This window comes from Chryseobacterium vietnamense, assembly GCF_031454475.1.
GTDB lineage: Bacteria > Bacteroidota > Bacteroidia > Flavobacteriales > Weeksellaceae > Chryseobacterium > Chryseobacterium vietnamense.
Map to the genome: position 1 here is coordinate 230,685 of NZ_JAVDQX010000004.1, position 57,671 is coordinate 288,355.

The window sequence follows — 57,671 nt, forward strand, 5'->3', positions numbered from 1 at the left end:
GCAGAAACAATCGCTCAATTTTTATCTAAAATTTTAACACAAAACCATGACTAAATTTGCATTTATAGTTCCACCATTGACAGGACATGTCAACCCTACCTTAAGCATCGGTGCTACTCTGTTGGAAAGAGGACATGAAGTAGCCTGGATCAGCCTTGACCCTACTTTAGAGGCTAAACTTCCCGAGGGAGGAAAATTATTACTGATCCAGTACGATCAGACCGACGAAGAAAAAAAAGAAAGTGAACAATATCTCGATATTATTTCAAAGAAAGTAGTGTACGGAATCGACAGCGTGAAGTTCCTTTACGAAGAGGTGCTTATCCCGCTGAACAGACATTGCTATAATGGAGTTGTTGCTTTACTGAAAACATATCAGCCTGATTTGATTATCGGTGACCACCAGTTATTTGCAGCTCCTGTTGCTGCGAAAGCGCTTGGAATTCCTTATGCCACTTCCGTTACCGCTCCGGCTGCCATTAAAATTATGAATGAGCTTCCTAAAGTACATGAATGGGAAGTGAATCAGATTGTAGCACTACAGAAAGAATTAGGTTTCCAGGAAGAACGTTCTCTGGCGACTTCAGATCTCTTGACCCTTGTTTTAACCTCGAATTATTTCTTTGGTGACATGGAAGATCTGGCACCTCAATATAAATTCACAGGACCAGTTCTCACAGAGCGTCGTATTTCTTGTGAGTTCGATTGGGACAGATTGAAAAATGCCACCAACAAAAAGATTCTGGTAAGCATTGGAACGACCTTCGATCATGATCACAAAAAAGTATTCTTCCAAAAGGTTATTGATGCCTTTAAAGATGAAGATTTAACCGTTGTAGTCGTTTCTGATCCACAGCTTTTCGATCAGTGGCCGGAAAACTTTATGGTGTATCAGCAGGTTCCTCAACTGGATCTTTTACCTCATCTTGACGGTGTGGTATGCCATGGCGGTCACAATACCGTATCTGAAACCTTATCCAACGGTATTCCTTTGGTTGTGATCCCGATTGCGTATGACCAGTCGCATGTTGCAGGACGTGTGGTGCGTACAGAAGCGGGTGAACGTCTTAATTTCAACCGATTTAAAGCCAATCACCTGAGAGAAGCAGTACACCAGATTTTAAATAATCCAGGCTATCGTGAAGCGGCTCAGAAGGTAGGACAATCTTTTGTGGAAGCAGGAGGTGCAGCTACAGCAGCAAATCTGCTGGAACAGGCTATATCAAAGGCTTCAAAACCTGAAAAACCCTCTAAGTTTTTATTCGTAGTTCCTCCGTTTTTCGGACATGTGAGTCCTACTTTAAGTGTGGGAGCGAGTTTAATTGCCCGCGGGCATGAAGTAAAATGGTTCGGGATTACGCCTTTAGACAGCAAACATATTCCTGAAGGAGGTTCTTATTTCTATCCTGAAGAAGATCTTGTTCCCTATCAGGAGGAAATTGCCCGTATTTTAAAAAGACAGGATGACGGACCCGCGTGCTCCGGCCCTGAAGTGATGAAACTGGCACTGGAAGAAACCTATGTTCCTTTCGCTAAAATGATGATGCCGGGATTAACGAGACTGACAGAAAGCTGGATGCCGGATGTGATCGTAAACGACTGCATCACTTTCGGAGGGGCTCTTTTCGCTCATAAAAATAATATTCCTTGTGTAACGACAACTCCGGTTCCGCCGGATGTGATGGGAGACACGGAAAAAAGTGCTCCCAAAATCTGGGAATGGCAGCAAAACCTGATTAAAGACCTGCAAAAAGAAGTAGGCATTCATGAAGAAGGAATTTATATCCATTCTCACAAACTGAATATGGTATTTACCTCACAGGCTTTCGCCGGTTTTGAAACTGTTCCACCTCATATGAAATTTGTGGGTCCGGTGAAAGGCCGTCCCAACGATGCTCCATTTGACTGGGATAAACTGAATGCTTCTACCACTCCAAAGATTTTCGTATCATTGGGAACGCTGCTCGTAGATATCAGAAAAGCTTTCTTCGAAAAAATCATCGCTGCATTTAAAGATCAGCCGGTAACAGTGATTGCTGCTACTCCACCCGAAATTTTTGAAGAATGGCCGGACAATTTTATTGTGAACAGCTTTGTTCCCCAGTCTGCAGTAATGCAGCAGATGGACATGGTGATCTGCCATGGTGGTTTCAATACCGTAAATGATACTTTCCGTAACGGTTTACCTATGTTGATCACACCTATCGCTTATGACCACTTCCATATTGCCAAACTGATTGAGCAGGCAGGGTGCGGAATCAGCATCCGGTACAAAAGACTGCGTGTAGATGCGCTTCGTGAAACCGTTTTTGAATTGTTGGAAAATCCAAAATACAGAATCGCCGCTCAGGAAGTCCGCAATACATTTACGCTTGCCGGAGGAAATGACAAAGCAGTAGAATTATTAGAAAATTTTGTACACGAACATTCAATATTAGCTTCAGTGTAGCCTATGAATCAACCTATAAAAAGAAGATTGCTATTTGGAGAGCGCATGTTATTAGGGGACGGAACAGAACCTTTTAACGCGGTCATTCCGTTCAGACTTAGAGGTACTTTTACATTAAAAGAGATCCAGCAGGCTCTGGCCCGAATCCAAAATAAACACCCGTGGCTGAGAGCATTAATCAGCCATGATGAAAAAAATATTCCGTGGTTTATTGTTCCTGAAAAACCTGTTTCTATTCCTGTAAGAATCATCACCAGACAAAATGAAGATCAGTGGCAGGAAGAATCCAGGAGAGAATGGAACACCACCTTTAATTACGAAAAATTGCCTCTGATCCGTTTTATCTGGATCAAGGGGGAAGACGTTTCTGACATGCTGTTTGCGTTCCACCATTGTCTTTGCGATGGTGGTTCTGCAATGGCTTTTTTAAAAGAGTTTCTGACAGTACTGGACAATCCGGCTGCTGATATCGGGACAGAAAAGCCAATATTAGGAATCCAGGATGTGGTTCCATCTGATATTCTGAACAGCCGCAGACAAAAGCTGAAAGCTAAATTTATCGGAAGATTGGCGGCTACAGCAATCAAATGGCTTCCGGTAAACAAAAAGCCTGTTGAAAGACAGAATGACTATCTGATCCATGGGAAACTGGATGAAGAGACAAGCCAGCAGGTCATCGCTTATTGCAAATCTCATGAAGTAACCGTCAATACATTTTTGAGTGTAGCGCTGTTACACGCATTCAGAAAAGTAAGAGGCAAAAAATCCTTCAACAAAGTTTCCTGTCCGGTGGACATCAGACGTTTTGCCAAACAGATTAAAGAAGATCACATTTTCGCTTTCGGGCTGATGATTGTGATTTCTCTGGATGAAAAACTAAACTTTACAGAGAATCTCCGTGCGATGCAGAAATCTGTTCAACAAAAGTCTTCAAAACTGGATCCGTACATCACCATGATGGTCATGGAGTCCGGACATGATGCACTGAAAAGTTTTACCAGACTGTTAAAGAACGGAAAGTCATCCAACGACTGTATGTTTTCCAATCTGGGGCCTCTTCAGATTCCACATGAGTACAAAGAGTTTTCGGTAGAGACCATCTTCAGCCCATCGGTCATTGGTCCGCTGGGAAATACCACTACCCTTGTGGTTTCTACTTATCGTGGAAGAATGGATTTTTCAATCATGGGAAGTGAAGGCTATTTACCCCATGCTGAAGTAACGGCTATCCGTGATGAGGTTCTGAGAACGATTTATTCACAAGTTAAACAGACAGCAGTATCATGATCAAAAGACCTTTAATGATGGTAGAAAGGATCATGTATGTAGATCCGGAAACCCCCTTAAACTGTATTTATACAGCAAGAATCAAAGGAGAGATTTCTGAAGAAAATTTTAAAAACGCTTTAATACGAATCCAGCAGAAACATCCGATTCTGAGAACTAATATTGATCATAACAAAGGGCGCTATCCTTTTTTTATGGGACAAAGAGATATTGAACCTATCCCCCTTCGTATTGTAGAACGTACCACAGACGAAGATTGGTTCAAAGAATCTGAAAAAGGATGGTTTAAACTTTTTGAAACTCCCAAAAAACCTTTGGCAGAAGTAGTCTGGGTAAAAGGACAGGATACTTCCGAAATCCTTTGGATCATGCCACACTGTATATCCGATGGGACTACCGGAGTGACTTTACTCCGTGAACTTTTAAGTTTGCTGGACAATCCTTATGCTCCGCTAATTCCTTATGTTGCTTTTGAATCTGTTGATGATTTCCTGCCTTCAGATTTTAACACCGGAATACAAAAATGTAAGGCCAGCCTTTACCTGCTGTTTGCCAGAATATTTTTTTTCATCCAAAGAAAAAGTAAAAAGAGAAATCAGGGGAAAAACTACGCCATTCACTGGAAAATGACTCCGGAGGATACCAAACTGATCACTGAAAAATGTAAAGCCAACGGAATTTCTGTGCATGCCTTGCTGTGCTCTTCGGTAATGCAGGCCTTCCGTGATATTCAGGGAGACCGTGCCAAAGGTAAGGTGATCAGTCCTGTAGATGTGCGTCATTTTATTCCGGAAATTAAAGAAGATCATTTATTTGCTTTTGCTCCAACGGTAGAACTGTCTGTGAAAAAAAACAGTAAGGATGTTATGAGCAATGCCAAAGAGATCAAAAAAGATCTTACGGAGAAAATCAACAAGATGGAAGCCCGTGAACTCCTGTGGATGGGTGAACATATGCATCCTGTTGTGGGACATATGATCAATATGCTGAAATCCAGTGAAGGCGGGCATGATGTAACCTTATCCAATATGGGAAAGGTAAACATCCCGAATGATTATAAAAATTTCAGTCTGGAAACAGTCATTAGTCCTACCGTGGCTTTCCCATGGCTGAACTCGAATACCTTAGTCACCAGTACGTACAACCAGCAGATGGACTTCACTTTCATGTCCAATGAAAATTTTCTTCCCAAAGAGGAAGCTCATCGGATAAAAGATAAAGCCATCGAGCTATTGACCACCTCTCTATGAAATTTAAATTAAAGCCTCCGAAGCCCAAACTAATAAAGAAAACCACCCTGAAACGCTTTCTCATAAAGCGTACAATTTATTACGTCCTTCCGAATGTGTTTTTTAATTTTATTATTGCCTATGCCAGTTTTAAGGAATTAGGCTACACCCATTTCTTTTCGGGTACACAAAACCTGGCCCGTCTTACTCTGCCTATGGCGATCTTCCTTCCGGTAGTTCTCACCATTGATATCATCAAAAGAGTAACCGATGCCGCCAGCCAGGAAGCCATCGAATTTACCGTAGACGAACAGTTGAATATTAAAAAACTCATGACCAGGTTAAGTATTTTACATGGTTTGATTACAGGACTATTGGTATTGTCTCTGCTCTTTATAGGACAATATAATTTTTCAAAAGATTATAAACTGGATGCAACGGCAATGGCTGTGGTAGTGGGAACCCTCGCAGGAATATTGTCTGTGGTTTTTGTGTATTTACCAGTATGGAGGTTGAGGAGATGGATGTGCAAAGTAACATCAGTTCCTGCAGACATCAACCCATGATTTTTGAACAAAAGCAGATACAACACTGTATATCATTCAATTAAGAGTCAAAAAAAGGATAATTATGCCCGGATGATCATGAAGTCACCGGGTATTTTTACGAAGATCTCAACTTAATTTTTTCCTTTAAAACTCAGTATTTGGTAAATTTTTTATATTTATATAATAATTTACAAGAATTTTCTTGAACAGAATGACTAACAATGTATGTACAAAATCACGGATCAGTTAAAAAATGTAGGATTCAGTATCAATCGTTTAGATTTCCTTATCAATAGAAATAACAACAAAAGAGAATTCAATACCTTAGAATATTTTTGTATTTATATTATTCTTGAAGATATCCAGTTAACGGTAGAAAATGTTCCCTATCCTTTAAAAGGAGGAAGTATTGCCTTCGTAGGACCTCAAAAGAAAATAATTTTTGGCAAAACCAAAAGATCAGATGTGTATTCAATTGCATTTTCCTCCAGCTTTTATGAGAGATCAACCAAAGACAGTCTTTTTATCAATTCGCAGCTTTTTTATAATTATAATTCCGACATATTTATAGCGCCCTTCCTCAATGTAGAACAGATGAGGGTGGTATTTCTCGAGCGGATGGAAAGTTTCCGGGCAAAGGACGAAAGCTTATATATAGCTGCTGCCCATAATGCCATAGAAAGGCTGATGCTGGACGCCCTTTTACATATTCCCACTGAAGAAATCAAAAAGGATATCAAATTTGACTATATGTACTATGTTAACCGATTCAAAGTTCTGCTGCAAAGAGATTACAAAAAGGCAAAAAAAGTGGCTTACTATGCAGAAGAACTTAATATCTCCTCGAGGAAACTCACGGAGATGACAGAGTATGTACTCGGCAAAACAGCCAAGCATATTATCATTGAAAAACTCATTACAGAATGCCGGAAAGCACTGAACTTCTCCAATTCCACGATCTCTGAAATATCTTATGATCTGGGTTTCAGCAATGAAGGAAATTTTACCAATTTTATAAAAAAACATACGGGAAAAAATCCCTCCGAAATGAAATAATTTGTATATTTACATAAGTAACCTTTTGGGGAAAAATATAGGTTATATGCTTGCAAAGTATATTTTATTCATTTTGCTTTATTTTGCTTTTACAAAATCATTTGCACAGGCAGCAGACGGTTTAAGGCTTAACGTCAGGCTTTATCCCGTACAGATGCTTGCTGTTGGCACAGGATTTTCGGACGATGGGGATGAGTCTTCCTTCCGGGAGGTTCAGTCTGTAATGATCTCAAGTCCGTCCGGGTTTCAACTGAATGCACAATATGATGAATACCGGGGTACAATCGGTAATTCTGAAAGCAACAGAGAAAGATCGGATGAATATCCTCTTATCAGCCAGTACAAAGGAGTGGTTCAGGAGAGATATATCATCAACGATGAGTTAGAAAATGCAATAAAAAATTTAAGCTCTGACACCAGTGATGAGCAAAATTTTTTAATATTAACTCTAATTTCTCAGTAAAAAATTAAGCAAGGCTTAAAAAAAATACTATGCACCAAATAACAATCTCACAATTTATTCATTCCCTATAAATTAAGTAAAATTAATGTTTAAGATTAATAAAACATTTTTTTTACTTTATGGTGATTTTATCAGCATTTAAATACTACTTTTTATGTAATTATTCATAAAGAGTATTGATTAGTGCGCTCTTATTTCTCCGTAAAAATTCACAAATAATAAGTATCTTTTCACAAAGGTCCTGCTGTTCTTTGTATTTACCTTTGCATCCGCAATTTTAAAAACAATTAATACAAAAAAACATCCTTAACCTTATGAAAAATTTGATCTTAGCTTCTTTTGCTATCCTGGGATTCTCAACATTAAAAGCACAACAGAATGTAACCCTTAACGTGAGACTTAAACCTATTCAGACTCTTGTTGTTAACAACGCTCAAAAAATCGTTAACCTAGACTATGTAACCAAAGATGACTATGCTGATGGTGTATCTTCTCTCAACGCAGATCACTTAAGCATTTACAGCACCGGAGGATTTCAGGTAAAAGTAAAAGGTGGTAACGATGTATTACAGCAGGGAGGTAAAAACATCCAGGCTAACACGATCCAGATTATTGCAAGCGCAGGCTCTGAAGCTGTAAACGGTGCTCAATATGCTCAGAATGTACATTTATCAGCTAACGAAACTACTTTGGTAACTTCTTCTACCGGAGGAGTAGACAAAAAAATCAATATTGAATATAAAGGTGCAGGAGCTAATACGTACCTGGATAATTATATCGCAGGACAAGATCCTACCATATATACTACTGAACTTACGTATACCATTATTTCTCAATAATAGATATCATTTTGTAATGATAAAGTGTTGTACCTACCACAGCACTTTATCAACACTTAAAAACTAATTTCCGTCATGAGCAGATTCTCTCTTCTCCTTTTCAGCCTTCTTTTCCTATCCTCTCTTCATGGATACGCACAAACAGGAGTTTCGGTTTCACCGCCAAGACTGTATTTTGATTCAGGAAACGGAAACAGCAACACCCAGACAATAACGGTAACAAATGTAAGTGCCAAGAATTCTCTGGACCTAGCTGTAAGCCTTGGAGACTGGGAGTATGACGGCAAAGGTGAGAATGTAACGTATCCTGCCAATACTCTTCCCACTTCCTGCGCAAGTTGGGTTTCGGTCAAAAAAGAAGATAATTACTTTACTTTAGCTCCGGGAGAAAAAAAAGATATTGAGGTAACCATTACAGTTCCTAACGCACTTTCAGACCAACTGGCTGCCCATACAGCCGTTTTGTATGTTAGTCAGATGAATCCGGTAGATGATGTGGACCATAAAGGTGCCAACATCAAAGTGAGCATACGCTCAGGCATCAAATTATTCCACAAGCTGCCTGCGGCAAAAACCAAAAAACTTGAAATCCAGAATCTGGTATACGGAAAAACAACCAGTACAATCAACCTCTTCTTTGAAAATCAGGGTGACGTATGGGGAGACGGAAAAATATACACCGACTTTGTGAATACCCAAACCGGGAAAAAAGTATCACTGGATCCCGTTATCTTTTATACGATGCCCGGAAACAAAAGGGAAATGGATATCCCATTACCGGCAAGCCTTGAAAAAGGAAAGTACACTGCTTCGGTAATGATTGATTATGGAGACAACAACAATCTGGAATTGGGAGAATTAAGTTTCAGCTATGAATAGTAAAACATTCTTCTGTTTCTTGCTGCTGGTTTCTCTGAACTGCTTCTCACAGGTCAATTACAATTCCTGGATAAACAGCTACTTACAGATTAATTCCTACAGCGGAAATACCAATCCAGATGCATACACCTTTACCCTGGCTGGTAACGGTGCATTTAATATTCCTTACTGGAAAATATCCATGAGGCTGAAACAGCCCATCACTTCCACGGACGGAAATTATACGATGCCTGCCAACAAGATTTCATTTCAGCCGGTTTCCACTTCAGGACAGGCTTATCCGGGACCCGTACCCACAATTCCTCAGATCGGAATGCCGCTGAATACTTTTCTTCAGGCCAACCAGGAAGTCTTTTTAATTCCGCAGTCCAATGCAGCGCTTTACAATCAGCCGCCACAGCCCAACGGCTACTATAACCTGCAGGTAAAATACAGCCTGACCGTTATGGGAGGATCCTATCTGGGTAGCTACCCTTCCTGGACCAGGTTTAATGTTCCGGTACAGTTTACCGCGTATGACCAGTACAACAATATTATCGGCAGAGGGGATCATAATTTTCAGATTCACATCGGACCGCTCAGCGGAACTCCGACTGATGTACCAGAAATGTCGCTTCAGTTTTCAGCAAAAGCGGTTAACGGATCACTGGAATTCAAAAGTATGTCGGATTATGTCAACGGAGTAAGTGTCATCTACTCCAATGGACTGATTGTAAAAAGCAATACCAATTACCAGATCAAATTACGTTCTCTTCAGGGGCAGTTCAGCTCTCCGGCCGGAAACTACATTCCTTTAGGAACCATAAAAATGAATCTCATCCCGGTTTCAGGAAACAATGGGAATGTATACCCTATCCTATTGAGTGCTTCTCCGCAGCTTATTGCAACAGGAGGCTCCACGGGAAACTCCAGCCTGTATTATGATATCCGATATTCCACCAAAGCCAATGATGAAAGACTGATTAATGCCAAATCGGAAGAATATTCCACCACCCTTCAATACGAGATTATCCCCCAATAACCATGCTTCAAGACCTGTTCAAAAAAATCTTTTTCATTTTTTTGATTTCGTTTCAGATATGGATTTCGGCACAAAGCAGTTCCGGAATAAGCCTTGATATCCGTAATGAATCCAGAACAGATAAAACAGGAATCCTGGATCTGATCATCGTCCTTGACAACCAAAGCACCAATGATTTCAAAGGAAAAATAAACATTACCATTCCTCAAGGTTTCAGAAATATTTCAGGAAACAGTCTTCAGGTCGAAATAAAATCCGGGGAACATCTTTTTCTTCCTGTAAAGATTGTGGTCAGCAATAATGCCGTTTCAGGAGAATCCCGTCTGGGTTTCCGTCTTTCGGACCAGCAGAATAAAACAATGGCGGAAAAAGAAATACCTTACACCGTTACTGAAAATAATGCCATGCGCATCACGGCAGAAACCTCTCTGATTTATGTGAATAAGGCTACCGATTCGGTAGAAGTAAGGGCAAGAGTTTCCAATCTTGGGAACAGAAAGCAGCATGTAACGGTTGTCTTTAAAATTCCTGAAGCTGAGCAGGGAAATGCTTTTATAGAGAAAACAGGAAGTATTGGGGTGCAGAAAGATTCAGTCTTTGTGTTCCGTTTTCTGCCTTCCAGAATCAGATCACGCAGTTCTCAGATTTCCGTTAATATTGCAGGCTTCAGAGAGCCGGACAGAGAAATATTCGGCAATACCAGTGTTTCCATACAGAACGTTTCTTCGGTGCAGCGCTATGAGGATATGGAATCCAGTGCATTTTCCAATTTTACAAAGAATACCATCACGGCAAGTTACAGACATGCCGGAGAAAACCTGGACATGTATCAATTGGTAGGTTCCGGAGGTTTCAACCTTCCTTCAGGATATATTTTTATCCGCGGGAATATCTATACCATGACGAATCAGAACGATCCTATTGTCAACAATACCTATCTGACCTATCACAGAGAAAACAGTGAATTCACGATCGGAAATATCAATAAACTACTGGAGCTTTCCCTATTCGGAAGAGGGCTGGAATATACCTACACTTCTCCGGACAAAGACAAGAAATTTGAAGCCGGATTCGTAGACCAGACCTACAGCCTGATCGAAAGAAATTCTTTTTTGAAATATGGCTATGGATTTTATACCCGAGGAACTCTTGGGGCTCAAAACGCATCCCGCAATATCTCAGGAACATATATTTTCAGGGACGATCCTTATGAAAAAGCAAAACATCATGTAGCGGGAACAGATCTTCAGTATGCTTTCGGCAAAGACTGGAAAACGAATACCAAGGTGTATGGCGGACTGAGTTTCTACGAAAATAACCAGCCTTCCAAACCTTCTTTAGCTTTGGAATCACAGTATTCGGGAATGATCAAAAAGATCAATCTGAATGGAAATTATTTCTACAGCACAGATTATTATCCCGGAAACCGAAGAGGAATTTTGCAGATCCAGCAGAATTTTTCCACCATGATTTTCAAAGACCATTATGTGTATGCCAACATTACGGCTTCCCATTTTTCACCTAAGTTCTACTTTTACAACAACACCCTGAATTCAAGCAATGTAAGACTGGATGCGGGAATCAACTTCCCTAAAAAAGGGAATTTTGGAATGGGGCTTGGCTACCAGTATCAGGAAGAAAACTCCAATTCTTATAATAATTTCTTCAATGCCCAGCCTTACGAAAACACAAAACAACTGAAAGCCCAGCGTTTTACGGAATACCTTACCTGGCTGAGCCCTGATAAGCAACACACCTCCATCTTAAGCATGGAGACAGGACTGGTACGTTATCCCGACAACTACAAACAGCAGTTTCAGATGAAAGCAAGCGGAACCTACAGCTACAAATGGCTTACCGTGAACGGAATCTATCAGCATGGAAGTTATTTTCTTTCCGAATATGCTTTTTCAAAAATGATGAACCAGCGCACTCCCTACGAAAAGCTTTCCCTTTCCGCTTTTGTGAATAAAAATTTCTTCAACCGTCAGCTGAATGTCACCTCAGGGGTTTCTTATACGGATGATGTTCTGTATGGAAAATCACCTTCCGGCTTTATGAACCTGAAGTATTCAAGGGAAAAGTATGCCCTGTACCTGAACTCTTCCTACTTCAGTTATACTGCAGGAAGTTTCACCAATAATCTGTTGACCGTAGAAGCTGGTGTGATCGTCAATCTTAGAAACAGCACCCTTGATCCGGGTAAAAAAGGTGATATCAAAGCATTTGTCTATTATGACCTGAACGAAAACAATATCTATGATGAGGGCGACAAAGAAGCGGCAGGTTATCTCATTATGCTCAACAATATTTCATTTAAAACCGATCCGTCAGGTTCTATCAGCTACCGTTCTATCCCTTACGGAAAGTATGCCCTGAAACAGGTGATCCAGCAAGGCTGGTATTATGATGAAACCGAATTTACCGTAGACAAACACCACTACTCTTTTGAGATCCCTCTTCATCAAAACGGAACGACCCAGGGAAAAATAACCTATGATTTTGATTCCAAAACCGCAGTAGATTTCACGCCCAAAGTCGGAGGGGTACTCTTCAATATTTACCGCAACGAACAGTTAGTACATCATATCATCACCGATGACAACGGTGAATTTGCCTCCTTCTTACCCTCAGGAAATTACAGGATTGAACTGAACAAAAACTCCCTGCCTTCCAATACCTATTGTGAACGCTCTACAGATACTTTCAAAGTAGAAGCCGGGAAAATAGTAAAACTTGAGCCTTTTGTGATTAAGGTAAGGGAGAAGGTGATTAGGGTGAAGAAGTTTGAGAATTAATGTAATGAAATATAACTCATTACGCCCCTGCGTTATTAAGAAATATGTCTGCAGTGTCTATGTGTTATCAGCGCGAAGAGTAAGAAAATAGTTTCAAAATACTAATCTGTTTTTCATATAATTTTCTATCTTTGATAGTATCATATGATATTATCAAAGAGATGGAAACCTCCCTATACTTTTACAATCTGAAAATAAAACATTGTATACAGAAGACAGAATTTTATTATTTAAAGAGAAAGTAAAACAAAATACGTTCAGCAGGAAAGACTATATGCAAAACTTCAGAAATATTTAGGCTCCCACTGCAAGCAGAGACCTGAAATGGGCTGTTGAACAGGGTATTTTATTAAAATCAGGAGAACAGAGGTTGACAGAATATTGGTTTAAAGAATGAGGCTAAAATGTTTGTGGTTTTGTGATGCCGTTGGGTGATTGAGAGGTACCACCAAACTGTTTTTGTGGACTTAAATTCTTCGTTTATTTTGATATACACGTTTTAAAAAATATTTTCGACATTTATATCCAAAATTCCTATGATAAACTAGTAATTTCAACATAATTATGACAAAGTTTTTACTATTTTTAAAGTTGAATTAATTCGCTTTATTAAATAATACTCATGATAGATAAAAGTACAATAGAAAAGCTTATAAAATTTCGTGATGACAGAGACTGGGAACAGTTTCATAATTCAAAAGATTTAGCATTAGCTTTATCCATTGAAGCATCTGAACTTTTAGAAATATTCTTATGGAAGAAGAATGAAGATTTTGATAAAGATAAATTGGAAGAAGAATTAGCCGATGTGTTCATGTATGGTTTACTCCTTGCAAATAAGAATAATATAGATATCAATAGTATTATTCTAAAGAAGTTACAGAGAAATAACGAGAAATATCCTGTAGAAAAAGCAAAAGGAAAATCAAATAAGTACGATGATTTGTAGTACCGGAAATGAAGAATTTTACAATTACAGAGGAATACGATTTTGATCACCTCATAGAAACCAAAATAAATAATAATCATAAAGACTACTTATCCTGGCCGATAGTTTATTTATTGAAAAATAAAAAAACTAAAGCTGCTTATGTTGGAGAAACTACAGATGTATTAACCAGAATAAATACCCATTTAAAATCTGAAGAAAAGAAACAGCTTTCATCTGTAAATCTTATTTTAAGTGATTTGTTCCACAAATCTGCTACCTTAGATTTAGAATCAAATCTTATTAAATATATTTCAGCTGACGGACAATACACATTACAAAATGGAAATCTGGGAATTTCTAATCATCAATACCATGAAAAGAAAGTATATTGGAGTTTATTCAAAGACATTTGGGAAGAACTTAGACAACTAGGTATATCCCGACATTCTCTTGACTTTATCAATAACTCAGATCTTTTTAAATATTCTCCGTACAAATCTCTTTCTAAAGAGCAGATCAAAGGATTGAAAATGATTTTAAACTGTTTACTTGATGAAAATGCTAAAGTCAGTCTTATTCATGGAGGAGCTGGAACTGGTAAATCTATTTTAGCAATTTTTTTATTTAAACTATTGAAAACAAATTTAGAGGATTTCAACTATGCTGATTTTGATGAAGATGATGAAGACCTTTTCCTTTTACTAAAAAAGGTTAAAAATAAATTTAAGGATTTAAATATGGCATTGGTAATTCCAATGGCATCTTTTAGAAAAACCATTTCTAATGTTTTTAAGAATGTAAACGGATTATCACAAAAGATGGTAATAGGACCTTCAGATTTAGCACAAAATAAATATGACCTTATCATCGTTGACGAAGGGCATCGCTTAAGAAGGAGAGTAAATTTAGGTTCATACTTTGGAACATTCGATCGTAACTGTGAAAAGCTAGGTTTAGACAAATTTACCGCATCGGAATTGGATTGGGTTATACTGCAAAGTACTAAATCTATTATTTTCTATGATCAGTATCAATCTATAAAACCTTCAGATACTCTTAAAGAAAGTTTTAAAAAATTAGAATTGGCTCCTTCAACGCGTGTTGAGAAATTAAAAACTCAGCTACGGGTACGTGGTGGAAATAATTATATAAAGTTAATTCATAAAATTTTTGATGCACCTTCTACGCTTTCCTTACCCCCCTATAAAACAAAAGATTACGAATTCTATCTTTTTGATGATTTATCTGAAATGATTAATAGAATAAAAGAGAAAAACGAACTACATGGTTTATCCAGAATGGTAGCAGGATATGCCTGGGAATGGGTTTCAAATAAAAACACTGAAGCTTATGATATTGTTATTGGTGAAAATCAGTTAAGATGGAACAGTATTTCTGTAGATTGGGTAAATTCACCTAATTCTATCAATGAGGTAGGGTGCATTCATACCACACAAGGTTATGATTTGAATTATACAGGAGTCATTATAGGCCCTGAATTGAACTATGATTTTACATCTAAAAAACTAACTGTTGATAAACAAAAGTACAAAGATAAAAATGGTAAAAACTCAATTCAAAACGAAGAAGAATTACTAGATTTCATCATTAATATTTACAAAACAATATTGTTAAGAGGTATAGAAGGCACTTACATTTATGTATGTAATGAAAATTTGAGACGCTTTCTCCAGCAGTTTGTTCCAACTTTTAATCCTTCTTATACTGAGGAGAAATTAATAAAATTTTCCAATACTCCTACGGAAAGTTCAATTCCTTTCTACGATCTAAATATTGCGGCAGGCTCTTTTTCTGAATTGCAGGAATTAGAAAAGGTGAAATATATAGAACTGGATAGTCTAGAAAATAGAGATGATTATTTTGCATGCACTGTAATAGGTGAATCAATGAATAAAATCATTCCCAATGGAAGTATTTGTTTGTTCAAAAAATATAATGGAGGTTCGCGTAACGGCCTAATCACTTTAGTTGAAGGAAGAAACATTGCTGACTTAGAATTTGGAAGCAATTACACTATTAAAGAATATTCCAGCAAAAAATTAACTGATGAAGAAGGATGGCATCATGAAGAGATAGTATTACTACCTCAATCCTACGATTCTAATTTTAAGCCTATCATTCTTAGAGACGAAGAAACAATTGATTTTAAAACTCTAGGTATTTTTGTAAAGGTATTGAAAAAATAAAAAATGTTCAGCATACGCTGAACATTTTTTAATATCTTAAATAAATTATTTCCTTTCAATCAACCTCTCCAGTCTCACCATCATCTCATCCTTCTCCTTCAGCATCCTTTCATAAAGTTCCATCTTTTCTTCATGTAACTTCTTTATTTCTTCAATTGGATTTACATTAAAAGTAGGCGTATGTCCTGTGTTCAAGAAAGAACCATTATCAAACGTATTAGAAATAATATTCACCGCCTGCTCCTCATCAAAATTCTGAAATGCTTCCACCGGAATTTTCAATACTTCAGAAATTCTTTTCAGTAAAGGGTCTTCGATAATTTCTTTCTGTTCCAGAAGGGAAACTTTCTTCTGGTTCCAGTCGTCCCCAAGATCAAGAGCTAATGCTTCCTGCTTGATGCCCAGCATTTCTCTGAATCGTTTTACATTGCGTCCTTGATGTATTGTATGTTCCATGATAATTCAACATTTATGAAGTTTTAAATATAGAAAAATATTTAGAAAAACACCCCTTAAAAAACAGCTTAATTACAATCTCTGTTCTTCATGCTGATACTGTGAAACGGGCCTCCTCTCCTATTTCGTCATTTTCGTTTTTTATGCCCTCTTTTTTTCATCAAAAAGTCAGAAAAAATAAACCCTGTTATCTGATTTTCATTTTCTGATGAACACGCGCTGAAAATCTTACAACCCCCTGTTTTTCTATGCCTGGCACTCGTTATATTTGATCATACAAACCAAAAAAACACAATATTATGGCATTAGACAATTTAATCAGTGTGAGCTTTTCAAAAAGTGATCTGGAAACGATTGATAAAGCAATTCAGGATATCCAGTCTGTACTGTTGGGAAAAACCATCAACCTTACTCCGGATCAGCGACAGCAATACGGAAGAATTGCCGAACAGAACAAACTTTTCGTCAATAAAGCCAAAATCTACATGGAACAATATGCCCAATATGTTCCTAACTTCCTGGATAAAACAGAATTCGATAAAGACTATATTGCCAGAGAACAGATTGAACAAAGATTACAACAGCTGGATTCCTTAACAGAACAGCTTTCAGACACCAAGGTATTGCTGGATCACGATAACTATCATAATGCCATCAGTTTCTACCGAAGCATCAGATACCTTTCCGAAGAGAATGTACCGGGTACCAATGTTATTTATGATGACATGAAGCAGTTTTTTGTGACGGGACAGACTTCAGGACCCACTGAAACACCGCCTCCATCCGGTTCAAACAACAATCAGTAAGAATAAATACCTTTTTGAGAGCACGTGAAAAACGTGCTTTTTTTGTGATGATCCAGCTGCTGATTTTTGGTTGGAAATCGCAAAGACGCAAGTTCTTTTGATAAGGTGCTTTTTTAAGGCGCAAGGATTTTATCTCCGATAAAATTTCTCTGTATCATGCCTATGCACTTGCTGAAAATCTTTGATTTTCTTGCGCCTTAAAAAATATATCAATATTAAAATACTTTGCGTCTTGGCGTTTAAAACAAAATAATAGTCATTATATCTGAAGAAGCAGGATATTTTAAAAATGCAAAGGTTTTATTGGTCAGAATTGATAATTAGAGGGAGCAAAGGAATGGTGGCTGCGCCACTGATGAAGCCAGATGAATAGTGCTCATGATTCTTACAATAGTATTTTACCCCTCTTACCTCCTTCCTAACACCCTCCAGGTAGTATAGCAACCGTCTCTATCCCTTTGGACAACGGTCTCTACCCTCTTATATAAGCTGGTGGAGCCCCTTATCCAAGTCCGTCTACCCCCTTACCCAAGGGGGTATAGCCCCTTCATGAAGAGAGTGGAGACCGTTCATAAAGTCCCTTCAGAGGCTTGTTTAAGAGGTTAGGGGGACTTTGGAAGGGCCTATGGGTATTTCTGAGCAATGTTTATAGTGACTTTCAAGAAAATTTACGCTTTCCCGTAATCAGAAACTGGAGATTTTCGTTATTATTGCCAAGAAGAGTAAAAACAGATTAACTAATACATCATGAACGATTATATTTCTTTTTTCCGGGAGATCCAGGCCCGCTCTAAGTTTGAGATGGAATATGAAAAAAGACATTCTAACAAACTAGCTTCTAAATTCAATGCTATGAAGTTCCTGAACTGGAACGAAAATAAAGTCTCTGAAATATTAGCATTTTTTCTAAATCCGAATGAAGATCATGGTCAGGGAGATATTTATTTGAAATTGTTCAAAGAAGAATTAGGATTGTACTTCCCTTATGATACTCCGGAAAAAGTTCAGGTTATTTTAGAAGATTCAACCTTTGAAAACCGACGGGTTGATATTGTTCTAAGGAACCAGGACCAATCAAGTGTTCTGGGAATTGAAAATAAAATTTATCCCTGGACAAAAGATCAGGAAAATCAGGTTGAAGATTACTTAAAATACTTACAGTATATCAGTAATAATCATTATCAGTTGCTCTATTTAACCCCAAAATCAAAGGAATTAACAGAGTACAGCGGTGGAAAAGAGATTGAAAAATTGACAGAAACAGGAAAACTCTATTTAATCAACTACGAAGAGCATATCATACCTTTATTAAAAGAATTTATAAAAAATACAGAAAATGAAAGAGTACGTTGTTTTCTGGTAGATTTTGAAAGTCAACTTATTGAAAATTATATGGGAAAAGAAAATTTAGATCTAAGTTCATTAAATCATTTTATCACTGAAACTGAAGAAAATATAGAAACGGCTTTTAAAGTATCCAATACTTTAAATTCGATTAAACAGGAAATGAAAAATCTTGTTAATCAGCAAATGTATCAAGTGGTAGATGAGCTAACCGAAGAATTAAAAATGCGTATCATATATAATGAACAGTTTCATCATTTTGAAATTCCTGTCTTTAAAAACTTTTTCATAAAATTCAATTATGAAGAAGGTGGAGTTATTTATGGTTTGGTAAAAACACCTCAATATATGGATTCACACTACGATAAAATATATCTGAATGATCTGAGAAATTATTTAGGCGTAAAATTCAGAACTTCACATTGGTGGCCTTTATTTTTCTTACAATATCACAACATAGAACATGATGCTGCATTCTGGATTGATGTTAAAAATGGTACATTTAAAGAATTTATGAAGAATTTTATTATTACTGTTTTACAGTCACCTAATGAATTAAAACAGGATCTATAATGTATATGAACTATTTCATGTGCCATATACTCAATAAAACTGTGTTTCCTCATGAGTAAAACTAAAGATTTTCTTATTATTGCTATCGAATATTTCCAAAAATTAAACATTGTAAATCAAAGCGTAATTCCTTTTATTCTGAATAATAATTAAAAAAGAACAAATTTTAAAAAACCATGATTTCAAAACAAAAAACACAATACATTCAAAAAATATGGGATAATTATGTAGCTAATCAAAAAGTGCATGATACCAAAGGGAATGAGCTTCCTAATATTGATGAGGAAAGGCTCGCTGCAATTGTTGAACTAAAAAAATTCATCAATGACTTTCAGTCGGATAAAATTAATATTTATCAATTTAAGACCAATGTAGATAGTTTTAATAAAAGAAATAATTTGTGGGGATTTACTGCAACAAAAGGACAAATGTTTTTCAATCAATTAGTGAAGAATAGCGAATCCAATATCAAGGAATTAACCAAACTAATCCAAGAAACCATTGCCGAGCCTAAAAACCTGGAAGAAAGTTTTACTAAAATTGCTGCTTTAGAAGAATATAGCCAAAATATTTATTCAAAAGCAAAAGATAAAAGAAGGGCACCTAATCCTGGTTCAGTATCTTATTTTCTGTCTTATTTCTGGCAAGTTCAAGATTATGAGAAGTGGCCCATTTTGTATACATCATTAATAAATTCTTATAGAGAGCTTGAACTTTGGAATGAAACAGAGAGCCAGGTTGAAGCATATAAGTATTTTTACCTATTAAATGAAGAAATAAAAAAGCTTTTAGGCTCTTACTCCGGAAAGGATATAAACAACTGGTCAGCTGAGCATGCTTTCTGGAACTTTAAAGGGAATCCTAATAAACAGTCTACTGCTAAGTTGAAAAAAGAAGAAGTCGAAATTTTAGAAGTAGAAGAGGAAAAGATCATTACAGTCAGTACATCTTTCGAACTGACAGACTATCTGATTCCAAAAGTGGCTAAACTTATTGAACTGGGAAATGACAAAGAAAAATCATCTTCTTCAAAAGGAAGTGCTTATGAAAAACTAGTTTGCGAAATTTTTAAGCAACTGGATTTTGAAGTGAATATTTTAGGACAGGGCTCAGGACGCAATCCTGATGCCATTATTAAACACAGTGATGATGATACTGCATTTCTGATGGATGCCAAAGCATATTCAAACGGCTATGCTCTTGGACTTGATGACAGAGCAATCAAAGAGTATATTGATAAGATTATCCCAAGCTTACAAAAGGAACGATATAAGAAATTTGGATTTATTATTGTCAGTAATTCATTCAAATCAAATTTGGATAGTTTCATTAATGAAATTACCTGGAATACAGATGTTAGAAGATTTATATTGCTAACTTCTGAGGCTCTATTATATTTACTGGCGTATAAAACAAAAAATAGAATTTCAACCTCTTCAATCATTGAAACTTTAATTAGTCTGGGAAATCCAATTGAGGCTAAAGACATCATTGGAAAGTTAGATGATGTTTAATCTTTTAAATGATCATTTTCTTACCTCAGCTGTTCAGGGTTTAAGTCTTTTAAAAGATTAATTGGAATATAAATTTTATAATAAAAAAGTTTAGATTCCTGCGAAATGACAAAGTGGATGTATAATAAAGTATATAATGATACTTATGTACTCGGAACACGATATAAACTACTCGCGTTGTCAATCCATAACGTTCATTCCGTAGGAATCTCAATATAACACGTTTAAGTTTAGGCTAAAGCCAAAGGGATGTTTTCTTATTAAAATGGGCTAAAGCCCATTTCTATTGAATTTCCCTGCTACCACACGAAAGGATTCGTGAGGTAGTGGGGGAATAACAATAATAAATCTCTTTAGATTTTGCAAAAAAATTGGAGATGAAGAAATGATTGAAATTCTTAATTCCTAATGATAATCTTAATGAAATTATGAAGTTTTTAATATTATTTACGTCTGTTCTGTTATTAACTACACCAAAAGAAATTTTTGCTGAAAAATTGTCTTGCAGAGATTTTAAAAATGGAAAGTTTATATTAGTAAATAAGAAGACCAATAAAAAGTATCTTATACAAAAATCTAAAGGCCTTCAGAAAGAAGAGGCTTTTGATCTGTCTACAAATAAAAAGATACAGAAGGATAGATACTATAAAATATTTTGGAAAAGCGACTGCCAATTTACATTACTATTAGATCTTACCAAAAGTCCATATGACGAAACTGACAAGTATATTAATTCTCATGGTGGTTATCTTTGTACAATCAAAAAGATAGAAGGGAAATGTGCTATTATTGAAACTCAATTTGAAGGAGATGTTTTCGCTTCTGAAATTTGCAAAACTCAATAAAAGAAATTTTACAAATGAGTTACATTATTTAAGGTCTTGAAATCAATACTCTAAAAATATGAGATTAGGATCCTCAGTAATGACAAGATGAGTATATATACAGACTTGTATTATAATATCGTTATTCCCCAAACTCCTACGCCCCTCATAATACTTTAACACCCTTTATAGCCTCTTCCCCGATAAATTTTCGTTCTTTTGCAAAAAGTTTTAATTTTTACCCAACCGCATGTCTAAGTTTGATGAAATCCGGTATTTCTATGATCAGGAAGTCAATGAGAGATTACAGAGCATAGCTCGTGATCCCATGATGAAAGCCTTTATGAATTTTACTTTTCCTGATACAGATGAGCAGGTTTGGCTGGAACAGTTTAAAAATGTTCATTCCATCAGTGATTTTCAGCATCAGTTTGTAGCTTATGCCGTTCGCCAGATCCTTGCAAAAAGTTCTGACGGCTTAACGACTTCTGGCTTTGATAAGCTGGATAAAAACAGCTCCTATCTGTTCATCTCGAACCACAGGGATATTGTTCTGGATACTTCATTGCTTAATCTGGTATTGCTGGAAGGTGGTTATGTAATGACCGCTTCTGCCATTGGAGATAATCTTGTGCGTAAGAATTTCTTAAACGTACTGGCTAAACTGAACCGAAACTTTCTGGTACAAAGAGGGTTGCCGCTTCGTGAACAACTTACCAGTTCACAGACGATGTCTGAGTATATTAAGGAACTTCTGCTTCAGGAAAACCGCTCTGTATGGATTGCACAACGTGAAGGCCGTACCAAAAACGGTAACGATTCTACCCAGCAAGGTGTTTTGAAAATGCTTGCCATGGCATCCGGAGATCAATCGCTTACAGATTATTTTAAAACATTAAAGATTGTTCCGGTCTCTATCTCCTATGAGTATGATCCTACGGATTCCCTAAAGATGCCTCAATTGCTGGCACAACATAGGGATGAGGAATACATTAAAGGGAAAAATGAAGATTTCACCAACATTATCAGCGGAATTCTGGGACAAAAAAAACGCATTCATCTTCATGCCGGAGATGTGCTGGATAAGGAACTGGATGAGATAGCAGCGACCATTGACAATAAAAACAAACAGCTGCAGGCCATTGCGCAGGTAATTGACCGCTCCATTATCAGTAATTATAAGCTTTGGCCAACCAAGTACATTGCTTACGATCTACTTCACAACACCAATACTTACGCTTCCGAATACACAGAACAGGAAAAACAGTTATTTGTCCGCAGGCTTGAAATGCGTATTGATCCATCGGATCCTGTTTCCAGAGAGTATTTCTTAGCGATGTATGCGAATCCTTTGGTGAATAAACTGAAGCTTGAAGAAGAATCTGAAAACTAGTTTAGATTACTATAAAGATAAAAAACCACTGTTATTGAGCAGTGGTTTTATTTTTTTATTCTTTCAGATTTTTATTTGGATTTCGACATTGAATCCACCTCTACGATTGCATCTGCAAATGCTTTTGGAGCTTCCTGTGGCAAATTATGCCCAATTCCACCCGTTATGGTATGGTGTGCATATTTTCCGGTAAATCTGGAGGCATAACTTTCCGGCGCAGGAAATGCAGCACCATTGGCATCGCCTTCCAGGGTAACTGTTGGGACGGTAATCGAAGGAGATTTTGCCAGTTTGGCCTCAAGAGCATCATATTGTTTTTCCCCTTTTGCCAATCCCAGACGCCAGCGATAATTGTGAATTACGATATCAACGTGATCAGGATTATCGAATGCTTTCGCAGAACGTTCATAGGTTTGGTCATCAAAAGCCCATTTTGGTGAAGCCGTTTTCCATATCAGTTTATTAAATGCTGAAGTATTGGCTTTGTAACCTTTATACCCTCTTTCTGTTGAAAAGTAATACTGATACCACCATAAAAACTTAGCATTGGGTGGCAGAGGTTTTTCGTTTGCCTTCGGACTTCCTATTAAATATCCACTTACAGCCACCAGCCCCGAGCAGCGTTCAGGCCATAGTGCTGCCATAATATCTGCGGTTCTTGCTCCCCAGTCGAAACCGCCAATGATTGCTTTATCAATTTTCAAAGCATCCATAAAAGCAATGACATCCAATGCAACAGCACTCTGCTGGCCATTGCGCTTTGTATTGGGTGACACGAAAGTAGTTGTTCCATAGCCTCTTAAATAAGGAACCAATACGTGGTAGCCTTTTTCAGCAAGTATAGCAGAGGATTCTTCAAAACTATGGATATCATAAGGCCATCCATGAAGGAGGATAACAGGTTTTCCAGTTTCAGGACCTACTTCTGCATAGCCAATGTTCAGCAGTCCGGCTTTGATTGACTTTGTATTCTGAAATGCAGACCTCATTGTTGCGTTTTCAAAATCTTTCTCACCAGTGCTATACGTCTGTGCTTTTAAAGACAAAAATCCCATTCCCATCAAAATAAACAGGGATAAAATGGATTGTATTTTTTTACTGAAATTCAATGTAGTATTCATAATAGTGATGTTTTGTGATGGTAAAATTATGGTAAACCGGAGACCAGAAGAAGAGCAAAAACGTTGAACAGGTCATATTGAAAGGTGAATACTGATTTTCAGACGGTAAAGCAGACAGCTCCCTACTCTTTTTGCTGGCTTCTACTATCAAAAGAAAGGATTCATGATGGATAAAAAAGTACCACATCTGGTAAAAACATCATGATAATCATTTTATTAAAAATAAAATTGTTTATATTTAAATAGATATAAGAATTTCATGTTGTAAAAGGCAGGATAATTGCAATAATCTACAAATCACACAAAATAATACTTATGAATGTACAGTTAGACCCGCAATCTACAACTGATAATAATGCTGTTGATCATTTCCGTTCAGATATTTTAAACGGCCTTAGCAATACTCCTAAAAAATTATCTTCAAAATATTTTTACGATAAGATCGGCGATCATCTTTTTCAGCAAATCATGGCCATGCCTTCCTATTATCTTACCCGTTGTGAGCTGGATATTTTCAAAAATAAAACAGATGAACTTATTGATCTGCTTATTCCCGGAGACGAACCTTTTGACCTGATTGAATTGGGTGCAGGAGACGCCATGAAATCGACCTATTTACTTGAACAGCTGATCCGGAAAGGGATTAACTTTACTTACATGCCGATTGATATTTCAGGAAATATTCTTTCCATACTTCATCAAAAACTGAGCAGCCAGCTTCCGGAAATCAAAATAACCTGTCTGGAAGGAGATTATTTTGAAATGCTTCAAAAAGCAGCTTCATTATCCAACCGGAGAAAAGTTGTGTTATTTTTAGGAAGTAATATCGGGAATATGACTCTGGAAGAGGCTAAAGATTTCTGTCTGCATCTGAATCGAAATCTATCTCCGAAAGATCGTGTATTGATAGGATTTGACTTAATGAAAAACCCACACACCATTCTGGAGGCCTACAATGACAAAGAAGGAATTACCGCTTCTTTTAACCTTAACCTTCTTACCCGCATCAACAATGAACTGGGCGGTAATTTTGATCTGAAACAATTTCAGCATTACCAGACGTATGATCCGGTTAGCGGAGCGTGCAGAAGTTTTCTGATAAGCCTTATCAGCCAGGATGTGACTATTGACAATACAAAGATTTCTTTTGAAGAAAACGAATGGATCGACATGGAAATTTCACAAAAATTTTCTTCTGAAAAAATCATGGAATTAGCCCAAAAATCAGGTTTTACGATCACTGGAAATATCAACGATTCTAAAAAATGGTTTGTAGATTCAATCTGGCAGGTAAAATAAAAATGAGAATACACACTGCACATCTGCAAAAGTGAAAAAATAAATAGACTTCTTTCATTGGACATCAATCATTAAAAACTAAAAGACATGACACCAGAGATCACCACAAAAGATTTTACTAAAAAGTATAAGGACATCCGCAGACGTTCTGAAGAAATCTGTGCTCCACTGGAAATCGAAGATTATGTAGTACAGCCGATTGTAGATGTAAGTCCTCCGAAATGGCACCTTGGTCATACCACCTGGTTTTTTGAAACCTTTATTCTTACCCCACATTTTCCGGATTATAAGGTTTTTGATCCCCAGTATAATTTTGTTTTCAACAGTTACTATGAAACAATCGGGGCACGGGTGATCCGGACCGACCGTGGAAACCTCAGCCGCCCTTCTGTTTCAGAGGTATATCAATATAGAAAATATGTAGATGAGCATATGGAAGCTTTTCTTGAAAGCTCATTTCTGACAGAAGCTATTGAACCTCTTTTGGAACTGGGGCTTAACCATGAGCAGCAGCACCAGGAGCTATTAGTCACTGACATTAAATATATTTTAGGACATAATCCGCTTTTCCCTGCTTATACAAAAGAAAAATCAGGACAAAAGAACTCCGGAGATCTGGAAATGCTAAAGTTTTCTGAAGGAGTCTATGAAATTGGATTTAAAGGAGAGGGATTTTGCTTTGATAATGAATTAGGAAGACATAAAGTATACCTCACTGACTTCGAAATTGCCAGCCAGCTTGTCACCAATGGTGAATATTTAGAATTTATGAAAGCAGGCGGGTATGAAGATTTCAGACACTGGCATGCTGAAGGATGGGACTGGGTGAAACAAAACTCTGCAAAATCTCCACTGTACTGGCATTATATCGAAAACAAATGGATGTATTATACCCTCAACGGATTACAGGAAATAGACCCTGCCGCCCCATTGTGCCACGTTAATTTCTATGAAGCCTCTGCTTTTGCCTCCTGGAAAGGAATGCGTCTGCCCACTGAAGAAGAATGGGAAACAGCTTCCATTTATTTTGACTGGGGAACACGCTGGGAATGGACGAATTCTGCTTATCTCCCCTACCCTCATTTTAAGAAAGAAGCAGGCGCAGTAGGTGAATATAACGGAAAGTTCATGATCAATCAAATGGTTTTAAGAGGAGCTTCAGAAGCCACACCTCCGGGACACAGCAGAAATACATACCGCAATTTTTTTCAGCCTAATTTAAAATGGCAGTTTACAGGAATCAGACTTGCTCAGTAATTTTTCGCCGATGATCACAGTAGAATCAATTTCAAAAAGTTTTAACGGAAAAAAGGCAGTAGATCAAATTTCTTTTCAGGCTCTTGATCAGGAAATCCTTGTTCTTTTAGGAACCAGCGGGTGTGGGAAAACAACCACGCTTAAAATGATCAACCGTCTCATAGAAGCAGATTCCGGAAACATCTTCATAGATGGCAAAAATATCCGCGATCAGAAAGCTGAGGAACTGAGAATGGGAATTGGTTTTGTCATGCAGCATTCAGGATTATTCCCCCATTATACCATTCAGCAGAATATTGCGGTAGTTCCTGAACTGTTGAAATGGGACAAAAAGAAGACAGAAAGAAAAACGCATGAACTTTTGGCTAAGCTTCACCTTTCTGAAGAGGTACTTTCCCGATTTCCCCATGAGCTAAGCGGCGGACAACAGCAGCGGGTAGGTATTGCAAGGGCACTGATTGCAGACAATCCCGTTTTGCTGATGGATGAACCTTTCGGAGCGCTTGATACCATTACTAAGGCTGATATTCATTCAGAATTTAAATCATTGGAGGAGCTTAAAAATAAAACAATCATACTGGTTACCCATGATGTACAGGAGGCATTTGAGCTGGGACACCGGATATGCCTGATGGATCAGGGAAAAATAGTACAGACTGGCACTCCCAGGGAAATACTTTACCAGCCTGAAAATGACTTTGTGCGCGATTTTTTTGCCAAAAACCGTCTTTTATTAGAGTATAAAGTAACATCGTTACATCACATCAGTCCATTTCTTACACCAGAAAATCACTACTACAGGCCCAATGGAACGGGTAGTACAAGTGTGTGGGATATTTTACAGCAATTGAGTTCCGATCACCAAAATGCCGGAGTATATGAGGAAGTAGTCAGAGCATTTAATCATTACAGAAAATCACAGATGGTATGACGCAGCAACAGAGTTTTTGGCAATTTATTGCTGAACAGCACGAAAAGCTTACTACCCAGATCATTCAGCATCTTGGGCTTACCTTTTTGTCCCTGCTTCTCGCCATCATGGTCGGGGTACCTTTAGGTATCCTGATTTCCAGAAAAAAGAAACTTTCAAGCCCGGTGCTGGGTACCGCAGGTATTTTACAGACCATTCCGAGTATTGCCTTGCTGGGTTTTATGATTCCTGTTTTCGGTATTGGTCCGAAGCCAGCCATTGCTGCTTTATTGATCTATGCTCTTCTTCCCATTATCCGGAATACGTATACCGGAATTATGGGTGTAGATCCGGCTGTGATTGAGGCAGCCAAAGCCATGGGAATGAACAGAAGGCAGCTTCTTTTTAAGGTGAAACTTCCTTTAGCCATGCCGGTTATCATTGCCGGTATCAGGACTGCTGCTGTTATAAATGTAGGAGTAGCTACACTGGCCTCTTTTGTGGCAGCAGGTGGTTTGGGAGAGTTTATCTTCGGAGGAATTTCACTCAACAATACGAATATGATTCTTGCCGGAGCCATTCCGGCAGCATTATTAGCTATCTTTCTGGACCAGATTATTGCCATGATCCAGAAATCAGGTTACCGGTTCTTTCAAAAACTGAAATATATTCTTCCTGTTATCTTTATGATTCTGGGAATAGGGTATCTTCTGACTTTTGTATCACACAGGACAATTAAAGCTGGTTTTACACCGGAATTTATGGGAAGACAGGATGGTGACATCGGACTTCGTTCGGTGTATGGGCTGAATGTGAATCCTCTTGTGGTAAATGATGCAATTATGTATAAGGCTGCTTACGAGAAGGAACTGGATCTGATCAGCGGATATTCTACCGATGGCAGAATCAAAGCGTATGATCTGTATGTACTGAATGATGATAAAAAAATATTTCCGCCTTATTATGCAGCTCCCATTATCAAGACCAAAACAATGAAAAAATTTCCGGAATTGGAAAACACCTTAAATCTATTGGCTGGAAAGTTCAATGATTCTATCATGACGGATCTGAATTACAGAGCTGATCATCTCCATCAAAATCCTGAAAAGATTGCAAAGGATTTCCTCATCAGAAATAATCTTTATAAAAGTCCCCGGAAAGGAAATACAGGAACCGTCAGGATTGGCTCAAAAATCTTTGGGGAACAGTATATTCTCGCAGAAATGTATACCCTTCTTATTGAAGGATATACAGATTATAAAGTGGAAACCAAAACAGGTTTAGGGGGAACAAAGATATGTTTTGATGCCTTAATGAACGATGCCATAGACTTTTATCCTGAATATACGGGAACCGGGCTTCTGGTGCTTTTAAAGCCAACCTCAGAGACCGTCAGCAATGTGTCCAAAAGTCCCGCCAAAACCTATGAATACGTGAATGCAGAGTTTGAAAAACAATATGGGATTCAATGGCTGAAACCGCTTGGATTTAATAATGCTTATGCTCTGATGATGCGGAGAAAGCAGGCTGAAGCGCTTCATATCAAAAGCATATCTGATCTTGCCCATTATTTTGATGGAAATTAAATTTCTGTGGATGATGCGGATAGCGTGAATCAGGAATATATCTCATTTTTATTAAAAAAACAGGGGGAAAAGTCTTTTGAAATCCATCAGTTTTTCCAAAAACCCTATCTTCGTATCTGAAAAAAATTTACAAAATTTTACAAAATGAAGAAAATAGTATTGCTGGCTTCGGTTGTATTTGTTCTCCATTCATGTGTGGTAAGAACGGCTACAAAAGTAGTATCCGGAGCGGTAAGCTTAAGTTATAAAGCGGTAAAAGGTACAGTAAACGGAATCAGCTGGGCGGTAAGTAAAGCGAAGGGAAAGATAGATGAAGACCGTGTAGACGGTACCTGGAAAGTAGTAGGTGTTTATCGTGGTTCTTTTGAAGATTTTTCTAAAGATCAGAATCCTGATGGTTCATTTACCTCAGACTGTACAGAAGGCTTTGATCAGATTGTTTTCAAGGCTAAAAAGTCCAAATTTAAGCCTGTACACTGCAGTACACAGGATGAGGATTGGGTAAAATATTCTATGGAGTTTGGAAAAAATCCTTCCACAAAAGAAAAGGAGAATTATATAGAATACAATTCCAACAGCTATATTTCTGTGATAGATGTCACCAATAAAACAATGGTTCTGGAAGGCAATCTGATGCCGAAATTAGGTTTTTCCGGGGCTAAATTATATCTTCTTGAAAAGGTAAAATAGAAATAGGAGCTGCATTTTTACAGCTCTGTTTTTGTCATATATCTGCAGTTTCTGTTTACTGTTTAAAACTTCAAAACGATGCATGATTTTACTCCTTTCTTCGAAACAGCAATATATCCTTTGTTTGATCTTACCGATGAGGAGAAAGAAATGATTCGGGCTGAAGCCAAAATACAGCACCTGGAAATCAACAGTTATATCATACGGGAAAACTCAACGGCTGACAGTCTTCTTTTTCTTCAGAAAGGAGTTGTCAGAAGCTTTTACGTGAAAGACCACCGGGAGATCAATACTGAATTTTTCTTTGAGCATAATTTCTTTACAGCACTGACAAGCTATCTGACAGGTGAAAAAACTTCTCTTAATTTTCAATGTCTGGAAGCTTCAGAAATTATTGTCCTTCCCAAAATAGTAACAGACCGTCTTTTAACGGATCCCAAATGGCATCAGCTCATTAACGAAATCCTTACAAAAGAATTTATTAAAAAATGCCGCCGCGAAAGCTCTTTTCTGCTTCATGATTCCTATGAACGATATCTTTATTTTCTTGAACAGTTTCCGCATTCGGAAAACAGAATTCCTCTTTTCCATATTGCTTCTTATCTGGGGATGAGTCCTGAAACCTTAAGCAGGGTCCGAGGTAAAAAAATCAGGCAAATTGATGTAAGTCAAGTAAACAGAATCTGATTTTCTTCACTTTTGTCTAAATATTTTAATAATGGACAAAAGAGTACAATTTGATTTTGAAGTGTATTTTACCAACGGGGGAAACCTGAAAGGGGAAGAATTCAGACTTGACATTACCGGAGATACTATTACAGACCAGGAACTGATTGATTATATTATTGATGATCTCAGGCTTCTCATGGCTGGAAAAGTCAATATCCTGAACAAACAGATCATTACCGAGCCCCATAAAAGAAAGACCGTAAAACAAGAGCTTCCTTCTGAACGACTGATCGATCTGAGCCACACCATTGAAGAGGGACTTACTACTTATAAAGGGCTTCCGCCTCCTTATATCTGTGATTATCTCAGCAGAACGGAATCTCAGAAAATGTATGAGGAAGGAACTTCGTTTCAAATTGGTAAGATTGAAATGGTTACGAATACAGGAACCTATATAGACTGTCCTTTCCATAGGTTTGAAAACGGAAAAGACACCGCTGGGATGGAACTGGAAAAACTGGCTGAATTAGAGGCAGTCGTTATCCGGATCCCATATACAGAAACACTGGAGATTACAGATCTGCATCTCAGAAACCGGGATATCAGAAACAAAGCGGTACTTATCCATACCGGATGGGACAGCCACTGGAACACTGAAATATACTATGAAAATCATCCTTATCTTACGCAAAGTGCTGCTGAATATCTTAGAGACTGCCAGGTAAAACTTGTAGGGATTGACTCTCATAATATTGATAACACAACAGGCAGAAACCGGCCTGTGCACACCATTCTTCTGGGTGCTGAAATAGTAATTGTGGAGCATCTGTGTCATCTGAATCAGCTTCCTGACGAAGGTTTTACCTTTACAGCTGCTCCCCCAAAATTCAAAGGAGCCGGAACTTTTCCGGTAAGGGCTTTTGCATCAGTACAGCAAAACGTATAAAGAGTTTCTGTGAAAACAACCCAAGCAATTGACGATGAAGTTTATTTTAGAAACTGCTCAGCAATAAAGTACCCGCTTCCCACCACCAGCAACGGCAGTGCTATTGAAATCAGGATTAAGGGCCAGGCAAAAATTCTGAAATAGGTATATAAACTTACTGACGAAGGATCATCAGGATCATAGATAACAGTCTCTGTTTCCCCAATGTCCCATGCCGAGGGATTGGTTCCTTCCGCCAATTCAAAAGTATGTTCCATATTATTTTGCGACCGGAAGGTAAAGACAGGGCTGAATACAGTTCCCTCTGATTCATATTCCCTTAATGAGGTAACGGTTGCCGTTGCCTTTTCTGCTTTTTTTAAGAATGAAAGCGTGTTTCTGAATGTTAATAATGCTGCAGCAAGCAGAATGACTCCTGCTGCAAGGATGATATAATACTGCCACATAGCTTTCGTTTTTTTTCTGTTCATACTATTTCATCCGGAAACAAATATTTTGATTATCTTTCTTGTTTTCAGATTAATACCCCGAATATACAAAGATTTATCACAACCTTTATAAAACCTGAAAAAGTAATCTGCTACCTGGTTTCTATATCAACAATTTTCTTTCCTTGCTTACCCAGATAATGGAGAACGAGCTTCTCATACACTTTATAACCATCATCAACATTGGTAAAAATTACAATTCCCTTTCCCGAATCGGGCAATACAATGGCAATACATTGAGTGCCCCGGTCGGCTCCGCTGTGTGATAAAGCATAGTCACCATTTCCAAGATCATATATTTCGAATCCCAATCCGAAATATTTATTATCTTTCGTTTTTACCTGTTTTCTGATCATTTCCTGAAAGACCTTTGGTTCCATTTTCTGCCCTTTCATGACACTTACCATAAAATTCCCGTAATCTGTTATCGTGGTATGAAGATCATCAGCGGCATTGGCCGTTTTATTTTTTTCAGTTGGATAAGCTTTACCATCTTTATCATATCCTATGGCAAATCTTGATTCATCAGTGCTTTTATCCCAGATATAACTGCTATCTTTCATTTTGAGAGGCTGAAAGATGAGTTCCTGTGCCAGCTGCTCCAATGTTTTCCCAAACTTCTTTTCCATTGCTTTCCGTAAATATTCAAAACCTTCTCCCGAGTATTGGTATCTGGTGCCGGGATCAAACTGAAAGTTCAGTTTCTTATCGGTGTTCATCCATCTCCAGTTCGGAAAACCTGTCTGATGGGTAAGAATAATTCTGGTGGTTAATTTTTTATGCTTTGGATCGTTGCTAATATCAGGGTCTATCCAATAAGTATCAAGAGGTTCATCCAGTTGCCACTTTCCTAAACTTACCAACCGTAAGGCTACCATTGCTGTAACTGGTTTCGTAAGAGATGCCACATTAAATAAGGCATTGGGAGGTGCCGGAATTCCTTTCTTTATCTCTCCAAAAACTTTTACCTTCTTCAGCTTTCCATCTTCGATAATTCCCAGTCCCAGAGCAGGAATATCGTTTTCTTTCAGCCAGCTTTGCATCGACTGGTCGTTATCAAACATCGTTTCGCTATCGGTAGTCTGCTTGGGATGGTGATTAAAGCTCAATGAATTCCTAAGTTTCCATTCAGCATTTTCAAGCATCCACAAATGGGTAAATTTTGCTTCCCCCACTAATTTTTCAGCATGATTTCCCATTTTCTCATAAAACAAATGATTTCCATTCTGAATGGCAGCGTAAATCTTTCCGTCTTTATACATGGGATAAATCTCTGTGCTTTTATCAACCAGTACTCTTTTTATCTGATAGGTTTCCGGAGATTTGCATAGTCCGTTTTTAAAATCAATGATAAAATTTTTCCTGTCCTCGACGCCTCCTTTATCATGATAAAACTCAAATTTGTCACTTAACAGACTTTCCATCTGCTGGATGTTGCAGGTATTGTAGCCTGCAGAAAAAAACAGGCTGTCTTTAGCCATAATGGTTGTATAAAGGGGATCTGTTTTTTCTGTTTGTGCCTGTATGATACTCATGAACAGAATGAAAAAAAGAAGGGTCAACCGTGAAGACTTTGTCATTGTTATTTTTTTGACAAAGATTCAATTTCATTTCCTTTTTGAGTAAAAATGGACCTGACAAAAACCCGACAAAGCCGTGACAGGATTTATATTATACTGAATTTCAATCTGAAATAGAGTTTTTTATTCTTATCGATTTCGGCTGCATTGCGAAGGATAATAAATATATTGGAAAGCACAATCAGGATCATCAGGATCAGGGTAAACTGTTTTCCGAACTTTAAAAAGATACCAAGCATGAAGGTAATAGGTGCCATTACTGTCCAGATCATCTGAACTGAAATAATCTGTCTTGCCAGGCTGTTTCTCTGCTTCATACTATGCATGAGAATAAGCGGAACAAAAATATTCAGTGGGGGTAAAAGGGTAAAGATTAATGAGGAAAGATTAATGATTTTAATATAAGAATAGTTGATGGGAGCTTCCTCTTCCTGTACTCCTGTTTCAGCCTCATTGATTTCTGAAATTACCTGTGGCTGATCCTGCTGTAACTCAATCTCTTCTATTCCTAAAGTTTGTGCCAGTACTCTAAGCGTATGTCCTTTGGGTACTGTTCCGGCTTCTATGCGTTGAATGGTTCTCACAGAAATCTTTGATTTTTCTGACAGTTCTTCCTGAGTCAGGTTCTTTTGTTCTCTTATGGCTTTTAGCTTGGACATCGTTTAGGGTATTCGGAAAATATTTTGGCTAATTTACTATTTTCATGATTAAAAATTTTTCTTGTGTCCGTTGATATTTAAATTATTATTCATATAAAAAAATAAGTGTATTTTTATCTAAAATAACTTTCTATTTTTCAGTTATTTATAAACTCTAACACCAGATCAGTTTATGGAAAACACACTACCCAGATCCGAAATCAGGAAGAATATTGCTACTTATCTGATTCTTACCCTTCTTTTCTGTCTTCCTGTCTACTATATGTGTATCCGCACAGGAAAACTTGGTGGCGGAGCGGTCTCCTATGCAACAATTGTCATGTGGTGTCCCGCTATTGCTGCATTTCTTACCTGTCGTATCCGGAACATTCCCATTTCTTCTCTGGGATGGAAATGGGGACTGACAAAGTACCAGATCATGGCATATTGCATTCCTGTTCTTTACAGTTTAGTTCCATATCTCATCATCTGGATCAGCGGAGCCGGTGGTTTCTATAATCATGAATTTGTAGCAGAAATTGGTAAAGGAATGGGCTGGAATCTTTCTGACGGACTTACCATCATCCTGTATATTATTCTGATGAGCAGTTTTGGTATGGTACGTTCCGTAGGATCTGCATTAGGGGAAGAAATAGGCTGGCGTGGCCTTCTGACTCCTCAACTTGCTAAAATGAATTCTTATACCGCTACTTCTCTTTGGATGGGTGTGATATGGTCCATTTATCATTATCCTCTCCTTCTTTTTTCCAATTATAATACAGGAGGGCCAAAATGGCTGGCTCTTCTATGTTTTACCATTATGATATTTGCAGCCTGTTTCATCTTTACATGGCTGAGGCTAAAATCCGGGAGTTTATGGACAGGGGTTATTTTACATGCCAGTCATAACCTTTTTATACAGTCTATTTTTACACCCCTTACTGTAGATACGGGAAATACCAATTATTATATTGATGAATTTGGCATTGCACTGCCTATTGCAACTGCTCTGGTTGCTTATTTCTTTTGGAGGAAGAGAAAAGAACTGGATCAGGATCATCCACTTTCAGCATAACCTCTTGATTAAAAAGACAGCCCTTTCAATAAAAGGCTGTCTTTTTGATATATTATTAATTTTGAAAAATCTATTCCGGAGCAATTACTTCAATAAGCTGTATTCTGCTGAGCAGATCTTGAAATATTTCCTGAGTATCTCTGCTCTCACCTAACGAAATACTTAATCCCTCTCCTTCCTTATCTTCATTTTTAAGGCCTATTCTACCTGCTTTTTGGCCTTCACTGTTACTTATTTCTTCAAACGGTATTTCGTTATCTTCAAACCATAATTTAATTTTTGCTACCGCAGAATTACTATTCTTTGATGTTCTTTGTAAAACTAACTGGTCCGGCTTTCCAAAGAATCCTTTAGCATTCTTATTCAATACAAACTGCACGAGAAATTTAAACTGATGCCTGTCTGGTCTCGCATACCATCTGGCCTGGCTGTATCCGCCCAAATGATGACGAACGGGTATCTCATTCGGGATATTATTGTTGGCAAATACCTTTGTATTCATTATTTCATGATGGAAAGTAAGATCAGTTTTAATATTTCCGCCCTCTGCCCTATATTTTTCTGCCCATTCACTTATTCCTTTAAACTCTGTTTCTCCCATTGTTCTGTAGAATGTCATCGTATGGAGATCAGGACTGCCTTCTGTTCCATTTCTCAATAAACCAAGTCTTTGGCTCATAAATTCTTTACTTTTACTTCCGCTATCCCATCTTCTTTCATGAAATTTTTTGATAAAAAACAATTGCTGCAGATCCCGATATACAGAAGATGTAACAACCTGGGTATTCATAATGGTATTAACTTCATGCCTTTCCTTTTCGCTGACATCGCCATACTTTCCTTTTCTTTCATTTTCATACTTGTCAGTTTCCCACTGATCATGGTTGAATTTATAGTCTCCTTCAGACAAATAATCTGCATTATAAATATCAAGTACCTGAATAATATCTTTTATATCTCCTCCCATCAGCTCCAAGGTTTCCAGCATCTTTCTTTCATTTTCCCTGCTGTTTATAAAGTAGGTATTGAATACCTCCTTCACAGTCATTGCTTTTATCTTTCCGTTTTTCAGCCTGATTCCTATCTTAGCTTTGTCATTTGTTCCTTTTGCACTGAAAAACAAATTGTTGTATTTTCCTATAATGCTCATAATTGTTTTATTTAAGGTTATTCATTTGATTTCTGAAATTTTTCTCTATTCTGACTTCCAGAGTTTTAATCCATATTAATAACACAAATTTCCGCGGAAACATTCTGACTCACTAAAGGGGAAAACCCCATTTTCAGAAACTAAGAGTTTACCCTTATTTACAGGTAATGTATTTGTTTATTTCATTCATTAAGTTCTCAGCTATCATAAAGAATTATGATTAAAATTTCACTCATAAGAGAATTCCCTTATTTTTTAAAATTCAGTTTTTTCCCTTAATGAAGATTTATTCTGTTTGATGAAATTTGTATCAGACAAAAGAGATCAACAATCTCACATTGAAGACTTAATCAAAAAATAATATAAAGATTGAGCGGAAAGAAAAGTCTTTGAAAAAAGATGCTAGAAAATAAAACAACAGTAACCCATTAAAACCAGAATATGGCAGATACAGTAAACACCCAGACTACAGATGCAGTAACGCAGACTAACGTTACCGTACTTGGTGAGTCTCCCGCACAGGCTATGAGTATGCTTTACCAGATGGCTACCCATGCCAGTGGAATTTCTATTCAGAATTCTGTGACAAACCAGCAGAACCTGAACCAACTCAACCCTGCGATTGTTGCAGATGCCATTAAAATTTTAAAAGGATAATCTAAAACCTTACCATCATGAGTGAAAACAACAGTGAAACCCAACAATCCCAGGCAGCCAATGCTACCACTCCGGCGGAGAAAGCTGTAGTATTTGTGAACAGTGAGGTACTGGCTCCCCCAAAGGCTTCTCCAATGACCGGAGTAACGAAAGTAATGATAGAACAGTCTACAGGAATGATGGTTCAGGATTTACAGTCTTTTTTAAAAGGATTCGAGCAGGTAGGTCTTATTGCATTAAGCAGATTGGCTAATAATCTACTGACTTATGGCACCACTTTCGGGCCGGCCCCGGGAAGCAAAGAAACCTCTGTTCAGATGGCTGAAAATAGTCAGGGTCAGGATGCAGGAAAAGGCAATGAAATGATGAAAGACTTATTCAAAATGGTAAGTGATTATGCTGAAGTAAAGGCTAAAATTTCCAATACTATCTATAATGTCAACACGTTACCCGTCTCAGAAGCTCTTCCTTCTCCCCCATCTTATACGGAAGTTTCCTCTGAGGCTGAAGATCCTGAAAAAAAAAACGGGTAGATCCGGTTCCGGAAAAGACCTCCTCAGAAAAAGAAAGTATGAGAAAAAGCTTTATGGCGGCTGATCAGGGGGGAAAATTAGTATTAAAGTCAGTCAAACTGACACAGCCACTCGTAAAACCTGAGATTAAAGAAGCGGTAATTCCTTCTGTAGAAACGGAAATTAATCCGAAGAAAAAAACAATCATAGCCCAACTCATTGAAAAAATTAAAATAAATAAAAGATGAATTATTCCTCAGTAACCAAACCCGCCAAAATTTTAAATCTGGAAAGTTTAGATGATTTAAATGAACGACTTTACCTGTTTAAAAACAGTGAAATCAGTTATCTGGATACCAAAAGTACAGAGCCTAAAAAAACGGAACACAATTCGGAGCGATTTGTATTTAATCTTCAGACATCTGATATTAATATTCAGCCATCTTTAAGACTGGTCAACTGCATCGGCAGAGGAGGTAAAAGATACACTCACTTTCAGTCTTTTGTAGTGGAACCTAAAGATAATTCCACCGGAATTGCCGTAATCATGGTCAAGCTGGATGATCCAAAGGTATTTTACTGTAATGTCAGAATTATGCCTCTTACCACCCTGAACGAAATTGCTGTTCCTGATTATGATTCAAAACTTCTTACGATCAATCTTGAAAGATCAAAATGTGTACTGAAAGCAGATATTACAATCACGCCATCTAATACGGGTGAAGCACAATATTCTGTACATGATGTGGATGTAAGTGCCATTTCCGAACTGGTTACCCAGGATGAAATGGTGGGCTTAAAAAGAGAGCTGGAATTTCAGGCCTCCAAACTGATTGCGCATTATATTCAGGAGATCCTGAGTATCATCGTCAATGAAGTTCCATCTGGAAATAAACAGCTGATGATTCCGGATGATTATATCCTGACCCTTCCTCCGCATCAGTTAAAAGAAATGCTTACTGCCAGCGCTATTTCTGCATGTATTGCTTTAGAGATTACAGGTTATAACGTTGTTAAAGACCTCAACCGGGATTGGAAATCTGCGTCTGCATTTATTAATTATCTGCTGTAAAGAATATCTGTTCTTACCCATAAAATAAAACATATGCGAAGAAGAATCCGTAAGAAAGCTCCCGCTCCAAAACCTCCGGTACCTGTGACAGAACCTGAAATGGTAGAAAAAGAAATCATGCCTTTTGTTTTAAGACATGAAGATGAGATTATCAGTTATATTAAGGACAAAGCTATCAAAGAGACGATGAAGTCACTTGCACCGCTTCTGGAAAAACTGGAAGAAGCCGTAAAACAGCATGACGCTGCTCCTGCTCCTGTTGCCACTCCACCACCACCCGAGACTCCTGTAATGAATTATGAAGAACAGCTGAAAAAACTGCAGGAAGCTTCCACAGCAAAGGTAAAGGAGAAAGAACTTAAAATAATAGAGCGAATGAATAAACTGAATTCAAGATTGGGTAACATCCAAACTTAGCACCACCAAAACGAATTAATATGAACGAAATTGATGCTATAATTACAGGAATGTCTACGGCAGTACCTCAGGCTATTTCCGCGCAGGTAAGTGCCCATTCCACCGGACAGATGCAGATTAATTCTGCGTTAAACCAACAGCGGACAGCAATAACCGGGATCGGCCACTATGTAATGGGATTAAAAAAAATGAGTCCTAAAAATATAAAGCTCAGGCAATTGGAAGCCATTAAAAAAGGGCGTTTTTAATCCAGGTCTATCAAAACTACGGATGCGGTTTATTTCCATGCAAAGATGAAATCCGGTGCCCTCAGCATATATACAATCAGGTCCACATTTATTTTCGCACCGCCTTTCAGATGCTGTCAATGCACAAGAGCAATTATTCAGAATCCATCTTTAGCCCAAAGGAATCCGGTATTGCCAGCATACCTGCAGCAGGAATTTATTTTTGAGACAGATATTAAAAATAAAGACCGCATCCTTTTTTAAAAAAATATGCTTTAAACTCGCGCAGATTTTACAGATAGGGTTTCAGCCATTGTATTCAGAGCCACCCTTCAGAGCCAATTTATCCATAACCTGTTTATACCAATGCTTTTGAAACGCATTCATCTGCAGGATCTGTGGTGAGTTTAAAACTCAAACATAAAACTAGTTTACCTCAATAATTTATTAACCGAGATCAGATCTCAAAAAAACAATTACAATTATGCCAGTTAATGAACAAATCACAGACGCAGTAACACAGTCGAACGTAAAAGTAGTAGGAGAATCTCCTGCAATGGCTCTGGCCAACGTATACCAATCTGCTGCACATTCTACGGGAATCATGTTTGAAAATGCGGTCAATACGCAAAACCAACAGAACATTTTAGGCCAGGCAGCAACCACTCAGGGTATTCTGCAAATCTATAGCCTGGATACTGTAGCAGACGCGGTTTCTATTGCGAAGATCCTTAAGCCTTAATTTTTAAGCGGTTTGATCAAAGTAATGACCTCAATCGGAAAGTCCGGTTGTTTTTAACCCAATAAACCTTAATCATTATGCCAGTTAATGAACAAATCACAGACGCAGTAACGCAGTCTAATGTAAAAGTAGTTGCAGAGTCTCCTGCTATGGCGTTAAGTAATGTGTATCAATCTGCTGCACATTCTACAGGAATTATGTTTGAAAACGCAACCAACGCTCAAAACCAACATAATATTGTGACCCAGGCAGCCACTACACAGGGGGTTACTCAAATCTACAGCAAAGATACCATCGCTGATGCTCTTTCTATTGCTAAAATTCTTAAACCTTAAACAAATTCTGCAAACCGCAGAATAAATCAACCCGCCGGAAAACCCGGTAATTTTAACCCAAATAAACAATAATCATTATGCCAGTAAACGAAAAAATCACAGACGCAGTCACTCAATCCAACGTAAAAGTAGTAGCAGAATCTCCTGCAATGGCTCTAAGTAACGTGTATCAATCAGCAGCACATTCTACAGGAATTATGTTTGAAAATGCTATTAATACTCAAAATCAGCAAAATATTGTTACTCAGGCTGCCACTACACAAGGGGTAACTCAAATCTACAGCCTGGATACGATAGCCGATGCGGTTTCTATTGCTAAAATCCTTACTCCGTAATCACTTTTTACGAACAGCTTACATATTACTATCCGAACAACCGGAAACTCCGGTTGTTTTTAAAACCTAAATAAACAATAATCATTATGCCAGTAAACGAACAAATCACAGACGCGGTAACGCAATCCAACGTAAAAGTAGTAGCAGAATCTCCTGCAATGGCTCTGGCCAACGTCTATCAATCTGCAGCCCATTCTACAGGAATCCTGTTTGAAAATGCAGTGAATACACAAAACCAGCAAAATATTGTTACCCAGGCTGCCACTACACAAGGTATTGCACAGATCTACAGCCTGGATACAGTTGCAGATGCAGTTTCAATTGCCAAAATCCTTAATCCCTAATTCGTTGTTGCGAATTGCTTAAATACCATTATCCGAACAACCGGAAATTCCGGTTGTTTTTAACCCAAATAAACAATAATCATTATGCCAGTAAACGAACAAATCACAGACGCAGTAACACAATCTAACGTAAAAGTAGTTGGAGAATCTCCTGCAATGGCTTTAAGTAACGTATATCAATCCGCTGCACATTCTACAGGAATTATGTTTGAAAATGCAGTGAATGCTCAAAACCAACAAAATATCTTAGGTCAGGCTGCTACTACACAAGGTGTCATCCAGATCTACAGTATGGATACGGTAGCAGATGCAGTTTCTATTGCTAAAATATTACATCCTAAATTATAGTGTTTTTTAGATTTCTTGTGATCAGGGAGTACATTCAAGTGCTCCCTGATTCTTTTTTTGAATAAAGCTATTTATCAAACAATACAATTTCTTCAGGATCTATCACTTTATTCTGTACAGCATAAATAACAAGTCCCGCCATATTTTTCACTCCAGTCTTGATCATCAGATTAGTCTTATGCGTTTCTACCGTTTTGGGTGAAATAAACAGAGAATCTGCAATTTCTTTGGTGCTCAGCTGCTGACAAACTAATCGTAAAACATCAATTTCCCTGTCTGTCAGTTCATTTTTGGAGAACGCATGAAACTCCGGAAGCTTGTTGGAAAGCTGGGTTCTCATGACATCAATCTGATCATTGGAAAAATAATGCCCGGTATGATGAACAGTCTTCATAACAGATAACAATTCTTCCAGTTCAATTTCTTTGGGCAAAAAAGCATGGGCTCCCATTTTCAGCATCTGTCCCATGAATGAACGGCGGTAAAAGCTTGAAAGAATAATGATTTTTGTTTCAGTTTCTTTGCGGGACAGTTCAGTCATCACTTCAAGGCCGTCCCCATTGGCCATTCTCAGATCCAGGATCAGCAGATCTAAAGAGGCAGAATCCTGTTCTGCGAGAAACTTATATCCGCCTGTGGAGGTAAGCATCACCTGATAGTCTCCATTGTTTTCAATATAATTTTTTAAAAGCTGTACAAACAGCAGATCATCATCTACAATTCCGATTTTAATTTTTGAGTGTTCCATGTTTATTTTTATTGTATTGCCATACAGGCTATAAATTTTGTACCTTTTTCAGGCTGGGTTTTAAGTTTATAGATGGCTTTAATTTTTTGTGTTCTTGTTTTAATATTCCTCAGCCCAATACCTCCAGACTGGTTTTCAATGATGAATCCGCGGCCGTTATCCTCTATGGTTAATATTAAATAATTCAGAGAGATTCTTAAGGAGACATCTACTCTGGTGGCTTCCGCATGTTTTAAAATATTGGTGATCAGTTCCTGAACAATTCTGAAAAGATTAAGTTTTACAGGATTACTGATCGGTATTCTGATCGTCATATGATTGAAAATAACCTCTATATTTTTATTAACCTGCTCAAGATAGTCTGCAATCAAATCTACCAGTTCCACCTCATCGAGGTCAGGCGGCGTAAGATTATGGGATAATTCCCTTATCAGCTGCATAGACTTTTTTAAATCACGATTAAGTTCTTCCGGCATTTTATCATTAAGATTCAAACGGATAAGATTTAACTGTGAAATAATATTATCATGAAGTTCTTCTGCCAGCCGTTCCCTGTCCTGTTCCTGTAAAAGAAGCATATTCTCCCAATGTTCATTTTTTGAATTACGGACCAGACGGGAAACTTTCTTTTTGTTTTTCCTTATGTTTTTTAAATAACTAATAACCAATAACGTCACAAACAATGTTGTTAAAGAAAACAATCCAATACCGATCCATATCCATACAATTATCTGATCCTGATTTTCCCAACGCCCCATCCCAGATTAATAAAAGCAAGATAAAAAGACAATAGCAAAATGCCTCTAAAAAGCCAGATAGGAGCTACCCAGTTCAGATGGTTGCTGATTAAAAAATTAAAGGTAGTGGATATGATACATTCTATAGAGAAAAACAGAAAAACGATGATGTTCACGATAAACATATTCCTATCGGTCCTACCTTCCCTGATGATTTTCATAAAATAAGCAGCAGCATAACTACAGATGATAATACTGGTGATAATATTGGAATAAAAAGTAACCCGCATATCATTTTGTACAAATAACCCATTAGTAATCAAAACCAGGACAGCATAACAATAGACAACCCCTCTTAATGTGCGGGAAAGTTGTATATAATAATTGTTATAAATCACCGTAAGGATCATCAAACCAAAAAACTGGCTCAATATATAATTGTAAGTATTGAGTGTATTTAATTTCATCAGCCTGTCGGTTAAGTCCGTGAACTCCAGCATCAATTCTCCTGAGAGCAGTATAATCACAGGAAGTTTTGTTTTGATCCCTTCTTTTATCAATACAATCAATCCGGTGCATAAGACAAGATTAATTATAATTTGTAAATAAAGGGATAAGCTGTTATACGAAAACACTGGTACTTTGCTTCAGAAGTTGATAATCATTAAGAATATCAATAATCGTAAAAGGAGGTCTTGGTGTAGAATAATTTTCAGCGGTCTCGCTCATATGGTTAATAGCGAGACTTTTCACAGTAATAATTTCAATATGATAAGGGAACCCTGGATCTTTTTTTTCCAGATCATCTGTAAGCCCAAAGAAGCTGGTACACGTCTGTCCTGCCGTAATTCCCATATTTTCATAATCTGAAAACGGTATGGAAATCAGTTGAAAAATATCTTCTGTTTTCTGAGCCTGCAGCCACGAATTCCCAAACATATTCCATCTGAAACTGCGGTTAATGGCTGATTCCGCAGTAATAGGAGGAACATCTATCACCATATCATTGCTGCTTTCTATTTTTGATTCACTGAATTCTACTAAAAAGTCTTTTATAAGAATGGTGTTGAAATCAGCATCTTTATCACTTTTAGAATCAATGAGAAAAAATTTCAGCTTACCTTCATGAATTCCCACATAGGCATGAATCATTGGGAGCTCCATAGTTCCAAGGTTTCTCTTCCATTGTTCAATGTCTTCACCTGAAACGCTGAAGTGAGTTCCCTGATTCAAATAATTCAAAATTTCTGCTCCATTCCTGTCAATTCCGTTTTTATAAGAATCGATAAGATTTTTCCATTTTCTGATAGCTTCAAAGATGTTTTCAGTAGTCATGATAATATTTATTTGTGAATGATAATTATTTTATGAGTTGAAATTTACAAAAAAAACAGACTGATATTTTTTTTAAATCACATTCAGGTGGAAAATAAAATTTAATTGAATAAAAATGAATTTTTCTTCTGTTTCTGATAAAATTTAATCAGGAACACCCCTTATCTTTGCACCGGAAACCGTCTCATTTAAATAAGAACTACCATGATTCCATTTCACGAGCTTATATTTTTCATTCTGGCTGCACTCATTTTGGTGATCAGCCCTGGCCCTAATATGATTTATCTGATTTCAAAATCCATTACACAGGGAAAAAAATCCGGGTTTATCTCATTAGCCGGAGTTGTCTGCGGATTTTTGTTCCATATCATCATGGTATCTTTTGGTCTCACCGCTGTTTTACTGGCTGTTCCGCTCGCGTATACCGTTCTTAAAACACTGGGAACTGTCTATCTTTTATATCTTGCTTATCAGGCTATAAAACCGAAAAGCAAAAATATTTTTGATGTTGACAAAAATGTTGCCCATGATAGTCCGAAAAAGCTTTTCACCATTGGTTTTTTAACGAATGTATTGAATCCGAAAGTAGCTGTTTTTTACCTGTCTTTCTTTCCTCAGTTCATCAAACCAGAGTATGGTTCAATATTTACCCAAAGCCTTGAACTTGGGATCATTCAGGTTCTGATCAGCTTCAGCATCAACTTTATCATTGTATTAACAGCTGCAAAAGTGGCCTTATTCTTTTCCCATAATCCGGTCTGGATAAAAGTCCAGAAATGGTTTATGGCCAGTGTCTTAACCTATTTAGCCATAAAAATGGCATTTTCAAAAGCAAAATAAAATCCGGAACAGGTTTCTTTCTGTTCCGAATTCCGGTGTATATTCATATAAAATCTGACTTGAAGAAAAGCATCATGGTTATGCACCGCGAATTTGAGATTAAAATCCGGAATGTAAAACCGTGAAAATACGTAATTTTAACCTTGCGTATTATCCTCATCACAACAGGTTTAAAAGATGAAACAGACCATTCCTACTTACGACTTAAACGGTATTACCCATCATCAGTTCCATATCAAAAGGATGGATAAACGTACTCAGAATGCGGGAGATATTCTTTTGGATAAAGGCATACATCGCGACAGCCATTATATTTTTACCTGTATGGAAAGCGGTCACGTGAGAATGATGGTCGATTTTAAAACCATTGAAGCCAAAGAATCCACTATTTTCTGCGTATTGCCGGGTCAGGTACATCAGGGACTTCTCATGGAAGAGGTCTGCGGATGGTTTGTTGCTGTAAAAGCGGAACTTGTTCCCGATACCGTACGTTCTTTTTTTGATGAATCCCTGGGCGAAATACAGCCACTGTCGATGGATAAAAGCCTCATCAAAAAAATCAATACCACAGCCAGCATGCTTCATGCATCTTATACGAACGAAATGCTTTCTTCCAAAGAAGGATTTCTGGTTGTACAGTCGTTGCTTAACGCATTCCTTGGAATGTTTGCTTTAATGTATTCTCAGAAAAACATTTCTCCTGCTTCAGGTGAAAACCGTGCTTTACAACTGTGCAGAGCATTCAGAATTTTGGTTCGAAAAGATTTTAAAACCATGAAAAGTCCATCTGAATATGCAGAAGTCTTAAATATCACAAGAGGATACCTGACTGAAACGGTTCGCGAAGTGACAGGAAAGCCTGCACAACACTGGATTCATCAGGAAATTTTGATTGAAGCCAAAAGATTACTAGTTTTTACCAATCTGAGTGTAAAAGAAGTGGCTTATGAACTGGGATATAGTGATCACACCTATTTCAGTCGTCTATTTTCCAAACTGGAAGATCAATCTCCATCACAATTCCGGAATCAACATCAATAGTTCACTACCACGAATAGTCCAATTAATTCCCCGAAACTGCTATCGGTATTTTCCCATTTTGCAACGTCCTTTGCAATAAAAATAATTTATGCCAAGCCTGCCAAAATGGATCAATGACACCGTAGAAAATGTTTGGTCCTCAAAATTTAAAGAATGTACCGTTAGCCATATAGAACAGATTACCAATGATCTTCGACTGATACGCTTTGAAACGGATTTACAGGAGGTTCCTTATGAACCCGCCTACGCTATTGGAATAAGAATCAATGATCGTGATTTCAGGAATTATTCGCCTTTTAATTTTAACAAGGAAGCGGGAACTTTCGATGTTTTATTTCACTTACATGATAAGTCTGCTGCAGGAAGTAATTTTGTCACTCAACTCATAAAAGGAGCTTCCATCAAGCTTTTAATGCCCAGAGGAAAACAATTTTTTACTCCTGATGCTAAAATTCATTTTTCTGTGGGTGATGAAACTTCTTTGGGAAGTTCTATTTCCATCAAGGAAGCCGTAGAGGAATCCGGTTCTTTATTCATATGTCTTCATGAACTGGAAGAGTGTTCTGCTCTGGAAAAACTGAATTTATATGGTTACCACAGCCCCAAGAACAATACCATGAGAATGATTGAAGCATTGAATGATTTTCTGAGGGAAGAAAAAGATTCTATTTCTGATAATGAAGTGATTTTTTACCTTACCGGAAACGGAGGAAAAATGTCTCTGATCAGAAAATTTCTTAAAGCCAGAGGAGTTTCTCCCAAGTGCATAAAATCACAGGCATATTGGATTGAAGGAAAAAAAGGCCTGTAAAATAGTAAAACAACTGTATTTAACTATAATAATGAACTTTAACCGGCAATAGAAAATTATTGCCGGATAAAGTTATCATTACTACATCCTAAAATTTAAATTATTTCTGTTTCTTTCCTAGTTCCTTCACTTTCCTCAACCATTGAACCCGCTGCTCATCTTTAGAATTCCGGATAATTCCGATATAAGTCAGTTTAACGGGTTTTACTCCACAATATTCCAATATGGATTTTTTAAGCTGATTCACGCTGGGCCTGCCAAAAAACAGACGGTAATACCATCCCGGCTGGTCTAATGTGGTAATAATGTGAGCCGTTTTTCCTTTCAGCAGCTTGTCCCACCACACAGAATTTTCACGATATTTATAGGCCATTCCCGGTAAAAAAAGTCGGTCTATGAATCCTTTCATTAGCGCTGGAAATCCTCCCCACCAGACAGGATGTATCCAAACGAGATGATCTGCCCACTGAATAACTTCCCAGGCTTTCAACAGATCCGGCTCAAGCTCCATTCTTTTCTGATATCCGAACTGTAAATTGGGATTGAAGTGTAAATCCCTTATCACTATTTCTTTTACTTCAGCTCCTGCTTCTATTGCTCCTGATCTGTAAGCTTCTGCTATCCCAAAATTGAAAGAATCTTTATTGGGATGTCCGTTAATGATAGCTATTTTTTTCATTGTGTTACATTGATATTGATAGAATCATAGGCATTAAGCTGTGCCATTAATGATAAAGGCTCATGCAGCTGATGACTGAAATATACTTTATTTTCGTGAGGATTTCTCAACAGTTCTTCGGTATGCAGAACAGCAGATAAAGCGGTTAATTCTGCCTGTCCTTTTTCACTCTGCAAACTCAGCCTCTTTTCTCCCGAATGACTATCAACTACAATTTCAAAGACCGCCTGATCTCCGTTACCACTGGATCCAAAAAACATTTTTCTTTCCTTTAGTGACAAAATATTGTAGATCCTGAGATATTGAAATGCTCCCAGCAGCCAGGTTATGAATTTTGAGTTGTAGGTCATTTTCACACTTATATCGGAAATTCTTTCCACTTTGTTGAGAATATACAGGTCGGGCACATCAAAATTATAGGCACTTCTTTTCCCTATTCCAAAGGAAAAGTTAAAAGCTTCTGCGTCCAGAAAATGTCTGATAAAAACCGGTTTATCATTCTTATAATGCACAAAAGGAACGGCTACGTTTTCTGCCATAAAGTGAGCTGAACTCTCGCCTGCAAGATCTTTCACAGAATAATAAACAAAGAGTTTCGCTTCAGTAATATCACCTGAATCCGAAAGAATGTTAGCCAATCCAGGGACAATTCCACCCATCCAGCCTGAACTGAAGACAATTCTGCTGTTTACCTTTGACTTCCCTGCAATACTGTAAGCTTTTACCAATGCCGGAGTAGGTTTGGTAATATCCAGATAATCTATATGATGATCAATCGCAAAACGAAGTACATGATCGTCTTTATCATTCACAGAAAGAATGATAAGGTGTATTTTTTTGTCGGAAATAATTTTAAAAGAGGAAGGATCTGTAACATCAATCTTCAGGTCTTTGTCTGTTTTTCCACCTTTCCTTCCTCCGATAAAAACCGTAAGATGAGGATTTCTTGATTTCAGTATACGGGAAATTGTTTTACCTACCAGTCCATTTCCTCCAATTATAAGAATATTTTGCTCCATAACTTTTTTTGACAAAAGTAGAGCGCTCCTGTTTCAATAAGCAGGACAAATGTCTAAAAAGAAATTTCCTTTCTGATACGACTCAGGTGGCGCTGGGTAATGCCAAGATAGGAAGCCAGATACTGTAATGGAATATTTTGAATATAATCAGGATGTTTTTTTACTAATGTTTCATAACGCTGGGCTGCGCTATCTCTTTGCAGCTGAAAAAACCGTGTTTCAAGTTCAAGATATTCCTGCTCTGCGATGATTTTTAAAAACTTTGTCCAGTTAAGACTGTTCTGAACCAGTTCATCTACCGCATCTTTTTTAAGAATAATCAGCTCTGCATTGGTAATGGCCTGCATACTTTCTTTGCTTGGGCATCCTGAAACAAATGATGAATAGGAAGCGATCATATGATTGGGAAACCGGAAGCAGTAGGTCATATCTTTTCCTTCATCAGAAGTATAAAAAGAACGGAAAATACCAGACTTTACCAATCCTACTTCTTTACAAAGCTCTCCTTCCTGTATAAAATAATCATTTTTACTGATAAGTCTGACTTCGGAAAACTTCAGGAATTCTTCAATTTCATCTTCTGAAAACAGGTTAAAGCTTCGAAAATAGTCTCGTTCCATTCTATAAAATAAGTTTCAGCGAAAATAAATAAAAAGATGGAAGCAATGTTGTTTATCTACGCAAAGTTTTAATTTTTGCAGAGTTTAATGTAAAGAGGGCAAAGAGGGAATCAATTGCATTGATTCTTTCTAAGCTCATGCATAGCCATATAGCTTCATCAGCGACTTTATCGAAGCCTTAGCCCCCTTAAGATAAGATGTTCTAATAGATTCTTTGCGTTTCATATCAATCAATTTGAATATTTTTCACTCAAATAGATCTAGCTGATTTCAATTGAAAACAAAAAAAATCATCTCAGGACGAGATGATCTACCGTTTTGAATTTACTTGAGTTATTTATGAAGATATGAATGATGTTTTGTTGTAACAAAGATAGGTGAACCTTATTTTTTATGCATCAGTGGAATCCCTAGAATTATATCCGTAAAAATACGGTTGTATAAAAAGAAAAGCCCTGCAGGAAATACCTTACAGGACTTTGGATTATCTAACAATATTCAGTTTACTGTTTACAGTTCAAGGTTCAAGGTTTAAAGTTTAAAATTTAACGTTATGATTGTCATGCACTTTCACCTTTGAATCTTTATTAAAGCGGGCTTACCAGTTGAAGGAACCATTCTTTAACTTCTCCATCTAAATGTGGAGCAAGCTTTTCCTCACAAGTTTTATGGTAACCGTTCAGCCAGGCGATTTCGTCTTCTGAAAGGATTTCTTTTACCACTGTATCTTTGAAGAACGGGCAGAATGTCAATGTTTCAAATTCATAGAATGTTCCGTGAATTGTTGTTTCTGATTCTTTTACGGCAATCAGGTTTTCGTGACGGATTCCGTAATGCCCTTCAAGGTAATATCCAGGTTCGTTTGAACAAACCATTCCCGGAAGAAGTTCCTGAGGATTCAGATCTTTTCTGATGTTTTGCGGTCCTTCATGTACATTCATAAAGCTTCCTACTCCATGTCCTGTTCCGTGGTTGAAGTCTTTTCCTTCCATCCATAGCGGAAGCCTTGCAATGGCATCGAGCTGTACTCCTTTTGTTCCTTTCGGGAATTTCACCATCGATAAACGGATCAGTCCCTGTAGTACCAATGTTGAATTTCTTTTAAACTCTTCCGAAGGTGTTCCTAAAGCGAAAGTTCTTGTAATATCTGTAGTTCCTTCAAGGTACTGGCCTCCTGAATCTACCAGGATTGTGTCCTCATTCGTAACTTCTTTACTTCCTTCTTTTTTAGCAGAATAGTGCATGATAGCACCGTTATCTTTATATCCAACGATAGAACCAAAGCTTTCTCCAACAAAATTTTCACCTTCTGCACGGAATCCTTTCAGTTTCTGTCCGATAGAATATTCATTCATCGCTTCTTTTCCTGCATTGTGTGTTAGCCAATAAAGGAATTTCACCATCGCTACTCCGTCTCTTACCATTACGGTCCTGAAACCTTCCAGTTCAGCTTCATTTTTCTGGGCTTTCATCAGGTTGCCGGGAACAGGAGCTTTGATAAACTGGTTGTCTGTTTTTAATGTTTCAAAAATCTGTTGGTTGCTGTTCGGAGAAACCAGTACTTTTTCGTTTTTGAAGGTCTTCAGGTAATTGTAGAATTCTTCGTAAGGCATCATTTTAACAAACGAGTCATCCATTTGTTTTCTTGCAGCCACTTCCATCTTTTCTAATCCTGTGAATACAACAGCGTCGTTTTTAGTAATCACAATATATCCTAAGAATACTGGATTGCTTTCTACATCACTTCCTCTCAGGTTCAGTGTCCATGCCACATCATCCAGACTTGAGATAATGTGTACGGTTGCCTCCTGCTCTTCCATTTTCTGACGGATGGCAGCAATTTTATCGGATACAGATTTACCGGCTCTTTCTACCGGATGTACGAAAATAGGGTTAGCAGATGCAGTTCCTCTGTCTTTCCAGACTTCTTTTAAAAGTGGGATATCTGCCAGCGTAATATTTTTTGCATTAAATTTTTGAGAAAGCAGTTCCCAGTTGGCATGAGAAGCTGCAACAGCATTTACTGCCACTTTACCGCCTGCAGGAATTTCTGAAATAATCCAGTCGATATAATTAGGAGTTCCTTCCATTCCATCTTTAAAAAGATCAATTCCGGAACCTTCCAGTTCAATAGCAGCTTGTGTAAAGTATCTTCCGTCTGTCCAAAGTCCGCCCTTATCTTTGGTAATTACCACAAAACCAGCGGAACCTAAGAAACCTGACAACCAAGCTCTCTCCTGCCATTCTTCAGGAAGGTATTCGCTCATATGCGGGTCTGCAGAATATACTATAAATGCATCAACATTATTTTTCTGCATTTCTTCACGAAGCGCAGCAACTTTTTCCTTTGAAGTCATTCTTTTTATTTTTAACCACCGAAAGTTACAAAAAATTTGATGTCTGAAAGGTAAATCCTCCGGCTATTTTGCTTAATAATCTGTTATTTTTAAGGAGTGCTAAAAAAAATCAAACCACTAAACATATTTAATTAAATAAATCATTTTAAAGTAAAAAAAACTACCATACTATCAAAATAATAAATTTTTGGAAGGATTATTGCTACATTCTATTGCATGAAACAGCAAAACTACAATAACCACAGAAAATTTTATCCGCCCCATCATTTTATTTATCTTCCAATGCTCATCATATTGGAGATTTTAGGAATTTATAAAATTTGGGACGACCCCGGAAATCAGCTGGCATGGATACTATTTTCTATAGTGATTTTTTTGCTTTTTTATCTGGCATTTATGACAAGGCAGCATTATGCACTGGGACTTCAAAACCGTATGGTAGTTCTGGAGTTTAAACAGCGTTATTTTGAGATCTTCAATAAAAGATCTGATGAAACTGCTGACAAACTGAAATTCGATCAGATTGCTGCATTGAGATTTACCTATGATGATGAATTCAAAGAGCTTTTATACAGAGCGCTTCATGAAAACATCTCAGGAGACGAAATAAAAAGGTCTATTAAAAAATGGAGAGCTGACCACCTCAGAATTTAACACACCCACAAAAATAGATAGTATGAAAAAATGGAGCTTTTACAGTATTATGATATTAAGTGTAATGACACTTACAGGTTGTGAAGCAGTAGAAACGATTTTTAAGGCAGGAATGTGGTGGGGAATCATCTTAGTCTGTGTAATAGTAGGGATTCTTTTACTGATTTTTTCGAGGGGTAAAAACTCTTAACCATGTTTTATGGAGAAGAATACAGATTTGGAGATCATTTCTCACCTGAAGCCTTCAAAAATTGTTAAAATAATGAAGGACCCGGAAGCTTCTGCAAAGGCGGTACATCTTGTATATACCACCGATGCAGAAACCGCCGGAATTACCCGTAAGAAAACCGGGAAGAAATATTCCTATTACAAAGACGGTGAAAAGATAAAGGATAAAGAAGAAATTACCCGGATCAATAAACTGGTGATCCCGCCAGCCTGGGAAAATGTATGGATCTGTGCTCTTGATAACGGCCATCTTCAGGCAACAGGCTTTGATGTAAAAAAAAGAAAACAATACCGCTACCACCCTCTGTGGAGTGCTTTAAGAAATCATACAAAATTTTACAGAATGCTTCAGTTCGGGTATGCATTACCGGACATCCGCCTGCATATTGAACAGGATCTTGCCCTGAGAAATTTTGAGAAACGAAAAATCCTGGCCTTAATTGTAAGCCTTATGCAAAGAACCAATATCCGTATTGGAAATAATATATATGAAAAACTGTACGGTTCTTTTGGACTGACTACTTTAAAGGATAAACATGTAAAGGTAAACGGGCAGAAAATCTCTTTTTCTTTTAAAGGAAAGAAAGGTGTTATGCATCAGATCGACCTCAGAAGTAAGAGGCTGGCAAGGCTGGTTCAGAAATGTAAAGATATCCCCGGAAAAGAACTCTTCCAGTATTTTGATGATGAAGGAAACCGACATTCTGTAGATTCGGGGATGGTGAATGAGTATATCAAGGAGATCAGTGGTGAAGATTTTACAGCGAAGGATTTCAGAACATGGTCCGGAACGGTAAGTGCGCTGATTGCTTTTAAAGAAATCGGATATGCAGAAAATGACACTCAATACAAAAAGAAGGTCAAAGAAGCCCTGGATATTGTTGCAGAACATCTGGGAAATACATCGACAGTTTGCAGAAAGTATTATGTTCATCCTTTAGTCATCAACCTTTACGAAAACAACACGATCAAAAAATATCTTGATGAGCTGGAAGTCATAGAAGAAAATGACGGAAAAGCCGATCTTACAAAAGAAGAAAGACTGGTTTTGAAAATTCTGGAAAACGAGAGGATGTAGAAGACGGAAGAATGGAAGCTGGAAGTTATGAAATTCCTAAAAACAACTTATTTGATCAGGCTACTACACAATACTTCCATCATCTGACTTTCCGCTTCCAGCCCGACTATATTGAAATTCTACTATTGTTCAGGAACTGGATTCTATATTCTTTTGGAGTAATTCCTGCGATCTTTTTAAAAAGCTGGGTAAAATGGGAAGCCGTATGGAAATTCAGTTCGTAGGCAATCTCAGCAATATCTTTACTGGAATGAAGTAATGCTTTGCTATAATTGATATCAATTTCATTGATCCATTGTTTTGGAGATTTTTGAGTCACTCCTTTTACACATTTATTCAGATAACTTTCTGTAACGGACAGTTTATCAGCATAGAAAGCCACTCTCTTTTCTCCTACATGATATTTAAACAACAGATCCCGAAACTGAAGAGAAAGCTCCATGGGACGTGTTGCAGATTTATGATGGTTATCAGCATCTGTACTGAGCATTTTAATCAGAATAAGATGAAGCATCGTAACCACTACATCATTGACATTGAGGTTATTCAACCATAATTCCTGCTCCATGATCGGGAGAAGCTGAGTAATGGTTCCGTAGGTCAGGCTATCCAGATTAAGGAAAGGCGTCATAAAGAAAATGCTGCTTTTATGTTTGGGCAGTTCCTGTTCGGATAAGATATTATTTTCATAAGCAAGGAAGAACCCTTCAATATCATCAGATAATTCAACAGTTGCGGTAATTGTTCCTTGTTTAATAAAGATCACACCTCCTTTTTCAGCATGATATTCTTTATTTTCAAGGTACTGTCTGATATGTCCGTTGGTAACGAAAATAATAAAATTAAACGTTGTACGGTACGGAATTACCGGCATCAGAATACCTTTAAGATAATTTTCTATCCGATACAGCTGTATATCAGCATTATTGGCTAATATCTTATCCGTAATATTAGGAAGAAAAAGCTTTTTATATTGAAAATTGGATAGAACTTCCATATCCTTGTTATGATTAATTAAAGTTATACAAAATATTTTAAGACTCAATACTGAATCAGCAGAGAAGGTAAAAGGGCAAAAAAGCAAGAGAATAAAAACCCCGAAACCCGGAACTCACATCTTCACTCTCAAACCCTCAAACTCTACCACTCTCTCATTTAGAACTTATAATACACTCCTACTCTCACTCCGAAAGGACTTCCCGGGGTATACGTAAGATCTGTAATGGGCTCCGCTTCTCCTTTTAGCTGTGTTTCCGTGGCAAACTGGGCTTCATTCCATTTTACGTTGAAAAGGTTGTTCAACTGAACATTTGCTCCCCATTTCTGACGGTTATAGGAAAGCATAAGATCATTGACAAAGTAAGCTTTGGTTCTGATGCTGTTATCCTCTACCGCTGGTCTTGCACCCAGATATCTGTACTGTAGTCCTAAAGAAAAACCATTCAGGAAATCCCAGTTTACAGATCCTGTGCTGGTAACTACCGGAGCCAGCGGAACGTAATCCTGTCCTTTTTCTTCTTCTGTAAATCTGGCGTGGGAATAGTTGATATCCGCATTCAGATAAAAGTTTTCCAACGGCTGGAAGCGAACTCCAAGATCAGCCCCAAAACGCCTTGATTTGCCTGAAGGCTCTACTACAGCATCATCACCTACATAGACAAATTCCTGCTGAAGATCCATATACCACAATGCCGGAGTAATAATCAAAGATTTGAACGGATGTAATCTCACCCCAAAATCTGCCCCTATAGAATACGGAAGGGTATTTTCATTTTTATTGGGAACAACTACTCTGAGGTCATTGGAGTGGAAGCCCATCCCTGTTTTCAGGAACCACATTACATTATCGTTCTGAGCGTAGGAGAAATTCAATTTTGGACTAAGCCTTGTTGCTTCTTTGGACTGTCCTGATGGTAGCTGTTCCGCATCCAGCAGATTATGCATATTGAAAATAAAATGATCCACTCTCAAGGCGGGGTTAATCGTCCATTTTCCAGTTTTCCATATCAATCCTGAATAAGCATGAAGATTGGTTTCCGTTCCTGTCACATCTGATAATTTATCAAGCAGCAGATCTCTGTGGTAAACGTGATTAAGCTGCAAAGTATTAATATCATCATTTCTTAATCCGATTCCTGAAGTCCAGTTTAAAGAGCTGCTGGCAAAGGAAAAAGTCTTTGTATATTTCACTTCCGCGCCGTAAATATTTCTTCCGTCGGTCTGCTGAATTTCATCTCCATGATCCTTATCTTTTAAATTAAAGGTAAAATCAGAATACAGATTAAAATTATATTTTGAATAGAAAGCCATGGCATCAATCTGCTCGGAAGGAGAAATAATGTGCTTAAAGTTCATCTGAAGGTTTGTTCTGGAAGTTTTACCACCTTCAGTAGGATCAATACTTCCCCATCTGCCAATAATTCCTTCATCTACAGCGCGCTCCGGAATCTGCCCGGAAGCATTCCATGAAGAATTGAATGTAGAGAACTGGATATTGAAATAGTCTTTATCCGTCAGCCATTGATTGTACTTCCCGAAAATATTGACTCTGTTAAAATTCTGTTTAACATCAAAAGGCCCGTCTGTATAGTTGTATTCTGCTGCTATATAGGCATTTTTCCTTCCAAGATCATCATGCAGAATATTGAACATCCCCAATACTCTTTTTGAATTGAATGAACCTCCTTCCAGTTTAATCATACTGTTTTTCAACCCATTGTAGGTCTGAAAATCTACATATCCGGCTGTATTAAAGTCTCCGCGGTCCATATAATAGGCCCCTTTTCCGAAGTCAATATTATTGACGGTTTCAGGAATTACAAAGTGTAAGTCAGAATATCCCTGTCCATGGGCATGAGATACAATATTCACGGGCATTCCGTCTACATTCACACTTACGTCGGTACCATGATCGGCATCGAATCCTCTTAAAAAAAGCTGTTCTGCTTTTCCACCTCCGGCATGTTGTGCAATAAACAGTCCCGGAACTTTTCTCAACAAATCCTGCGCTGAGTTGACCGGAAATTTGTTCAGATCTACTTTGGTGATAGCTGATAAAAACGAACTGTGATTGATGGCCACTTCAGAAATCTGAAAAGGTTTATGCTGTAAAAAAATAACTTTATTTTTATCATCATCATTGGTTACTACCCATTTTATCTCATCATATCCCTGACGGCTGATTACAAGGGTATCAGGAAGAGATTTTACAGGGACAGCAAACATACCATCTGCCGCTGTATGAGTATGGCTGTTTCCATGGTCATATTTTACCAAAGCATCTGCAATGGGAAATTTGTCATCTGCATCTTTTATCAGCAACTGTTTTTCTGCTTCCTGCGCCATCATTTTTCCACTGAATACCATAACCAGAAATACGGCTGCTATTTTTGTTATTTTCATTTTTTAGTTTAATTATATTTAAATTTTAGAAGTTAAAAACTAGAAGTTAGAGGAATATCAATAGTGAATTTTGCTTCGCAAGTAAATCGTCAATCATCGTGAAAAAAAACTTTAAACCTTGAACTGTATCAATCTCGAACCCTCAAACTCTCAAATCCTCCAACGCTCCAACTCTTTATTTTGTTTTAAGAAATACTTTTTGAATCAAAAGCGTAATCCATGTTCCCGCTACAAAGGGGAAAGTAAATACTCCGCCTACTATATCCAGACAATGGTTATCGATCAAAAGATCATCAATTGCGATGGTAATAAGAACTGCAATCAGTACCCACAAGCCATCTGTTTTTTTAACTCCGGAAAAGACAATGGCTGAAAGCACTGCATTGAATCCAAATAATCCCATGTGGATTTCTTTAATGGGCTCTCCATTTAACTGTGATAATCCAGCTCCCAGAATTGATGCAGCCAAACCATATAAAGCAGCTACCGGAGAACTGATGAAAACAGCAAGGAAGAAAATAATTCCTGAGAGTATTCCTCCCTGGAATATCACTTCACCAAAACCATTGGTACAGGTAAGAAAGTCATCATATTCTGTAGGCATCACTTCACTGCTTAACATTTCAGAGGGTGGAATATGAGTAAAATGATGCAGACCAAATACCAGGACCCAGGTAATAATGATAAAAGGAAAAGTAAATACCGGAATTTTCTTTTGGATAAAGAAATGCTGAATAACAGCAGCCAACGCTCCACCCAATACAATAAGAACCCAGATCAGTACTGTTGTCTGAAACAGGAATGCCAATGCTACTCCCACCAGTGCGGCACTGAACCCATAAAGACTGGCATTGATTTCAGATTTGTCATAATTAAGCTTCATTGCTGCAAAAGTTCCGGCAGCGGTTGAAAGCAATACTGCCACTCCACACTGCCAGCTTCCCATAAAAATTCCTATCAGAAAAAGAAGTCCGGTCCATCTGTTTTCCTGGAGCATAATCTGCCCGATTCCTTTTAAAATATTGTCTAAAAAAGGCAGTTTTTTGAAAAATTCGTCCATAGTTTTTTTAATTTATTAATAATGGGGTTGTTGTTTGTTGCTAGGTG

The 57,671-nt window shown here is 37.6% G+C and carries 60 protein-coding genes (1 of these 60 only partly in view); 43 read left to right on the forward strand and 17 right to left on the reverse strand.

Translation table 11 applies throughout. The features are described from left to right. The 13 genes from J2786_RS18065 to J2786_RS18125 form a co-directional block, all read left to right on the forward strand. Window positions 1-54 carry the end of an alpha/beta fold hydrolase gene (locus J2786_RS18065; protein WP_047433826.1) on the forward strand. The gene continues 729 nt to the left of window position 1, outside the view, so only the last 54 of its 783 coding nucleotides appear in the window; the start codon falls outside the window, past its left edge; its stop codon occupies window positions 52-54. Next, a complete protein-coding gene (locus J2786_RS18070) occupies window positions 47-2,449 on the forward strand; it encodes a glycosyltransferase (RefSeq protein ID WP_047433827.1) in 2,403 nt (800 codons plus the stop codon). Before J2786_RS18065 ends, J2786_RS18070 begins: the two co-directional genes overlap by 8 nt. 3 nt (window positions 2,450-2,452) lie before the next feature. After that, a complete protein-coding gene (locus tag J2786_RS18075) occupies window positions 2,453-3,736 on the forward strand; it encodes a condensation domain-containing protein (RefSeq protein WP_047433829.1) in 1,284 nt (427 codons plus the stop codon). After that, entirely contained in the window at window positions 3,733-4,986 is a 1,254-nt protein-coding gene (locus tag J2786_RS18080; protein ID WP_047433831.1) for a phthiocerol/phthiodiolone dimycocerosyl transferase family protein, read from the forward strand. The genes J2786_RS18075 and J2786_RS18080 overlap by 4 nt, the downstream gene beginning before the upstream one ends. After that, a complete protein-coding gene (locus J2786_RS18085) occupies window positions 4,983-5,531 on the forward strand; it encodes a hypothetical protein (RefSeq protein WP_047433833.1) in 549 nt (182 codons plus the stop codon). Before J2786_RS18080 ends, J2786_RS18085 begins: the two co-directional genes overlap by 4 nt. 207 nt (window positions 5,532-5,738) lie before the next feature. After that, on the forward strand, window positions 5,739-6,569 hold the full coding sequence (locus tag J2786_RS18090) for a helix-turn-helix domain-containing protein (protein ID WP_047433835.1): 831 nt from the start codon (window positions 5,739-5,741) through the stop codon (window positions 6,567-6,569). A 46-nt stretch (window positions 6,570-6,615) separates the two neighbouring features. Next, window positions 6,616-7,032, forward strand: a complete 417-nt coding sequence (locus J2786_RS18095) for a hypothetical protein (RefSeq protein WP_047433837.1) — start codon at window positions 6,616-6,618, stop codon at window positions 7,030-7,032. Window positions 7,033-7,346: 314 nt separating this feature from the next. Continuing rightward, a complete protein-coding gene (locus tag J2786_RS18100) occupies window positions 7,347-7,871 on the forward strand; it encodes a hypothetical protein (RefSeq protein WP_047433840.1) in 525 nt (174 codons plus the stop codon). A 75-nt stretch (window positions 7,872-7,946) separates the two neighbouring features. After that, window positions 7,947-8,750 carry a fimbrial biogenesis chaperone gene (locus J2786_RS18105; protein WP_047433842.1) on the forward strand — a complete coding sequence of 268 codons (804 nt, stop codon included), beginning with the start codon at window positions 7,947-7,949 and terminating at the stop codon, window positions 8,748-8,750. Beyond that, on the forward strand, window positions 8,743-9,771 hold the full coding sequence (locus J2786_RS18110) for a hypothetical protein (RefSeq protein WP_047433844.1): 1,029 nt from the start codon (window positions 8,743-8,745) through the stop codon (window positions 9,769-9,771). Before J2786_RS18105 ends, J2786_RS18110 begins: the two co-directional genes overlap by 8 nt. A 41-nt stretch (window positions 9,772-9,812) precedes the next feature. After that, window positions 9,813-12,569 carry a hypothetical protein gene (locus tag J2786_RS18115; RefSeq protein WP_156121547.1) on the forward strand — a complete coding sequence of 919 codons (2,757 nt, stop codon included), beginning with the start codon at window positions 9,813-9,815 and terminating at the stop codon, window positions 12,567-12,569. Between the two features lie 622 nt (window positions 12,570-13,191). After that, window positions 13,192-13,518, forward strand: a complete 327-nt coding sequence (locus J2786_RS18120; protein WP_047433848.1) for a nucleotide pyrophosphohydrolase — start codon at window positions 13,192-13,194, stop codon at window positions 13,516-13,518. 8 nt (window positions 13,519-13,526) lie between these two features. Then, window positions 13,527-15,707, forward strand: a complete 2,181-nt coding sequence (locus J2786_RS18125; RefSeq protein ID WP_047433850.1) for a DNA/RNA helicase domain-containing protein — start codon at window positions 13,527-13,529, stop codon at window positions 15,705-15,707. A 45-nt stretch (window positions 15,708-15,752) separates the two neighbouring features. Here the strand turns inward: J2786_RS18125 and J2786_RS18130 are convergent, their stop codons facing one another. After that, a complete protein-coding gene (locus tag J2786_RS18130) occupies window positions 15,753-16,163 on the reverse strand; it encodes a helix-turn-helix domain-containing protein (protein WP_047433852.1) in 411 nt (136 codons plus the stop codon). Between the two features lie 299 nt (window positions 16,164-16,462). On the opposite strand from J2786_RS18130, the gene J2786_RS18135 reads away from it, so the two are divergent. The 5 genes from J2786_RS18135 (at window position 16,463) to J2786_RS18155 (ending at window position 22,617) form a co-directional block, all read left to right on the forward strand. Continuing rightward, window positions 16,463-16,969, forward strand: coding sequence for a hypothetical protein (locus J2786_RS18135; protein ID WP_047433853.1), 507 nt, complete (start codon window positions 16,463-16,465; stop codon window positions 16,967-16,969). Between the two features lie 747 nt (window positions 16,970-17,716). Continuing rightward, complete coding sequence (locus J2786_RS18140) at window positions 17,717-18,886, forward strand: PDDEXK-like family protein (protein WP_047433855.1); 1,170 nt, start codon at window positions 17,717-17,719, stop codon at window positions 18,884-18,886. Window positions 18,887-19,062: 176 nt separating this feature from the next. Continuing rightward, entirely contained in the window at window positions 19,063-20,400 is a 1,338-nt protein-coding gene (locus J2786_RS18145; RefSeq protein WP_047433856.1) for a restriction endonuclease FokI C-terminal domain-containing protein, read from the forward strand. A 428-nt stretch (window positions 20,401-20,828) separates the two neighbouring features. Further along, window positions 20,829-21,245 (forward strand): hypothetical protein, encoded by a 417-nt coding sequence (locus J2786_RS18150; RefSeq protein ID WP_156121549.1) that lies wholly within the window; start codon window positions 20,829-20,831, stop codon window positions 21,243-21,245. A gap of 229 nt (window positions 21,246-21,474) precedes the next feature. Continuing rightward, complete coding sequence (locus J2786_RS18155; protein WP_047433860.1) at window positions 21,475-22,617, forward strand: 1-acyl-sn-glycerol-3-phosphate acyltransferase; 1,143 nt, start codon at window positions 21,475-21,477, stop codon at window positions 22,615-22,617. Between the two features lie 71 nt (window positions 22,618-22,688). On the opposite strand, the gene J2786_RS18160 is transcribed toward J2786_RS18155, so the two are convergent. Further along, complete coding sequence (locus J2786_RS18160; RefSeq protein WP_047433862.1) at window positions 22,689-23,738, reverse strand: alpha/beta fold hydrolase; 1,050 nt, start codon at window positions 23,736-23,738, stop codon at window positions 22,689-22,691. Window positions 23,739-24,053: 315 nt separating this feature from the next. Between J2786_RS18160 and J2786_RS18165 the strand changes: the two genes are divergently transcribed. The 7 genes from J2786_RS18165 to J2786_RS18195 all read left to right on the forward strand — a co-directional run bounded on the left by J2786_RS18165 (window position 24,054) and on the right by J2786_RS18195 (window position 31,095). After that, window positions 24,054-25,037: an L-histidine N(alpha)-methyltransferase gene (locus J2786_RS18165; protein WP_047433865.1), complete on the forward strand. Its 984-nt coding sequence runs from the start codon at window positions 24,054-24,056 to the stop codon at window positions 25,035-25,037. 87 nt (window positions 25,038-25,124) lie between these two features. Further along, complete coding sequence (gene egtB, locus J2786_RS18170) at window positions 25,125-26,294, forward strand: ergothioneine biosynthesis protein EgtB (RefSeq protein ID WP_047433866.1); 1,170 nt, start codon at window positions 25,125-25,127, stop codon at window positions 26,292-26,294. Window positions 26,295-26,304: 10 nt separating this feature from the next. After that, window positions 26,305-27,225 (forward strand): ABC transporter ATP-binding protein, encoded by a 921-nt coding sequence (locus J2786_RS18175; protein ID WP_047433868.1) that lies wholly within the window; start codon window positions 26,305-26,307, stop codon window positions 27,223-27,225. Further along, a complete protein-coding gene (locus J2786_RS18180; RefSeq protein ID WP_047433869.1) occupies window positions 27,222-28,790 on the forward strand; it encodes an ABC transporter permease/substrate-binding protein in 1,569 nt (522 codons plus the stop codon). The genes J2786_RS18175 and J2786_RS18180 overlap by 4 nt, the downstream gene beginning before the upstream one ends. 144 nt (window positions 28,791-28,934) lie before the next feature. Continuing rightward, on the forward strand, window positions 28,935-29,480 hold the full coding sequence (locus J2786_RS18185) for a hypothetical protein (protein WP_047433871.1): 546 nt from the start codon (window positions 28,935-28,937) through the stop codon (window positions 29,478-29,480). A gap of 78 nt (window positions 29,481-29,558) precedes the next feature. Further along, on the forward strand, window positions 29,559-30,167 hold the full coding sequence (locus tag J2786_RS18190) for a Crp/Fnr family transcriptional regulator (protein WP_047433873.1): 609 nt from the start codon (window positions 29,559-29,561) through the stop codon (window positions 30,165-30,167). Between the two features lie 31 nt (window positions 30,168-30,198). Further along, window positions 30,199-31,095, forward strand: coding sequence for a cyclase family protein (locus J2786_RS18195; protein ID WP_047433875.1), 897 nt, complete (start codon window positions 30,199-30,201; stop codon window positions 31,093-31,095). 41 nt (window positions 31,096-31,136) lie between these two features. Here J2786_RS18195 and J2786_RS18200 read toward each other — a convergent pair whose 3' ends face one another. The 3 genes from J2786_RS18200 to J2786_RS18210 form a co-directional block, all read right to left on the reverse strand. Next, window positions 31,137-31,565 carry a DUF3592 domain-containing protein gene (locus J2786_RS18200; protein WP_047433877.1) on the reverse strand — a complete coding sequence of 143 codons (429 nt, stop codon included), beginning with the start codon at window positions 31,563-31,565 and terminating at the stop codon, window positions 31,137-31,139. 110 nt (window positions 31,566-31,675) lie between these two features. Beyond that, a complete protein-coding gene (locus tag J2786_RS18205; RefSeq protein WP_047433879.1) occupies window positions 31,676-33,163 on the reverse strand; it encodes a serine hydrolase domain-containing protein in 1,488 nt (495 codons plus the stop codon). An 86-nt stretch (window positions 33,164-33,249) separates the two neighbouring features. Further along, window positions 33,250-33,822: a helix-turn-helix domain-containing protein gene (locus J2786_RS18210; RefSeq protein ID WP_047433880.1), complete on the reverse strand. Its 573-nt coding sequence runs from the start codon at window positions 33,820-33,822 to the stop codon at window positions 33,250-33,252. Window positions 33,823-33,994: 172 nt separating this feature from the next. Here J2786_RS18210 and J2786_RS18215 point away from each other — a divergent pair, with 172 nt between their 5' ends. Next, window positions 33,995-34,876, forward strand: coding sequence for a CPBP family intramembrane glutamic endopeptidase (locus tag J2786_RS18215; RefSeq protein ID WP_047433882.1), 882 nt, complete (start codon window positions 33,995-33,997; stop codon window positions 34,874-34,876). Between the two features lie 70 nt (window positions 34,877-34,946). Here the strand turns inward: J2786_RS18215 and J2786_RS18220 are convergent, their stop codons facing one another. Then, window positions 34,947-36,026: a hypothetical protein gene (locus J2786_RS18220; protein WP_047433884.1), complete on the reverse strand. Its 1,080-nt coding sequence runs from the start codon at window positions 36,024-36,026 to the stop codon at window positions 34,947-34,949. A 441-nt stretch (window positions 36,027-36,467) separates the two neighbouring features. On the opposite strand from J2786_RS18220, the gene J2786_RS18225 reads away from it, so the two are divergent. From J2786_RS18225 to J2786_RS18275, 11 genes are all read left to right on the forward strand, one after another. Next, window positions 36,468-36,683, forward strand: a complete 216-nt coding sequence (locus J2786_RS18225; RefSeq protein ID WP_047433885.1) for a RebB family R body protein — start codon at window positions 36,468-36,470, stop codon at window positions 36,681-36,683. 17 nt (window positions 36,684-36,700) lie between these two features. Continuing rightward, a complete protein-coding gene (locus J2786_RS18230) occupies window positions 36,701-37,216 on the forward strand; it encodes a hypothetical protein (protein WP_047433887.1) in 516 nt (171 codons plus the stop codon). Between the two features lie 38 nt (window positions 37,217-37,254). Then, window positions 37,255-37,443: a hypothetical protein gene (locus J2786_RS18235; RefSeq protein ID WP_047433889.1), complete on the forward strand. Its 189-nt coding sequence runs from the start codon at window positions 37,255-37,257 to the stop codon at window positions 37,441-37,443. After that, window positions 37,440-38,267, forward strand: coding sequence for a hypothetical protein (locus J2786_RS18240; protein ID WP_047433891.1), 828 nt, complete (start codon window positions 37,440-37,442; stop codon window positions 38,265-38,267). The genes J2786_RS18235 and J2786_RS18240 overlap by 4 nt, the downstream gene beginning before the upstream one ends. 33 nt (window positions 38,268-38,300) lie before the next feature. Continuing rightward, the gene (locus J2786_RS18245) at window positions 38,301-38,684 is read left to right on the forward strand and encodes a hypothetical protein (protein WP_047433893.1); all 384 of its coding nucleotides are present in this window, start codon (window positions 38,301-38,303) and stop codon (window positions 38,682-38,684) included. Between the two features lie 20 nt (window positions 38,685-38,704). Then, window positions 38,705-38,932, forward strand: a complete 228-nt coding sequence (locus tag J2786_RS18250) for a hypothetical protein (protein ID WP_047433895.1) — start codon at window positions 38,705-38,707, stop codon at window positions 38,930-38,932. A 463-nt stretch (window positions 38,933-39,395) separates the two neighbouring features. Continuing rightward, a complete protein-coding gene (locus J2786_RS18255; protein ID WP_034697220.1) occupies window positions 39,396-39,653 on the forward strand; it encodes a RebB family R body protein in 258 nt (85 codons plus the stop codon). A gap of 77 nt (window positions 39,654-39,730) precedes the next feature. Continuing rightward, window positions 39,731-39,988, forward strand: a complete 258-nt coding sequence (locus tag J2786_RS18260) for a RebB family R body protein (RefSeq protein ID WP_034697223.1) — start codon at window positions 39,731-39,733, stop codon at window positions 39,986-39,988. A gap of 77 nt (window positions 39,989-40,065) precedes the next feature. Continuing rightward, window positions 40,066-40,323, forward strand: coding sequence for a RebB family R body protein (locus tag J2786_RS18265; protein ID WP_034697225.1), 258 nt, complete (start codon window positions 40,066-40,068; stop codon window positions 40,321-40,323). A gap of 86 nt (window positions 40,324-40,409) precedes the next feature. Beyond that, a complete protein-coding gene (locus tag J2786_RS18270; RefSeq protein ID WP_047433898.1) occupies window positions 40,410-40,667 on the forward strand; it encodes a RebB family R body protein in 258 nt (85 codons plus the stop codon). 84 nt (window positions 40,668-40,751) lie between these two features. After that, entirely contained in the window at window positions 40,752-41,015 is a 264-nt protein-coding gene (locus tag J2786_RS18275) for a RebB family R body protein (RefSeq protein WP_047433900.1), read from the forward strand. 67 nt (window positions 41,016-41,082) lie between these two features. Here the strand turns inward: J2786_RS18275 and J2786_RS18280 are convergent, their stop codons facing one another. From J2786_RS18280 to J2786_RS18295, 4 genes are all read right to left on the reverse strand, one after another. After that, window positions 41,083-41,763, reverse strand: coding sequence for a response regulator transcription factor (locus J2786_RS18280; RefSeq protein ID WP_047433901.1), 681 nt, complete (start codon window positions 41,761-41,763; stop codon window positions 41,083-41,085). Window positions 41,764-41,771: 8 nt separating this feature from the next. Beyond that, on the reverse strand, window positions 41,772-42,521 hold the full coding sequence (locus J2786_RS18285) for a sensor histidine kinase (RefSeq protein ID WP_047433903.1): 750 nt from the start codon (window positions 42,519-42,521) through the stop codon (window positions 41,772-41,774). Next, a complete protein-coding gene (locus J2786_RS18290) occupies window positions 42,491-43,027 on the reverse strand; it encodes a hypothetical protein (protein ID WP_156121551.1) in 537 nt (178 codons plus the stop codon). Before J2786_RS18290 ends, J2786_RS18285 begins: the two co-directional genes overlap by 31 nt. Before the next feature lie 94 nt (window positions 43,028-43,121). Beyond that, window positions 43,122-43,835 carry a hypothetical protein gene (locus J2786_RS18295; RefSeq protein WP_047433907.1) on the reverse strand — a complete coding sequence of 238 codons (714 nt, stop codon included), beginning with the start codon at window positions 43,833-43,835 and terminating at the stop codon, window positions 43,122-43,124. A 204-nt stretch (window positions 43,836-44,039) separates the two neighbouring features. Between J2786_RS18295 and J2786_RS18300 the strand changes: the two genes are divergently transcribed. From J2786_RS18300 to J2786_RS18310, 3 genes are all read left to right on the forward strand, one after another. Beyond that, window positions 44,040-44,675: a LysE family translocator gene (locus tag J2786_RS18300; protein ID WP_047433909.1), complete on the forward strand. Its 636-nt coding sequence runs from the start codon at window positions 44,040-44,042 to the stop codon at window positions 44,673-44,675. 177 nt (window positions 44,676-44,852) lie between these two features. Beyond that, window positions 44,853-45,716 carry a helix-turn-helix domain-containing protein gene (locus J2786_RS18305; RefSeq protein WP_047433910.1) on the forward strand — a complete coding sequence of 288 codons (864 nt, stop codon included), beginning with the start codon at window positions 44,853-44,855 and terminating at the stop codon, window positions 45,714-45,716. Between the two features lie 88 nt (window positions 45,717-45,804). Next, entirely contained in the window at window positions 45,805-46,527 is a 723-nt protein-coding gene (locus J2786_RS18310; RefSeq protein WP_047433912.1) for an FAD-binding oxidoreductase, read from the forward strand. Between the two features lie 100 nt (window positions 46,528-46,627). Here the strand turns inward: J2786_RS18310 and J2786_RS18315 are convergent, their stop codons facing one another. The 4 genes from J2786_RS18315 to J2786_RS18330 form a co-directional block, all read right to left on the reverse strand. After that, window positions 46,628-47,206 (reverse strand): NAD(P)H-dependent oxidoreductase, encoded by a 579-nt coding sequence (locus J2786_RS18315; RefSeq protein ID WP_047433914.1) that lies wholly within the window; start codon window positions 47,204-47,206, stop codon window positions 46,628-46,630. Beyond that, entirely contained in the window at window positions 47,203-48,225 is a 1,023-nt protein-coding gene (locus J2786_RS18320) for a saccharopine dehydrogenase (protein ID WP_047433916.1), read from the reverse strand. The genes J2786_RS18315 and J2786_RS18320 overlap by 4 nt, the downstream gene beginning before the upstream one ends. Before the next feature lie 53 nt (window positions 48,226-48,278). After that, on the reverse strand, window positions 48,279-48,845 hold the full coding sequence (locus J2786_RS18325; RefSeq protein ID WP_047433918.1) for a Crp/Fnr family transcriptional regulator: 567 nt from the start codon (window positions 48,843-48,845) through the stop codon (window positions 48,279-48,281). A 587-nt stretch (window positions 48,846-49,432) separates the two neighbouring features. Further along, window positions 49,433-51,202: an aminopeptidase P family protein gene (locus J2786_RS18330; protein ID WP_047433920.1), complete on the reverse strand. Its 1,770-nt coding sequence runs from the start codon at window positions 51,200-51,202 to the stop codon at window positions 49,433-49,435. A 216-nt stretch (window positions 51,203-51,418) separates the two neighbouring features. Between J2786_RS18330 and J2786_RS18335 the strand changes: the two genes are divergently transcribed. The 3 genes from J2786_RS18335 to J2786_RS18345 are packed head-to-tail and all read left to right on the forward strand — an operon-like array spanning window position 51,419 to window position 53,162. Next, complete coding sequence (locus J2786_RS18335) at window positions 51,419-51,856, forward strand: DUF6526 family protein (RefSeq protein ID WP_047433921.1); 438 nt, start codon at window positions 51,419-51,421, stop codon at window positions 51,854-51,856. A gap of 22 nt (window positions 51,857-51,878) precedes the next feature. Continuing rightward, window positions 51,879-52,046, forward strand: a complete 168-nt coding sequence (locus J2786_RS18340) for a phosphatidate cytidylyltransferase (RefSeq protein ID WP_082002016.1) — start codon at window positions 51,879-51,881, stop codon at window positions 52,044-52,046. Window positions 52,047-52,055: 9 nt separating this feature from the next. Further along, the gene (locus J2786_RS18345; protein ID WP_047433924.1) at window positions 52,056-53,162 is read left to right on the forward strand and encodes a DNA topoisomerase IB; all 1,107 of its coding nucleotides are present in this window, start codon (window positions 52,056-52,058) and stop codon (window positions 53,160-53,162) included. Between the two features lie 106 nt (window positions 53,163-53,268). Here J2786_RS18345 and J2786_RS18350 read toward each other — a convergent pair whose 3' ends face one another. From J2786_RS18350 to J2786_RS18360, 3 genes are all read right to left on the reverse strand, one after another. Beyond that, the gene (locus tag J2786_RS18350) at window positions 53,269-54,159 is read right to left on the reverse strand and encodes a helix-turn-helix domain-containing protein (RefSeq protein WP_047433926.1); all 891 of its coding nucleotides are present in this window, start codon (window positions 54,157-54,159) and stop codon (window positions 53,269-53,271) included. Between the two features lie 158 nt (window positions 54,160-54,317). After that, window positions 54,318-56,564 (reverse strand): TonB-dependent receptor, encoded by a 2,247-nt coding sequence (locus tag J2786_RS18355; RefSeq protein ID WP_047433928.1) that lies wholly within the window; start codon window positions 56,562-56,564, stop codon window positions 54,318-54,320. Window positions 56,565-56,739: 175 nt separating this feature from the next. Continuing rightward, window positions 56,740-57,624 (reverse strand): urea transporter, encoded by an 885-nt coding sequence (locus tag J2786_RS18360; RefSeq protein ID WP_047433929.1) that lies wholly within the window; start codon window positions 57,622-57,624, stop codon window positions 56,740-56,742. Window positions 57,625-57,671 lie beyond the last annotated feature (47 nt).

Coding starts and splice junctions, on each gene's coding strand:
- J2786_RS18215 (WP_047433882.1), top strand. CDS start 33,995: ATGGAAAACACACTACCCAGATCCGAAATCAGGAAGAATATTGCTACT.
- J2786_RS18080 (WP_047433831.1), top strand. CDS start 3,733: ATGATCAAAAGACCTTTAATGATGGTAGAAAGGATCATGTATGTAGAT.
- J2786_RS18150 (WP_156121549.1), top strand. CDS start 20,829: ATGAAGTTTTTAATATTATTTACGTCTGTTCTGTTATTAACTACACCA.
- J2786_RS18250 (WP_047433895.1), top strand. CDS start 38,705: ATGAACGAAATTGATGCTATAATTACAGGAATGTCTACGGCAGTACCT.
- J2786_RS18100 (WP_047433840.1), top strand. CDS start 7,347: ATGAAAAATTTGATCTTAGCTTCTTTTGCTATCCTGGGATTCTCAACA.
- J2786_RS18300 (WP_047433909.1), top strand. CDS start 44,040: ATGATTCCATTTCACGAGCTTATATTTTTCATTCTGGCTGCACTCATT.
- J2786_RS18305 (WP_047433910.1), top strand. CDS start 44,853: ATGAAACAGACCATTCCTACTTACGACTTAAACGGTATTACCCATCAT.
- J2786_RS18230 (WP_047433887.1), top strand. CDS start 36,701: ATGAGTGAAAACAACAGTGAAACCCAACAATCCCAGGCAGCCAATGCT.
- J2786_RS18320 (WP_047433916.1), bottom strand. CDS start 48,225: ATGGAGCAAAATATTCTTATAATTGGAGGAAATGGACTGGTAGGTAAA.
- J2786_RS18345 (WP_047433924.1), top strand. CDS start 52,056: ATGGAGAAGAATACAGATTTGGAGATCATTTCTCACCTGAAGCCTTCA.
- J2786_RS18330 (WP_047433920.1), bottom strand. CDS start 51,202: ATGACTTCAAAGGAAAAAGTTGCTGCGCTTCGTGAAGAAATGCAGAAA.
- egtB (WP_047433866.1), top strand. CDS start 25,125: ATGACACCAGAGATCACCACAAAAGATTTTACTAAAAAGTATAAGGAC.
- J2786_RS18255 (WP_034697220.1), top strand. CDS start 39,396: ATGCCAGTTAATGAACAAATCACAGACGCAGTAACACAGTCGAACGTA.
- J2786_RS18110 (WP_047433844.1), top strand. CDS start 8,743: ATGAATAGTAAAACATTCTTCTGTTTCTTGCTGCTGGTTTCTCTGAAC.
- J2786_RS18135 (WP_047433853.1), top strand. CDS start 16,463: ATGGCATTAGACAATTTAATCAGTGTGAGCTTTTCAAAAAGTGATCTG.
- J2786_RS18165 (WP_047433865.1), top strand. CDS start 24,054: ATGAATGTACAGTTAGACCCGCAATCTACAACTGATAATAATGCTGTT.
- J2786_RS18285 (WP_047433903.1), bottom strand. CDS start 42,521: ATGGGGCGTTGGGAAAATCAGGATCAGATAATTGTATGGATATGGATC.
- J2786_RS18070 (WP_047433827.1), top strand. CDS start 47: ATGACTAAATTTGCATTTATAGTTCCACCATTGACAGGACATGTCAAC.
- J2786_RS18340 (WP_082002016.1), top strand. CDS start 51,879: ATGAAAAAATGGAGCTTTTACAGTATTATGATATTAAGTGTAATGACA.
- J2786_RS18240 (WP_047433891.1), top strand. CDS start 37,440: ATGAATTATTCCTCAGTAACCAAACCCGCCAAAATTTTAAATCTGGAA.
- J2786_RS18210 (WP_047433880.1), bottom strand. CDS start 33,822: ATGTCCAAGCTAAAAGCCATAAGAGAACAAAAGAACCTGACTCAGGAA.
- J2786_RS18105 (WP_047433842.1), top strand. CDS start 7,947: ATGAGCAGATTCTCTCTTCTCCTTTTCAGCCTTCTTTTCCTATCCTCT.
- J2786_RS18075 (WP_047433829.1), top strand. CDS start 2,453: ATGAATCAACCTATAAAAAGAAGATTGCTATTTGGAGAGCGCATGTTA.
- J2786_RS18310 (WP_047433912.1), top strand. CDS start 45,805: ATGCCAAGCCTGCCAAAATGGATCAATGACACCGTAGAAAATGTTTGG.
- J2786_RS18130 (WP_047433852.1), bottom strand. CDS start 16,163: ATGGAACATACAATACATCAAGGACGCAATGTAAAACGATTCAGAGAA.
- J2786_RS18235 (WP_047433889.1), top strand. CDS start 37,255: ATGAGAAAAAGCTTTATGGCGGCTGATCAGGGGGGAAAATTAGTATTA.
- J2786_RS18355 (WP_047433928.1), bottom strand. CDS start 56,564: ATGAAAATAACAAAAATAGCAGCCGTATTTCTGGTTATGGTATTCAGT.
- J2786_RS18190 (WP_047433873.1), top strand. CDS start 29,559: ATGCATGATTTTACTCCTTTCTTCGAAACAGCAATATATCCTTTGTTT.
- J2786_RS18280 (WP_047433901.1), bottom strand. CDS start 41,763: ATGGAACACTCAAAAATTAAAATCGGAATTGTAGATGATGATCTGCTG.
- J2786_RS18160 (WP_047433862.1), bottom strand. CDS start 23,738: ATGAATACTACATTGAATTTCAGTAAAAAAATACAATCCATTTTATCC.
- J2786_RS18220 (WP_047433884.1), bottom strand. CDS start 36,026: ATGAGCATTATAGGAAAATACAACAATTTGTTTTTCAGTGCAAAAGGA.
- J2786_RS18265 (WP_034697225.1), top strand. CDS start 40,066: ATGCCAGTAAACGAAAAAATCACAGACGCAGTCACTCAATCCAACGTA.
- J2786_RS18245 (WP_047433893.1), top strand. CDS start 38,301: ATGCGAAGAAGAATCCGTAAGAAAGCTCCCGCTCCAAAACCTCCGGTA.
- J2786_RS18350 (WP_047433926.1), bottom strand. CDS start 54,159: ATGGAAGTTCTATCCAATTTTCAATATAAAAAGCTTTTTCTTCCTAAT.
- J2786_RS18090 (WP_047433835.1), top strand. CDS start 5,739: ATGTACAAAATCACGGATCAGTTAAAAAATGTAGGATTCAGTATCAAT.
- J2786_RS18085 (WP_047433833.1), top strand. CDS start 4,983: ATGAAATTTAAATTAAAGCCTCCGAAGCCCAAACTAATAAAGAAAACC.
- J2786_RS18175 (WP_047433868.1), top strand. CDS start 26,305: ATGATCACAGTAGAATCAATTTCAAAAAGTTTTAACGGAAAAAAGGCA.
- J2786_RS18270 (WP_047433898.1), top strand. CDS start 40,410: ATGCCAGTAAACGAACAAATCACAGACGCGGTAACGCAATCCAACGTA.
- J2786_RS18315 (WP_047433914.1), bottom strand. CDS start 47,206: ATGAAAAAAATAGCTATCATTAACGGACATCCCAATAAAGATTCTTTC.
- J2786_RS18325 (WP_047433918.1), bottom strand. CDS start 48,845: ATGGAACGAGACTATTTTCGAAGCTTTAACCTGTTTTCAGAAGATGAA.
- J2786_RS18120 (WP_047433848.1), top strand. CDS start 13,192: ATGATAGATAAAAGTACAATAGAAAAGCTTATAAAATTTCGTGATGAC.
- J2786_RS18185 (WP_047433871.1), top strand. CDS start 28,935: ATGAAGAAAATAGTATTGCTGGCTTCGGTTGTATTTGTTCTCCATTCA.
- J2786_RS18225 (WP_047433885.1), top strand. CDS start 36,468: ATGGCAGATACAGTAAACACCCAGACTACAGATGCAGTAACGCAGACT.
- J2786_RS18295 (WP_047433907.1), bottom strand. CDS start 43,835: ATGACTACTGAAAACATCTTTGAAGCTATCAGAAAATGGAAAAATCTT.
- J2786_RS18275 (WP_047433900.1), top strand. CDS start 40,752: ATGCCAGTAAACGAACAAATCACAGACGCAGTAACACAATCTAACGTA.
- J2786_RS18360 (WP_047433929.1), bottom strand. CDS start 57,624: ATGGACGAATTTTTCAAAAAACTGCCTTTTTTAGACAATATTTTAAAA.
- J2786_RS18195 (WP_047433875.1), top strand. CDS start 30,199: ATGGACAAAAGAGTACAATTTGATTTTGAAGTGTATTTTACCAACGGG.
- J2786_RS18145 (WP_047433856.1), top strand. CDS start 19,063: ATGATTTCAAAACAAAAAACACAATACATTCAAAAAATATGGGATAAT.
- J2786_RS18200 (WP_047433877.1), bottom strand. CDS start 31,565: ATGAACAGAAAAAAAACGAAAGCTATGTGGCAGTATTATATCATCCTT.
- J2786_RS18260 (WP_034697223.1), top strand. CDS start 39,731: ATGCCAGTTAATGAACAAATCACAGACGCAGTAACGCAGTCTAATGTA.
- J2786_RS18095 (WP_047433837.1), top strand. CDS start 6,616: ATGCTTGCAAAGTATATTTTATTCATTTTGCTTTATTTTGCTTTTACA.
- J2786_RS18335 (WP_047433921.1), top strand. CDS start 51,419: ATGAAACAGCAAAACTACAATAACCACAGAAAATTTTATCCGCCCCAT.
- J2786_RS18155 (WP_047433860.1), top strand. CDS start 21,475: ATGTCTAAGTTTGATGAAATCCGGTATTTCTATGATCAGGAAGTCAAT.
- J2786_RS18140 (WP_047433855.1), top strand. CDS start 17,717: ATGAACGATTATATTTCTTTTTTCCGGGAGATCCAGGCCCGCTCTAAG.
- J2786_RS18180 (WP_047433869.1), top strand. CDS start 27,222: ATGACGCAGCAACAGAGTTTTTGGCAATTTATTGCTGAACAGCACGAA.
- J2786_RS18205 (WP_047433879.1), bottom strand. CDS start 33,163: ATGACAAAGTCTTCACGGTTGACCCTTCTTTTTTTCATTCTGTTCATG.
- J2786_RS18125 (WP_047433850.1), top strand. CDS start 13,527: ATGAAGAATTTTACAATTACAGAGGAATACGATTTTGATCACCTCATA.